We start from the raw sequence: 55,576 nt of genomic DNA on the forward strand, positions 1-55,576 counted from the left end.
GGAAGCGATCAGGACACGCTGAACGTCACGGTAACGGGCTTCCATGGTCGTTATGACGGTGCCGTTGTCATCAGCGGCGAGTGGCTGTTGAATCATCAGGGACAGCTGATTAAGCGTCCTTTCCATCTGGAGCTGAAGCAGCAGAAGGATGGCTATGATGAAATGGTGAAAGTGCTGGCCCAGGGCTGGGCGCAGGAATCAGCCAATATCGCCAGGGAAATTTCCCGGCTGCCATAAGTAAAATTCATCGTCAAAAACCGCAATCGGCCTGGTGCTGATTGCGGTTTTTTTTTCGTTTTGGCGTCAGGTTGTTACTTGTGCCGCGTCACAATTTTTGTACAAATGATCTTCTGGCTAGCTCACAAATATGACACCCGTATGAATTTTGAACATTGACGCTGGGACTAATTCGGGGTATTCGTTATCTGTGCCTGCGCATCTGGCGCAGACACTGTTTTCTTTCCACCAGACAAAAGAATGAGGGAAACGAGGCATGAAGAGACAGAAACGAGATCGCCTGGAACGGGCTCATCAACGTGGTTATCAGGCCGGCATCGCTGGACGTTCGAAAGAAATGTGTCCTTATCAGACGATAAACCAAAGGTCACAATGGCTGGGAGGCTGGCGAGAAGCCATCGGCGACAGGGCACTTATAGCCTGATAACGTCTCTTTAAAAAAAGAAACCTCCGCACTGCGGAGGTTTCGCCTTTCTGGATGGGGCTAAAAGCCGTTATCAGAAAGCAGAGGTATCCTGGAACAGACCCACTTTCAGGTCGTTAGCGGTATAGATCAGACGACCGTCTACCAGCACTTCGCCATCTGCCAGGCCCATAATCAGGCGACGGTTAACGATGCGCTTGAAGTGAATACGATAAGTCACTTTCTTCGCCGTAGGCAGAACCTGACCGGTGAATTTCACTTCGCCCACGCCCAGCGCGCGGCCTTTACCTTCACCACCCAGCCAGCCCAGATAGAAGCCAACCAGCTGCCACATGGCATCCAGGCCCAGGCAGCCAGGCATTACCGGATCGCCAATAAAGTGGCAACCGAAGAACCACAGGTCCGGGTTGATATCGAGTTCTGCTTCTACGTAACCCTTATCGAAGTTGCCGCCGGTTTCGGTCATTTTCACGACACGGTCCATCATCAGCATGTTCGGGGCCGGTAACTGTGGGCCTTTCGCGCCAAACAGTTCTCCGCGACCAGAGGCAAGAAGGTCTTCTTTTGTATAGGATTCGCGTTTATCTACCATGTTCTCAGTAAGCCTTATTTTAGTGAAGGACGCAGGATAGCTAACACGTGTACGCTGAACAAGTCCGATCAGTTCGAACTCAACCAACCCAGCCAGCGTAACGGCCATGGATAACGATGACGAGCATCCTGCTGTGTCGCCTGAGCAATGCGCTCCTGGATAGTCTGCATCAGGGTCGTCTGCCCCTCGCCATCCCATACCAGGTTTGTCAGTAAGGGTAGTGCATCCTCAATCCCTTCGATTGCCCAGATGGCGAATTGTTCCTGTTCAACCGCGTCCAGAATATCCTGGCTCAGGCTGAGATGGCGTACGTTGGGCGCGGGAATAATCACCCCCTGTTTGCCGTTTAAACCACGCTGCTGACAAATAGAGAAGAAGCCTTCAATTTTTTCGTTCAGACCGCCAACGGGCTGAGCACGACCAAACTGATCGACCGAACCGGTGATGGCAATATTCTGGTTGATCGGCACGTCCGCCAAGGCGCTGATTAAGACGCACAGCTCTGCCATAGAGGCGCTATCGCCATCCACTTCGCTGTAGGACTGTTCGAACGTCAGCGAGGCGGAGAAGGGGATTTGCTGCTCGAGCTGCAGCTCGGACATCAAAAACGCCTGCATGATCATCATGCCTTTGGCGTGAATGTTTCCGCCCAGCTCGGCTTTGCGTTCAATATCGGTAAACTCGCCATCGCCAATATGCACAACGCAGCTGATACGGGACGGTTCACCGAACGCGCGCGGATGGCCGGGAAATACAATCACCGACAGGGCGTTAATCTGACCGACGCGTTCGCCTTCGGTCTCGACCAGAATTTGTTCCAGCAGAATTTCATCCTGCATGCGGTCAGCAAGATAGCCTTCGCGCCACTCCCGCTGCGCCAGCATCTGGGTGAGCTGTTCGCCAGTAAAGGCGCCGTTACCGCCGATGGTACCCACCTCACGCAGCTGCTTGCCGATCCAGAGCGGGCAGAGCGGCAAGGTCTCCTGGTCACCGGTATAGCGAACGGCTTCACGGATCAAACCCGGCCACGCGTCGGCGGCAGGCGTTGGCAATGCAAAACGTTCCGCCACGGCCATCACCCACTGACACCACTGCGCCATGTCGTCAGCATCGGCAATCTGGATGTTGTCTTCATATTCGCTGTAAACTGCCTGCTCGGCCAGTTCCGGCTCCATTTCCTGGAAGTCCGCCAGCGATTCGCGGTCGCCCGTCAGCACGACGGTCAGCGACAGCGGCATTGACGGCACGGAGACAGGAAGAGGGCGAGACTCATCGTAACCGACCCAGTCAAAGCGCTGTTGGGTCACAATGGTTTTCAGGCGCATCCACAGCAGCGGCTGCGAGAGCAGGGTGCGCAGTGAGATGATGAGCACGCCGCCGTTTGCGCGATGCACCAGCCCCGGCTGCAGGGAAAGCTCGCCGTTAAACTGGCGCAGACAGCCAAAGAGCTGTTCAGCCTCGACCCAATTAGCGGTTATCACCTCGCCTTTAGCAGCAAAACGACCGTCGGCCTGGCCCGCCGGTTCGAAGGTAATATTATTCCCCGCGATACGATACTGGCCGCCAAAGACCGCGTTGGTGTCCGGCTGCAGCTGGCGCATGGCATCCCCAAGCAGCGTCAGATATTCCGCTTCTTCCGGGGCTTTCAGCAGCATGAAGGGCGATGTCGCCCACGGACTTAACGCCTGCTCCAGCGCATAATGTAAGCGTGGTTGCGTATCGCTAAGGATGAATTCGTGTTCTTTTGCGAGATCGGGCTGTGCAAACAGTTCCTGATAGCTCTCGGCATCCGGAACAAGGTCACGCCATGCTAGTTTCGTAATGGTCAAAGTTGATGTTTTTTAGTCAGATGTAAAAGCGTGGAGTATACCGTAAGCGGGGGGCTCTACCCAAGCAGGATCGGGTATTTCAGCAGGCGGATTGGCCGCATTCACTCACAGGATATGATTTCTTTTCAGCAGATTGCTAAAAAACTGATATTCTGAACAGAGTTACGTGGTAACACTGAGATCGCAATGAAATATCAACAACTGGAAAATCTCGAAAGCGGCTGGAAATGGAAGTACCTGGTCAAAAAGCACCGTGAAGGGGAGCTGATCACCTGCTACATCGAAGCCAGCGCTGCGCAAGAAGCCGTGGATATTTTGCTGACCCTCGAAAATGAACCGGTACAGGTTAATGGCTGGATTGAGAAGCACATTAATCCTGCGTTGCTAAACCGGATGAAGCAAACTATCCGCGCGCGACGTAAACGGCATTTTAATGCTGAGCATCAGCATACCCGGAAAAAGTCCATCGATCTTGAATTCGTGGTCTGGCAGCGTCTGGCTGGGCTGGCGCAACGGCGTGGTAAGACCCTGTCGGAAACCATCGTGCAGTTGATTGAGGATGCCGAACATAAAGAGAAGTACGCTAACCAGATGTCGTCGCTGAAAAACGACCTTCAGGCGTTGTTGGGCAAAAAGTAGATTTTTGTTTTCTTAAGACAATAAAAAACCCCGCATGGCGGGGTTTTTTTTATAAGACGATAACTTATGCCGCTGGCTGAGTTACAACGTCTTTAACGCCTTTAACTTCGATCTCTACGCGACGATCTGGTGCCAGGCAGTCGATCAGTGCAGCGCGAGCTTTAACGTTGTCACAGGTGTTGCCAGTAACTGGGTTAGATTCGCCCATACCACGTGGGGAGATCTTGTTAGCTGGGATACCTTTAGAGATCAGGTAATCAACAACAGACTGAGCACGTTTCTCAGACAGTTTCTGGTTGTAAGCGTCAGAACCGATGCGGTCGGTGAAGCCCAGAACCACTACAGAACCGTCTTTAGGATCCAGGTTGCTCAGCTGGGTGTACAGCTGATCCAGTGCCTGCTGACCTTCTGGTTTCAGGGTCGCTTTGTTGAAGTTGAACAGAACGTCAGACTTCAGAGTGAAGTGCTTGGTCTGTACTTCTGGAGCTGGAGCCGGCGCTGGAGCAACAACTGGTGCTGCATCTTCCTGCTGGCCGAAACGGTAGGAAACACCTACGCTCAGCATGCCGTTGTCTGGACGAACGCCAACGGTAGCACCGTCACCGATGTTGTTAACCCACTGGTATTCCAGACGGGTAGCGATGTCACGGGTCATAGCCCACTCAACGCCACCAGCGAATACTGGGGAAACGCCAGTGTCATGGTCGTCGCCAGCGATGTTGTTGCTGGAGTCTGCACGCCATACCATGCCGCCCAGACGGGTGTACACGTCCAGATCGTCAGTTACTGGGTAACCGAGTTTAGCGGTCAGCTGAACGCCCTGAGCTTTGAAAGCGCCATTGATGGTATCGCCTTTGTATGGCATACGACCTAACCAGTCGTAACCCATTTCAAAGCCAACATACGGGTTAACCTGATAGCCACCGAACGCACCTGCACCAAGCTGGCTCTCGTGAGTAGGGCCATCGTTGTTCAGGCTGCTGTTGTACCAGCCAGTGTCATGGAACTGAGACCAGCCCAGTTTACCACCTGCATACCAGGTATTATCTTTCGGAGCGGCCTGCGCTACGGTAGCGAAGCCAGCCAGTGCCACTGCAATCGCGATAGCTGTCTTTTTCATTTTTTGCGCCTCGTTATCATCCAAAATTCGCCATGAAGGTCTCAAGAGAGAATCACGGTTAAATCCTTCACCGGGGGGCGTGGTCAAATATAAATCTACCGATATCTTCGGCTTAGGCCGAGCACCCCTGGCGATGTAAAGTCTACAACGTAGCTGAAAACTTACAAGTGTGAAGTCTGTCAGGCATATGAAAAAAAAAGTTCCGTATACCTATTATTTAACATTTTTAGAACGAATTTTGTGCAATAAAATTAAGGAGAACCGCACCAGACAAGCCTTGCCGGAATTTTGAGGCCGGGAACTAAAACCGCATCTTGCGGTCAAAAAAAATTCCAGGAAAAATCTTAATTTCACTCAATGATACAAATTTGAGTGAATTTTTAGCCCAGAAAGTTGTCCTCTGCGATAAGAATCTGGACGAACCGGGCGCATGATAAACCCGATCGCATTCCCTTCTTCAGCCGCTTCGGTCAGACGAAAATGTTCCTCTTCCGTCAATTCTTCCGGTAACCACCCGATCACCACGCTGTAATTTCCGGTGCGCAACGCTCGAATCATCGACTCGACGGTATCACACGGTGAAAGTTGGTTGATCTGCATCACCTTAGCCAGGGGCAGGCCTGCGGACTGCACCCATTCACGGCTCAGTTTCTGCTGTGGCGTCAGCCAGAGTTGCCAGCGAGATTGCTGACCAAGCTGCTGTAATAGCGGCAGCAGCAGGAGTTGGGTCAACAGGGGCTGGTCTTCACGATAAACCACTTCACTAATAAGCCCCGTCGAAGCACCACCAACGGCGTTTTGCGCGACATTGCCCGCGGTAGAGGTGAGAGAAGTTGAGCGATTTGCATAGCCTGAAGTGTACATTTTCATTCCAGCCCTGTAGTTACTGTATGAATATACAGTAACCCCTGTATGCATAAAGATCAACCTCATTTTCGGAAAGCGACTCGCAAAATTCATTCAATATTGATGCCCTTCGAAAAATCATCTTGCTCAACGACGCTAAGTTGCCTATTTTCCTGCTAACGGATCCGCTAGTAAGAAACTTCGTTGTTACTTTATGATTTTGAAGGGAAATATCATGAAAAAGATATCTTATGAACGGATTTATAAATCCCAGGAATACCTCTCACCGCTGGGTGAAATTCATCATCGTGCGCTGTTCGGCGGCTATACCCTGGCGGTGGATGACGCGGTTTTTGCCATGGTGTCAGATGGCGAGCTTTACCTCCGAGCCTGTGAAGAAAGCGCCAAATACTGTGTAAAAAATGCTGCGTCTTTTTTGACCCTGATGAAGCGGGGTCGCCCGGTGCTTCTCAACTATTACCGGGTGGATGACGGGTTATGGCAGGACAGGGAGCGTCTGCTTCAGCTCTCTTCGTTCGCGCTCAATGCGGCGAGAAAAGAGCGTTATCAGCGCCATCAGCGCAATCGACTTAAAGATCTGCCAAACCTGACCTTTCAGCTGGAAGTGTTGCTCCTTGAAGCGGGCATTGCCAACGAAGAAACGCTGCGGGCGCTTGGTGCCAGGGAGAGCTGGCTGAAAATGCGGGCGAAAAATAAAGCGCTTAGTATCAAAGTGCTTTTCGCGCTGGAAGGGGCTATTGAAGGGCTACATGAGGCGGCACTCCCGGCCGGCATTCGCCGGGAGTTGACGGAGTGGTTTAATGCGCTGCCTGCGCCACAGGAAAATCACTCCTCAAGGTAGCGATTTGCTGTTGCAGCCGGCAAATTTCAGGCAGCAAGGCGATGAGCAGGCCAATCTGCTGTAACACCAGAGGCGCTTTGCTGTCGTTTCCGGGCTCCAGATGCGCTATACGTTGCGTCAGTTCATCCAGCGCTTGTCTCACGCGCGGTTCATCGGCTGGCCGGTGATGCAAAGCGTCATCGACATAACAGACCGCGTCATCCAGCAGGCTGAGGATACCCGGGTTGGTCAGTTTCTCGCGGTGGGCACCCAGCGTCGAAATATAGCTCGTGAAGGTATGGTTCAGGCAGAGCAGCCGGAAAGCCGTCTCACGGATCTCCGCCGTGGCGCGCGGCTCCGTTGACATGTTGGAGACGACCGAGGCCAGCTCGGCATCGCTGTTGTGCGCATCGCGGCGGGCTATACGGTAAGCCAGACGGTTATCGCGACCCTGATGGTATTGCTCAAGGATGGCATCCAGATATCGACAGTTGGCGTTCATGGCCCTGTCTAACACGCGCGGTAAGTTACGGAAACGCCAGTCCGGCCAGATAAAGCTGACCGCGGCCCAGGCGATGGCGCAGCCAATAAGGGTATCGATCACACGGGGCAGGGCGACCTCGAAACCTTCACCCAGCAGGTTAAAGCAGAGCAGAACCAGCAGCGTGATGAACATGGTGGCATGAGCGTACTGTACGTTGCGAAACGCGAAGAACAACACGCCGGTGATCACGATCAGGATCAGCTGTCCTTCAATAGACGGCACGAAATAGAGCACCGGAAGGCCGATTGCGACGCCGACCAGCGTGCCGATAATGCGCAGCGCCAGGCGGTGTCGGGTGGCGTTATAGTTCGGCTGGCAGACGAACAGGCTGGTCAGCAGGATCCAGTAGCCGTGGTGCAAACCGGTTATCTGGATAAAAGCATACCCCACGCATAAGACCACGGACATTCGCACCGCGTGGCGAAACAGCGCCGACTCCGGCGTAAAATTGCGGCTCAGCCGCAGCCACATATCGCTAACGCCGTGCACGCTGTCATCAGCGAGCTGGTTGTCTATCTCATTGCCCGGCATTGCCATCGCCTGCTCGGACTCAATCGTCGCCAGCTGTGCATCAATCGCCCGCAGGTTGTTCAGCAGAAAACCCAGCGCTTTGATCTGTTCCGGTGACGTTCCACTGGCCTGCACGCGGTCGAGCGCCGCATCAAGATGGCTAAATACCCGTTCGAAGCGTGAGTCATGCTGATAGGGCGTGCGCAGCAGAATGGATCGTGCGAGCTGCTGGCATGCCTGAGACTGCATGGACAGCAGGCGCTGGAAGCGGAACATCACGTCGCTGTAGCGGAACTTCTCGCGCAGAGCGGCGTACTGAACGTGCGAAGAGCTGGCGCGTTCATGAATATCCTGAGCAGCAAAATAGTAGTGTAAGGTCCTTCGCGTTCCGCGCTGGCCGCGATCCCCGCGCAGACGGGTAAGCAGCGAGGCTTTCGTCTGGTTTAGGGTGGCGACCAGTTGGCCGTTGGCCAGCGCCAGATCGTAAAGCGGCGCCTGGCTTTCTTCCTCGATATCCGGGTCGAACAGCCGGGATTTCAGTTCCAGATAGTGGGCTAACTGCTCAAAGCTGCGGGCGAGATTATCCTGCAGAGGGCGAACCGGGAAGATCAGATGCCCGGTTAACGTCAGCAGGTTATACCAGATGGCCCCCAGCAAGAGCAGAACCGGCTGCTGATACCATTGGTCGTAAAGTGACACTCCCAGCATGGTATAGATGGCGATGAGCAAGGCACCGAAGGCGATAGTGGCATAGCGCTGCCCCAGACCGCCCAGCAAAATAAACCCGCTGGTTGAAAGCGTAAGGCCCAGGGCAAACAGCCAGGGCCAGGGAAAGAGCAACTCAACGGACGCGGAGGCGATAAAAAAACAGACGAGCGTAATCACCAGGTTACGCAAACGGCCAGCCAGGCGATCGTCCAGATCCGCCAGCGCTCCGGCCACCACCCCCAACGTGAGCGGGATGGTGAGTTTCACATCATTCAGCCACCACGGCAGGGCAGCCGTGCCGCAAAGCGCGATAAAAATCCTGACGTTGTAGAGCCAGGCGCTGTTCCAGGTATAACGGCGAAGCAGTGGGCTTAGCATAAACGCGGCCAGTCCTTATTTACTGAAAACGACGACGTGCGTTCGCTTCACGCGCCGCCTGGGCCACTTCGACCGGAACCACCCTGCGACCGACGGGCCAAAGGGCGATGGCGGCGATCTTAAAGTTTGCGAGCCCGACCGGAATACCAATTATTGAGATGCACTGCGCAATACCGGCAAAAATATGCATGATGCACAGCCACCAGCCGAAGAAAATCAGCCACAGAATGTTCAGCAAAGTTCCCCCCGTATTCATCAGGGCGCTCTTGCTCTCCGGGTTCAGTTCGTCTACGTGGATAGCTTCGTTACCGTAGGGGATGAACGACAGTTTCGTGATTTCCCAGCAGGAACGAGTCAGGGGAAGCGTGAAAATCAGGACGATGCTCACCAGCGTGGCAAAAAGCCAGGAAAGGGTGGTGGCAAAACCGCCCAGCACAAAATTCAACACATTCAGAACGGTACGCATAAACCCTCACTTCCTTTCGATAAAATTAACGCCCAATGATTGTAACGTTTTTTTAGGCTGGAGCACCTTAAAACTGGCAGTTAAACTGTCAGGTAAATTATCTCTTCGTGGATTTGGCGGGACATGGAACTGAAAGCAACTTCATTAGGCAAACGCCTGGCGCAACACCCCTATGACAGAGTTGTTCTGCTCAATGCCGGGGTGAAAGTCACCGGAGAACGCCACGAATACCTTATTCCGTTTAATCAGCTTCTGGCTATTCACTGCAAGCGCGGGCTGGTGTGGGGCGAGCTGGAGTTTGTTCTGCCTGACGATAAAGTCGTGCGTCTTCACGGCACCGAGTGGGCGGAAACCCAGCGTTTCCATCATCACCTGAACGCGCTCTGGCAGCAGTGGAGTCACGACATGAGCGTCATTGCCGCTCAGGTACTGCAGCAGGTGCTGGACGATATTGCCCATAGCAACGCGCAACAAACGTGGCTGACACGTCAGCAGACCGCCGGGCTACAGCAAAAGATCCGGCAGGCGCTCTCGGCGCTGCCGCTCTCCGTGACGCGTCTTGATGAGTTCGACAACTGTCGCGACGCCTGGCGTCAGTGTCAGGCCTGGCTGAACGATATGGATAAAAGCCGGCTGGCGCATAATCAGGCCTGGACAGACGCCATGCTCACCCAATACGCCGACTTTTTCAGCACGGTGGAATCTTCACCGCTCAACCCTGCTCAGGCGCGCGCGGTGGTCAACGGCGAGCAGTCGCTGCTGGTGCTGGCGGGGGCCGGAAGCGGTAAAACGTCGGTGCTGGTGGCGCGTGCGGGCTGGCTTCTCACCACCGGGGAGGCCGTTGCCGAGCAGATCCTGCTTCTGGCCTTTGGCCGCAAGGCGGCACAGGAGATGGATGAACGTATCCAGGAACGCCTGCACACCCGGGATATCACGGCCAGAACCTTCCATGCCCTCGCGCTGCATATCATTCAGCAGGGCAGCAAAAAAGTGCCTGCCATCAGTAAACTGGAAAACGACGCGCAGGCGCGGCAGGCGTTGTTTATTAAAACGTGGCGTCAGCAGTGCAGTGAGAAAAAGGCGCAGGCGAAAGGGTGGCGCCAGTGGCTGGAGGAGGAACTCAACTGGGAGGTGCCGGAGGGCAGTTTCTGGCAGGATGAAAAACTGGCGCGTCGGCTCGGCTCGCGACTTGACCGCTGGGTCAGCCTGATGCGAATGCACGGCGGCTCACAGGCAGAGATGATTGAAAGCGCGCCGGAGGCGATCCGCGATCTGTTTTCGAAGCGGGTCAAGCTGATGGCTCCGCTGCTGAAAGGCTGGAAAACCGCGCTGAAAGAGGAAAATGCCGTCGATTTCTCCGGTTTGATCCATCAGGCTATCATCATTCTTGAGAAGGGGCGCTTTGTCAGCCCATGGAAACATATTCTGGTGGATGAGTTTCAGGACATCTCACCCCAGCGTGCTGCACTGCTCTCGGCGCTGCGGGCGCAAAATAAACATACCTCGCTGTTTGCGGTGGGGGACGACTGGCAGGCCATCTACCGCTTCAGCGGGGCGCAGCTTTCACTGACGACCGCGTTCCACCACTATTTTGGCGAGGGTGACCGCAGCGATCTGGACACGACATACCGCTTCAATTCACGAATTGGTGAGATCGCCAACCGCTTTATCCAGCAGAACCCGCATCAGCTGGCAAAGCCGCTCAATAGCCTGCGCCCGGGGGATAAAAAAGCGGTCACCCTGCTGGCGGATGATCAGCTGGAGCCGCTGCTGGACAAGCTCAGCGGCTATGCGAAGCCCAATGAGCGAATCCTTGTGCTTGCGCGCTACCATCACCTTAAACCCGCGGCGCTGGAAAAAGCCGCCACCCGTTGGCCGAAACTGCAGCTTGAATTTATGACCATTCACGCCAGCAAAGGGCAGCAGGCCGATTATGTGATTGTGGTGGGGCTGAAAGAGGGCAGCGACGGTTTCCCGGCCCCGGCTCGCGAGTCGGTCATGGAAGAGGCCCTGCTGCCGGTGCCGGAAGACTTTCCGGACGCCGAAGAGCGGCGTTTGCTGTACGTGGCCATCACCCGCGCACGTCATCGCGTGTGGCTGCTGTTCAATAAAGAAGAGCCATCCGTGTTTGTCGATATCCTGAAGAGTATTGATGTGCCGGTAGCGCGTAAACCATAACGATGTCAGGCAAGATTTTCCAGGCCGGGTAAGGCGTAGCCGCCGCCCGGCAAAAAAGCTACTTCAGTCTTTCGGACAGATAGCGCTGATAGTCCGGAATAAGGATCTCAACCGGCGAGTTAAACTGCGGCGATTCAATGATGAAATCCGCCGTCGACAGGTTCGTCGCCACCGGAATATTCCACACCGTCGCCAGGCGCAGCAGCGCTTTGACGTCCGGATCGTGCGGAACCGCGTTCAGCGGATCCCAGAAGAAGATCAGCACATCAATTTTCCCTTCGGAAATTTGCGCGCCGACCTGCTGATCGCCGCCCATCGGGCCGCTCAGCATCGCATTCACCTCCAGACCCGTTTCGCGCTGGATCAGGTTACCGGTGGTACCGGTCGCCGAGAGGGCGTGCTTTTGCAGCAACGGCTGATGGCGGCGAACCCAGTTAAGCAGCATTTGTTTACAGTGATCGTGCGCCACCAGCGCAATGTGTTTACGTTCAGGCAGCGTGCGTGTTGTCAGTTCCATAATCATTTCCATCAGGTTAACTGACTACACGATGACGGGAACCGTCTGACCCTGCAAGAGAAAGGCGTAAAAAATGTGGCTTATGATGAAGGTTGCTGTTTTGCCCACTGTAAAAAGCGGGCCCGCGTGTCGGGATCGGCCTGCTGGAACCAGAATTTAAGACGCTGTTCCGTCAGCGTCTGGGACTGCGGCGGAATAACGTCCAGTTCCGAGACGCCGGATAACAGCGTACTGTCGTCCGCCATCATGGTGGCAAACTGCGGAAGGGAGGCGCGTTTACTGGCTTTGTTATAGACCTGCGTCGCGGCCTCGTAGTCCGGGCTTTTCGGGGAGTGGGTCAACGCCAGAATATCCAGCTTCACCGGAATCGGCATCGCATTCCCGTCCAGCAGCTCAACGCGCGGCGAGGCGTCAAAGGCCGCTGATTCCTTCTCCGTTTCAAGGCGAGGCAGGGTAATGTTCACCTGACTGATTTGCCGGGTGTTAAAGCTGACAATCAGCGGCGGAGAGATGTACATCCGTTGCTCATGGTTGTTCAGGCCGATCGATTTTTCGACCCGGAACACCAGCTGATGCGGCCCGTTATCTAATTCAATGCTGTCAGCACCGCGCAATAACGAGCTGGAGACCTTTTTTCCGTCCAGTACCAGGAGATCAATATCGCCAGAAAGCCGGAGCGTGGTGGCAAATACGCAGACCGGCATCACTAACGCAATCAGAGCAGTGGCAATACCGGTTTTCATAGAAGGCTCCCGTCAGAAATCCTTTCGCCGCATTAATGTATCTAAATCTTTCGATAATCACGTTTACTAACATATAGACATATTTCGCCGTTTTGCCCTCATACAACTGTATGGGATGGATGGTTGAGATGTGCGCTTTGGCGTACACTTTTAAAAAAGCCAGGAGAAAAACCATGAAAGAGAACGATATTGCCGAGATTCTGACATCCACGCGTACCATTGCGCTGGTGGGCGCGAGCGATAAACCCGACCGTCCAAGCTATCGGGTGATGAAATACCTTCTCGATCAGGGCTATCACGTTATCCCGGTGTCGCCAAAAGTGGCGGGGAAAACATTGCTGGGTCAGCAGGGTTACGCCACGCTCGCTGACGTGCCGGAAAAAATCGATATGGTCGATGTCTTCCGTAATTCCGAGGCTGCATGGGAAGTGGCGCAGGACGCTATCGCCGTAGGGGCGAAAACGCTGTGGATGCAGTTAGGTGTAATTAACGAGCAGGCCGCCGTGCTGGCGCGTGATGCGGGATTGAAGGTCGTCATGGATCGCTGTCCGGCGATCGATATTCCCAGACTGGGTCTGGCGAAATAATAAAAAAAAGCCCGTCATCGGGCTTTTTTTACACGCTTAGTTCCGCAGACGCGGAGCCTGTAACTGTTTGCGGATAGTCTGAGCAAGTTCATCCATCGTGGGTTGTTCCGGATGCTCTTCCTGCAGCTCGCTACTCAGCTGCGCTTCGGCAAGGTAGGTATGAACGGGTTGTCCGTCGTCACCTTCCATCACCACATGGTACCAGGGCGCAGCGCGAAGCTCTGCGTTGACCGCCAGCTCGTCTGCTGACGGTTCATCAAGGGAATACTCCGGGTCGATATCCACGACCACACCCAAATACCCTAGCAAAGTGTGGCGGACCTGCTGGCCGATACCGAATTTGCTGGCAATCATAGTCACCTCCCGGGAAACACTACTTACACATTATGTGCGGGCAATATTTCTCTTTTCAAGTTACATGACGCGACAGGCAAACCCTTTCAGATACAGTCCTTCCGGGTAGGTAGCAATCACGGGGTGATCGGCTGCCTGACGGAACTGCTCTATAAATTGTACATCACGCCCGGCATCTATTGCGGCATCGGCGATGATTTTTTGGAATAAATCGGTGGTCATCAGGCCGGAGCAGGAGAAGGTGAGCAGAACCCCGCCCGGATTCAGCAGCTGGATAGCCAGCATGTTGATATCTTTATACCCGCGGCACGCGCCCATCAGCTGGCTTTTGTTTTCCACAAACTTTGGCGGATCCATCACGATGACGTCGAACTTCTCGCCCTGGTCGCGATATTTACGCAGTAGCTTGAACACATCATCGCGGACAAACTCCGCTTTGCTCAAGTCCAGCTTGTTCAGCTCGACGTTCTGTTTTGCCACGTCCAGCGCTTCCTGCGAGGTGTCCACGCTGACCACCTGAGCACAGCCGCCCATCAGCGCCGAAACGGCAAAACCGCCGGTGTAGGAGAAGCAGTTCAGCACGCGTTTGTCGGCAACATACTGACGCGTAGCCAGACGGCTGTCGCGCTGGTCAAGGTAGTAACCCGTTTTGTGCCCGCCCTGAATATCCACCAGCAGCTTCATGCCGTGCTCTTCAATCGGCAGCAGGGCAGGCGGCAGTTCACCCGTGACCGGCCCCTGAGTCAGCTCCATACCCTCTTTTTTGCGCACCGCCACATCGCTGCGGTCGTAGATAGCGCATTCAGGGAACAGGGTTTGCAGCGCGCTAATCAGCGCGGCACGCTGGTATTCCGCCCCTGCGCTCAGGAGCTGCAGCACGAGGAAGTTACCGAAGCGGTCAATGGTGACGCCCGGCAGGCCGTCGGATTCACCGGCAATCAGGCGGTAGCTGTCCAGACCGTCGCGCTTTGCCAGCCAGTCGCGCCACTGCTGCGCCTGCTGAAGACGGCGTACGAAGAAGTCGATATCGATGGTTTCGTCTTTATCAAAGGTCCAGACGCGAGCACGGATCTGGGACGCTGGCGAGTAGGCGCCTCGCGCTAACCATTTCCCCTGGTGGTCAACGATATCAATGGTTTCACCGAGGCTGGCTTTGCCTTCCATACGGGCAACCGCGCCGGAAAAGACCCAGGGATGACGGCGCAGTAATGATTTCTCGCGCCCTTTGGTTAACACTAAACGGGAAAACCTTGTAAAATCTGTTTTTTGGCTTTCTTCTGATGTATTCATTAGGTACTCCCATGGAAAAACGCAAACTGTATAGTTATATACGTTGGTCAAGTGATAAACAGGCAAAAGGTTCATCATTGCAACGACAGTTGGAAACGGCGCGTAGAGTAGCACATGAAAACGGTTTAGAGCTTATTGAAATCATCGATGCCGGATTGTCTGCGTTTAAATCTAAGCATCTTGAAAAGGGCAGTTTAGGCGCATTTATCGAGGCAGTTAAAGAGGGGGAAGTCGCTAACGATTCATGGCTTACAGTCGAAAGTTTAGATCGGATAAGTCGCAATACAATTCTGAAAGCACAACTGATCTGCCCCCAGGTTTAGATACAACCTTCAGTTAGTAATGTCGGTTGGTTTTTCTTCATATTTCCTGTTTCGCCAGTCCGTTGCGAATTCAGCTGGTGTCTGGTAATCCAGCGATGAATGGGGACGGCACTCGTTATAATCCTGCCGCCAGTCATTAATCGTTTTCAGGGAATGAAGAACATCGCTGAACCCGTGTTCATTCAGACACTCATCGCGAAAGCGTCCGTTAAAACTCTCAATAAATCCGTTCTGCGTTGGCTTACCTGGCTGGATAAGCCGTAGTTCCACACCATGCTCAAAGGCCTATTGATCGAGCGCGCGGCAGGTAAATTCCGGGCCCTGATCGGTTCTCTTATTGTAGCCGGATAGCCCCTAAACAGCGCGATGCTGTCAAGAATACGCGTGACCTGAACGCCTGAAATACCGAAAGCAGCGGTGATCGTCAGACACTCCTTCGTGAAATCATCTACACAGGTCAGGCACTTGATCCTCTGACCGTTGGCCAGTGCGTCCATAACGAAATCCATCGACCAAGTTAGGTTCGGCGCATCCGGGCGCAGAAGCGAAAACCGTTTGGTTGCCAGCCCTTTACGGCGTCGTCTGCCTTTTACGCTCAGTCCATTAAGGTGGTAAATACGGTATACCCGCTTGTAATTGACGTGAAGGCCCTCCCGACGCAACAGCTGCCAGATTCGGCGGTAGCCAAAACGCCTGCGCTCCAGTGCCAGCTCAGTGATGCGCCCTGATAAATGCGCATCAGCTGCCGGACGCTGAGCCTCATAGCGGCAGGTCGAAAGGGACAAACCTGTAAGCCTGCAGGCACGACGTTGCGACAGACCGGTCGCATCACACATAAACTCAACGACTTCCCGCTTCTGGCCTGTCGTCAGTACTTTCGCCCCAGAGCCACCTGAAGTGCCTCCTTATCCAGCATGGCTTCGGCAAGTAGCTTCCTGAGGCGGGCGTTCTCCTCTTCAAGAGATTTGAGCCGCTTCACCTCAGGAACTTCCATGCCACCAAACTTTTTGCGCCAGGTGTAGAAAGTGGCGTCGGAAAGGGCGTGCTTACGGCAGAGCTCACGGGCAGAAACTCCGGCTTCCGCTTCGCGAAGAATACTGATGATCTGTTCGTCGGAAACACGCTTCTTCATGGGGATGTCCTCATGTGGCTTATGAAGAAATAACTAACATCGGGGTATATTAATCAACGGGGAGTAGGTCAGCTGCATTTACATTTATTTACATAAATTCACTTTATCCATACATTTCTGTCGTGTGATAGTGAAATAGCACTTTATGTTAAAATGGAAAAGAGGGATTTTTATGTCAAATATCAGAGAATTAACTTTAAGTGAAATAGAACTGGTCAGTGGTGGTGGAAACTCTGGCGACCATGAACACAACTACAACAAACAATCTCAAACTGGAGCACGTAACACTCTGGGACGGAATGCACCGACACATATTTACAGTGACCCAAGCACAGCTAAATGTGGTGATGCTGTCTTCAGTGGGATGGTAGGTGGTGCAATCAAAGGTGGCCTTGTTGGAATGGCCAGAGGAACTATTGGTGGAGCAGTTGTTGGCCAGTGTCTCTCCGGTGGTGGAAATGGTAACGGAGGGGGAAACAAAGCTGGTTCCAGTAATTGTTCAGGAGGTAACTTTGGTGGTACCTGTAGCCGATAAGTAAGTATCAACGGAGGATGCTACAATGGTTATTAAAATAATGTCTTTTATCTTAAGTTTATTACTGGGTTTTGCGCTATTAAGTGGCTCCTCCATTATTGACCTATCTTGGTTTTCCTTTCCTGAGGAGTTTTCAAAGATAATAATTACATTGATCACCTTGTTTTCCACTGCTAAATTTACTGATATGATTTTAGCAAAAATAAAAACTTTCATAAAGTGACGCCCTTGTAATGAATGAGCGTACGAGCCAGTTTATATATAGTAAACAAAGCACTATCGTTTTTCTTGTAGTGGTTATTATATCAACCATTGTAACTCTATCCCCAGCCTTTACGCTGCGTTATGTCGGGCTGGACACAGCTTTTACTATTGTTTTCATTACAGAGATTCTAATTTCTACTTTCGTTTATTTGTTTTGCCTGAAAAATATCCCTGGGTGTCGAATAAAAGTAAGTGCAAGCCCAGCCTCAGTAAAATTTTCAGCTGCGTCATTTCTTATAATTATTTTTATACAACTTGCTGTTTATTGCTACAGAGACTATTTATACCATTACGAACCATCACAGATAAACTGGATCACAGTTTTAGTGATGACAATAGTAGTACCCTATTATGAGGAAATTATCTACAGAGGATGTGCCTTCGAAGTTGCATGCTCAATTTACCGGAAGAATCTGGTTATTCCGTGTGTAATAACATCTTTGTTTTTTTGTCTAATGCATGGACAGTATTATGATATACTGGATCAGATCATTCTGTTTGTTGTTTCGATGTTATTGTTCGCGGTTAAAATAAAAAGCAAATCTCTTTTCTATCCTATATTGATACACTCAGGCATGAATGGGTTTGTTATATTGTTAAATATTCAGAACGTTTTATAACTATGAGTATATTCAGGGAGGAAGCATTAAATCATCATAATGATACCGGGTACGGAGATATTGTTTTACCCGCTTCATTCGGCATGTCAGTATGCGCCGTTACTACAATATTCTTGGTTCTGAGCGTCGCATTATTCGTTTATTTAGGTAGCTATACTCGCAAGGCACATCTTACAGGCATCGTTATGCCTTCATCCGGACTGGTGAAAATAACACCTCAATATGCAGGGTACGTCACCCGACAGACTGTTTCAGAAGGTCAGCACGTCATTGCTGGTGAGTCCGTTTACCATATCAGCGGCGAGCATTATAACGAACAGGGCACAGGTACGCTGGCTGCCATGAGCATATCCTTGAGAACTCAATATGCCATGCTGTCTTCTCAACAGGCTCTGGAATTGCGTGACAACAGTCAGCAGCAGCAAGCCATACAACAGCGAATTGTCTCCCTGAAACCTCAGATTAACAGTGCAGAGCAGCGTTTGTCGCTTGCCGAGCATCAGGTTGCGCTGGCTGTGTCCGTCATGGAGCGCTATAAAAAACTTGCCGGCACGCATTACGTTTCTGATATCGAATACCAGCAGAAACAGATTGACGTCTCCACGGCACAGCAAAACGTTGAGGATCAACGTCAGGGGCTTCTGCAACTACACACAGCAATGGAGTCTGCTGAAGATGATCTTACCCATCTCATCGTACAGGGCGAAAGCCGGAAAGCTGAACTGGACAGGCAGTTGCAGGGTATAAGACAACAGCAGGATGAACTGGCCGGACAGGAGCATTTTACGCTGACCGCTCCAGTATCCGGAACCGTTGCCGCCGTTCTGGTCAGACAGGGACAGTCGGTCAGGGCATCTGAACCTGTCATGACGCTTGTCCCCGACAATGCTCGTCTGCAGATAGAACTCTATGCCACCAGTCAGAACGCTGGCTTCGTCCAGCCGGGGCAACGTGTCGCCCTCCGATTCGCCGCTTTCCCCTATCAGAAGTTTGGTGTTCAGTACGGGACTATTCGAGAGATAAGCCGTACAACGCTGACGCCGTCAGATTTAATCTCCGTATCCCCTGTCACCTGGAAGGAGAATGAAGGGCACTACCGTGTCATTGTCGAACCTGAGAATACTTTTATTCTGGCTTATGGAAAAAAAGAACCTCTTCGACCCGGTATGACCCTTGAGGGGGACGTCAGTTTGGATACGCGTCATTTGTGGGAGTGGCTTACAGAACCGCTCTGGAGCCTGAAAGGAAAACTGTAATGGGATCACTGAACTGGACAGGGAAAAGACGGCTTCCCCTCATCCGCCAGACAGAGTCAGCGGAGTGTGGACTGGCGTGTCTGGCAATGATGGCCAGCTGGCACGGTCTGCAGACGGATCTACCCACGCTCCGTGAACGCTTCAGTATCAGTACTCAGGGAATGCCCCTGCAGAGACTGATTGAATGTGCAGCCGGTATCCATTTGTCTTCCCGCGCCGTCAGGCTGGAGCCGGAAGACCTGAAGTCTCTTTCTTTACCCTGTATTCTCCACTGGAACATGAATCATTTCGTTGTACTTCATAAGGTTCGCGGTAGCAGGCTGGTTATACATGATCCCGATAAGGGGAAGGTGACAATTTCCCTGACGGACGCAGGGAAGCACTTCACCGGCGTCGCGCTGGAGCTGATGCCAGCCAGCGATTTCACCGCCAGGGATGAAAGAAAGAAAATTCGTCTGCGCCAGCTGACAGGAAAAACACCCGGCCTGCTGGCGGCAATGTCACGCATCATCGTTTTTGCCCTGGCACTGGAGATACTGACATTAGGAAGTCCTCTTCTCAACCAGTTGGTGATTGATGAGGTCCTGGTTGCCGCCGATCGAAGCCTGTTGACCGTTATTATCATCGCCCTGTTGTTGCTGTCACTTACCCAGATGCTGCTGTCGCTGGCCCGTCAGTGGGCCAGTCTCACCCTGTCTGTTAATTTTAATATGCAGTGGACTGCCCGGGTGTTCCATCATCTGGTCCGTCTCCCTCTCTCCTGGTACGATGCACGCAGTAAGGGGAGTATTAACGCGCGTTTTGATGCGGTAGATACCATCCAGCAGGCGCTGACCACGCAGGTACTTGAAGGCATTCTGGATGTGCTGCTTGTGGTGACTGCACTCTGTATGATGTTGTTCTACAGTCCTGAAATGACGCTGATAGCGGTACTGGCAGCCGTCATCTACGGCGTGCTGAGAGTGCTCTGGTATCCGTCTCTTCGACAGTCTGCAGAAGACGCTTGGGATGCTGGTGCCAGGGAATCAGGATATTTTCTTGAAACCCTTAACGGGATCCTAAGCCTGAGAATAAACGGTGTGACTGCATTTCGGGAAGCCGCCTGGCTGAATCTCAACGTCACCCGGAGAAATACGCAGTTGCGCCAGAGTCGTCTGCTGATGTGCTATGACATTGCGCACACCTTGACCGGCAGTGTGGTATCGGCGGTTATTTTGTGGAAGGGTGCTGGCGAGGTGATGAATGGCACTTTTACTGTCGGTATGTTGGTTGCCTATTTGTCTTATCAGATGCGTTTTTCTTCGAGTATTAGCAGCCTTACTGACAAGTTTTTTTCCTGGCGAATGCTTGATGTTTATAATGAGCGTCTGGCTGACATTGTGCTAACCCAAACAGAAGGGCATCAGCAACGGTCCGTTCATGAAGATGTCAGTACTTCTGTCATTACCTCCGTAGTCAGTGGGACTCCGAAAGCTCATCCCCCGTTATCTATCGAGCACATCGTATTCAGCCACAAGGGCGGGAACAAACCGATACTTCGCGGAATTTCACTGGTGCTTCAGCCAGGTGAAGTAGTGGCCATTACGGGTAAATCTGGGTGCGGAAAATCGACGCTGGTAAAACTTATCTTGGGAATTCATATTCCTGATGAAGGGACAATCAGAACATTTGGCATACCGCAAACGCACCCCGATTATTTTCAGGTACGACGGCGGATTGGTACCGTATTGCAGGATGATCACCTTTTCAGAGGATCCATTGCAGATAACATCATTTTCTTCAGCGAAGACCGCAATCAGGAAAGAATGATCCAGTGCGCCCGTCTGGCGCTAATTGACACTGATATCATGGCAATGCCGATGGGATATCAGACATTAATCGGTGAAACCGGTGGTGTACTCTCCGGAGGGCAAAAGCAACGTATTTTGCTGGCAAGAGCGTTGTACAAACAACCGGGGTTTTTGTTACTGGACGAAGCGACCAGCCACCTTGATGTTGAGAGTGAAATACAGATAAGCCAGACACTACGCCAGTTGGGGCTACCTGTCCTGCTGGTTGCCCATCGCCCGGAAACCATTGCCTCTGCCGACCGGGTTCTGTATCTCGCAGATGGATATTTGGAAGAACAAAAATGCCAGTACACAGGTAATAACGATTATATAGTTTATGAAGCCAATGATGATAATGTGGTTAAGGAGACCTGACTATGGAATATGCTATATTCAGCGGGATATTTACACTCGCATGACCAAAAGAAAGTATGCAATATCTGCACCTTGCTCAGGGCGGGCGGTCATATCCGAGAGCATTCTTCCGATCTAATTCAAATATAATTAGCTTACTAACTCCTTCTTAATGCGGTAGAACGTTGCACGGCTGATACCTGCAGCTTTCATGATGTGGGCTGGTTTAACATTCTGCGCCAGCATTTCACGCACTGTATCACGGGCTTCCATATCTTTTTCTTTTCCCGTATACAAGCCTGCCTGTTTTGCTCTTTCGATCCCCTGTGCCTGGCGTTTACGGGGGTTTCATAATCTTGTCGTGCCATTGTCGCAAGGATATCGATCATCATAGCATTGACGGCCCGAAGAATGCCGCTGGTAACGTCGTTACCGTACATTTCGACCATCTGCCAGCTTTTTGGCAAATCCATTATTTGCTGTTCTGTCGATTTCAGGGAAATGGCGCGTAGAGTAGCACATTCAGCCAGGCGCAATCATCTGCGGATGCCGTTGAGCGTTTCGGCACAAAATCAAATCGCTTAAGCACATTACGATATTGCAGCCAGCATTACAGTGGGGCTTCCGGTACAGCAGAGGGAGCACCTATGAAAAAGCGAAGTGTGATCGCATTAGCCGCTCTGGCGGCAATCAGTTTTCAGGTTTCAGCGGCAACGCCTTTCAGCATCACCAGTCAGGATATTTCCGGCGAGCGCCATTTAGCGCAGCCGCAGGTATTCGAGGGATTCGGCTGCCACGGCGGTAACCAGTCCCCGCAACTGGCGTGGAAAAGCCCGCCCGCCGGTACGCAAAGTTTTGCCGTTACGGTCTATGACCCGGATGCCCCCACCGGCAGCGGCTGGTGGCACTGGACCGTAGCCAATATTCCCGCGAAGACAGCGACGCTGCCCGCTGGGGCCGGAAACCCTAATGGCGAGAAATTACCTGCCGGTGCGGTGCAGGGGCGTAATGATTTCGGTTATTCTGGATTCGGCGGCGCATGTCCGCCCGCAGGAGATAAGCCTCACCGTTATCAGATTACCGTCTGGGCGCTGGACGTGGATAAACTGCCTGTCGACAAAAATGCCAGCGGCGCGCTGGTCGGCTTTATGCTTAATAGTCACGTTCTGGCAAAGGCGCAGTTAACCGCAACCTACAGCAGATAAGGATGAACCGGTGCAGGAGTTCCATTTTCGACATAAACACCTGACGGCGGGTGAAGTGACCGCCAGCAAAATGCATCGCCTGCACCAGGTTAAGCTCTTTTTTCCGGCCATTTGTCATATCACGCATGGCAGCAAGGTGATTGTGCAGGACGACAATCGACTGGTGGCAACCCGGGATGAGCTGATTATTATCCCGGCCAATACGGCGATGGAGATTATCAATCAGCCTGTAAACGGTCTGTTTCACTCGGATTTGCTGATGTTGTCCCCGGAGATCGTCGCCGAGTTTAAGGCGCATTACCTGAAATCCTGGCCGCGCACGACGCTGCATTCGCTCTGCGCCCCGCTAAGCGAAGGGCTGGCGTTTATGTGGGATAACCTGCTGCACGCCGTGCGTCAGGAGTTACCGGAGGCGCTGCAAAAGCATCAGGCCTTCGGTCTGTTGCTGGCCTTGCTGCATGACGGCATGGCAGGTCCGCTGCTTGTTGAGCGGAGCAGTAACCTGACCGAGCAGGTGCGGCAGTTCATTATGCTGTCGCCCGCCAGAGCCTGGACCGCGCAGGACGTCGCCAGCCGTCTCGCATTAAGCGTACCGACGCTGCGCAGGCGGTTACGCGAGGAGTCGCAGAGTTTTCGCCAGATTGTCGAGGAGGTGAGGATGGCCGTTGCTTTGTCGCAGCTACAGTCAACCCGATTACCGATTGGCGAAATCGCATTACAATGTGGGTATCTTTCCAGCTCTCGTTTCACCGCCCGTTTCCGGCAGCACTATGGTTGTTTGCCGAAAACGCTACGTTAAGGAGAAGAAAAATGTCAAAAGTCTGCACCATTGTCTGGGTTCACGGCGTCGTTCAGGGCGTCGGGTTCCGCTACAGCACTCAGCGCGAGGCCGTTCAGCTTGGGCTTACGGGATACGCGCGAAATATGGACGACGGCAGCGTTGAGGTGGTCGCCTGCGGCGAAGCGGAGCAGGTCGACAGGCTGGTGGCGTGGCTGAAGGCGGGCGGGCCGCGCAGCGCGCGGGTTGATAAGGTGCTAACGGAACCGCATCAACCCGGCCGGGAGTACGTTAACTTCGGTATACGCTACTAAATGCACTTCACCGGTTTTGGCAGGCCGGCAATTTTGGTGGCCTGTTTTGCCGGGCCTTTCGGGAACAGGCGATACAGATAGCGGCTGTTGCCTTTCTCTTCGCCGAACTTGTTGGCCATGGCTTTGACCAGCATGCGGATCGCCGGAGAGGTGTTGAATTCGAGATAGAATTCGCGCACGAAACGGACTACTTCCCAGTGTTCGGGAGAGAGGGTAATCCCTTCTTTCTCAGCAATCACTTCTGCCAGCGCTTCGCTCCACTGGCCACTCTCTTTCAGATAACCGTCATTATCGGTCTCAAACTCTTTGCCTTCAAAACTCAACATAGTCATTCACGCGTCAGTCAAAAACCGCAGCAGTGTACCAAAAAACAAAGCCCCGCATAAGCGGGGCCAGGTTCACAGCGCTGTGGATTAATCCCGGCTGGCGAAGCCCAGGATGCTCAGCAGGCTGACGAAGATATTGTACAGCGACACATACAGGCTCACGGTCGCGCGGATGTAGTTGGTCTCACCGCCGTGAATGATGTTGCTGGTTTCGTACAGGATCGCGCCGGATGACAGCAGGATAAACACCGCGCTGATTGCCAGATGCAGGGCAGGCAGCTGCAGGAAGATGTTTGCCACCATGCCAATCAGCACCACCACGATACCCGCCATCAGCATACCGCCGAGGAAGGACATGTCCTTACGCGTGGTCAGCACGTAGGCCGAGCAGCAGAAGAACACCAGCGCGGTGCCGCCCAGCGCCATGCCAATCACGTCACCCATGCCGGCAGACAGGTACGCGTTCAGGATCGGCCCCAGGATGTAGCCCAGGAAGCCGGTGAAGGCGAACGCGGAAAGAATACCGACCGGTTTGTCAGCGGTTTTGTAGGTCAGGAACATCAGACCATACATGCCCACCAGGGTCAAAATCAGCCCCGGAGACGGCAGCATCAGCACGGTGCTGGCGGTAGCGGTGATCGCCGAAAACGCCAGCGTCAGGCTGAGCATGAAGTAGGTGTTGCGCAGCACCTTGTGGGTACTGAGTAGCGATGTGCGGTCGCGTGAGGAAGTAATTATACGATCCATGAGTCACTCTCTTATGACAGATGTAATTAACGGAAAGAATAGGAAACGGCGCGTCAGTCTCAAAGTGGTTTTACCCATCTTTACTCAGCAGGTTAGCGCCGGAGCTGGTTATTTCTTCTGCAGAAATACGTTTCATCAGTATGAACAACGGTTTGTCGAGATTAATCAGATCAACCTCTTATAGGTTACTGAAAAATATTGCTTTATTACCATAAGGCCGCTAAGAGTTATTTCCGGATCGTCACAAAACAGACAATAAGGCGAAGGAAATGAAACCACAAACATGCACGCGCTTTACGCTTTCTTTACTCACCGCAGGGATCCTGTGCGCCAGCACGGCGACCTGGGCGGCGAATGTGCCGGCAGGAACCGCGCTGGCCGAAAAACAGGAACTGGTCAGAAACAACGGTAGCGAACCGGCCTCGCTCGACCCGCATAAAGTCGAAAGCGATGTCGAATTCAATATTATCAGCGATTTATTCGAAGGTCTGGTGAGTGTTTCCCCGTCAGGGGAAATTCAACCACGGCTGGCAGAAAAATGGGAGAACAAGGACAACACCGTCTGGACGTTCCACTTGCGCCCGGGCATCACCTGGAGCGACGGCACGGCGATTACCGCAGAGGATGTGGTCTGGAGCTGGAAGCGCCTGATCGACCCTAAAACGGCTTCTCCCTATGCCAGCTATCCGGGCAACATGCATATCGCCAACGCGGCCGATATCGCTCAGGGGAAAAAATCCCCCGACACGCTGGGCGTAAAAGCAATCAACGACACCACGCTGGAAGTGACGCTCACCCAGCCCAACGCGGCGTTTCTGGCGATGCTGGCGCACCCGTCGCTGGTGCCAGTGGATAAAGTGCTGATTGGCCGTTTCGGCGAAAAGTGGACCAAACCGGAGCATTTCGTCAGCAGCGGGGCGTATAAACTGTCTCAGTGGGTGGTCAACGAACGCATTGTGGCGGAGCGTAACCCGCGCTACTGGGATAACACGCATACCGTCATCAACAAGGTGACCTACCTGCCCATCACCTCGGAGGCCTCCGATGTGAACCGCTACAAAGCGGGCGAAATTGATATTGTGTACACGGTGCCGATTAACCAGTTTGCCCAGCTCAAGAAAAACCTGGGCAGCCAGCTGGATGTTTCCCCGCAGTTGGCGACCTATTACTACGAATTCAACACCACCCGGCCGCCGTTCAACGACGCGCGGGTGCGTAAGGCGCTAAATATGGCGCTGGATAAAGACATCATTGCCGGAAAAGTGTTAGGGCAGGGGCAGCGCCCGGCGTGGCTGATCAGCCAGCCGGACATTGGCGGGGTCAAGCTGCAGAACCCGGATTACGCCAGCTGGCCGCTGGACAAGCGCATTGCTGAGGCGAAAAAACTGCTCAACGAGGCCGGGTATAACGAAAGCCATCCTCTGCGCTTCAACCTGCTCTATAACACCTCTGAATCGCACCAGCGCATCGCGATTGCAGCCAGCTCTATGTGGAAGAAAAACCTCGGCGTAGACGCGAAGCTGCAAAACCAGGAGTGGAAAACCATGCTGGACACCATGCACACCCACAACTTTGACGCGGTACGTTACGCCTGGATTGCCGACTACGACGACGCGGCGACCTTCCTGAACAACTTCCGTACCGGCGACAGTGAAAACACCAGCCAGTACAGCAACCCGGACTACGATCAAGCCTTGATCAACGCCGCAAAGGCCAAAACGCCGGCAGATCGGGGTAAGTTCTACCAGCAGGCGGAAGACCTGTTGGGCCGTGATGTGCCGGCCATTCCGGTTTATCACTACGTCCGTACGCACCTGGTCAAACCGTGGGTCGGTGGCTTTACGCCGGATAAGCTGGGGTACTACTTCACAAAAGATATGTACATCAAAAAGCACTAAGCGAGAGGGCTGGATTTTATGCTGATAAAATCGCCGATATGTTGTCAGTTCAACCGATTAAACACGTTTTGGCTATTTTTACAGCGAACGAGTGCAGCCGCTCTTTACAGCATGCGGTGAGGTGTTTATAGTTCGCCTCACTCAGGAAGTGTGGCCGAGCGGTTGAAGGCACCGGTCTTGAAAACCGGCGACCCGAAAGGGTTCCAGAGTTCGAATCTCTGCGCTTCCGCCAGATATAAACCCCAGCTTACTCGTTAAGCTGGGGTTTTTCTTTTGCGCTTATCTGTAAACCTGACGTCTAGGAACGAATAAAGGCCAGGATGTCCGCGTTAATGGTATCCGCGTGCGTGGTATGCATCCCGTGCGGGAAGCCCGGATAGATTTTCAGCACGCTGTTCGCCAGCAGCTTATCCTGCAGAAGGGCGGCATTCTTATAAGGCACAACCTGATCGTCGTCGCCCTGCATCACCAGAACGGGAACCGTAATGGTTTTCAAATCCTCTGTCTGATCGGTTTCTGAAAACGCCTTGATCCCCTCATAGTGGGCTTTGGCGCTTCCGATCATCCCCTGACGCCACCAGTTCTGAATCGTACCCTGTGAAACCTCGGCTCCCTCCCGGTTAAAACCGTAAAAAGGACCGCTGGCGACGTCGAGGTAAAACTGGGCGCGATTAGCCGCCAGCGCTTTACGGAAGCCGTCGAAAACCTCAACGGGCGTCCCGCCGGGGTTAGTGTCCGTTTTGACCATCAGAGGAGGAACGGAACTGACGAGCACCGCTTTGGCGACGCGCCCCTGCGGCTGGCCGTACTTCGCAACATAACGGGCAACCTGACCACCGCCGGTCGAGTGGCCGACGTGCACGGCATTGTGCAGGTCCAGGCTTTCAACCACGGCTGACGCGTCGGCCGCATAATGATCCATATCGTGCCCTTCACTGACCTGATCAGAACGGCCGTGACCACGACGATCGATAGCGATAACGCGATAGCCTTCTGCAAGGAAGAAGAGCATCTGGTTATCCCAGTCATCGGCACTCAGCGGCCAGCCGTGATGGAAAACAATGGGCTGAGCCTCTTTCGGACCCCAGTCTTTGTAGTAAATGTTGACGCCGTCTTTCGTTGTTACGAATGCCATACCGCAGACTCCTCTGTGAAAGACACAACGATCGCTGGCTGAACGCATAGCGAACCATTATTGTCCTGATGATGTTGGCTTGTTTTTTTTCCCGTACCGACAGTACCCCTAAAGTGTAGGAGAAATAGTAAAAGCGGTGGGTTTCATTCCTGTGAAAGATATCCAGAAGGGGAGAGCGAATGATGGGCCCCGGAGAGATCCCCGGAGCCATCAGAGGAGCGGGCGTTAACGGTTCTCTTCAATATAGCGGGCGAGATCTGCCGGGGTTTTCAGCACCGTCGCCACGTCGGTCGGCGGGATCGTACAGCCGTAAACGTCCTGCACCTCCAGCACCATGTCGACCGCCAGAATGGAGTCGAGAATGTCAGATTCAATCAGTTCATCGTGAAAGCCCACCTTGCGGGATAACACTTTTTCAAACAGGGCGAGAATATCTTGTTCCATCATTTTTCCTGGGATAATTAATGTGTGCGGGCGTAAGCGTCCAGCAGCTTGCGGTCAATTTTGCCGTTAGGATTCAGCGGCAAAGCGTCTTTTACGATAATTTGTGAAGGCACCATATAGTGGGGAACCACCTTTGCCAGAGAGGTTTTGATCGCATCCGGTGCCATATCCGTCACGCAGAACGCGGCGATGCGCAGCACGCTGCCGCAGGGTTTCATCAGCGGCATCACCACCGCTTCGCTGATGCCGGACATAGCCAGCAGGCGGTTTTCGATCTCGTTGATCTCAATGCGGTAGCCATTCAGCTTGACCTGGCTGTCGTTGCGGCCCTGGCAGTAGATAAGCCCGTCTTCATAGCCCAGATCGCCGGTCCGGTAGCCGCGAAACGCGTCATTTTCCCGACGCAGCAGTTTTGCCGCGTTCTCCTGCGGCAGGCCGAGGTAGCCGCGCATGACGTTTTTGCCCCAGATAATCAGCTCGCCCTCGGCGGAAATTTCCATTCGGCTGTCAGGCATCATGACTCCCACCGGCAGCACGGCGCTGTCGCTATTCAGGATCTCATCCGTGATTTCAACCACGGTCGTTGCGATGGTCGCTTCCGTTGGGCCATAGGAGTTGATGATTCTGGCCAGCGGGAAGCGGCGGCGCAGCTGTTTAACCAGCACTTTATTGAGCACTTCGCCAATAAAGATAAAGACGCTGAGTGCAGGTAAATACTCGCTGTTAAAGTGCGGGGAAAGCAGCTGTTGGTAGGCAAAAGAGGGGGTGGAAACCCAGGCGGAAACCGCGTTGCTTTTCAGCCGCGCCAGCCAGCTCTCTTTCTGGATATCCTCTTTAGCGTTCAGCACGATGTGGCCCCCCATCGCCAGATTCGCCAGTAAAGGGATCAGGGAGAGGTCAAAGCTGAACACAGCGTGGTTCATCAGCACCGGTTTTTCCGGCAGCGAAAAGTCCTGACTGACCCACTTCATGAAGTGCCATACGCTTTCACGACCAATCTGCACGCCTTTCGGTTTGCCGGTGCTGCCTGAGGTAAACATGATATAGGCCAGATCCTGCTCCTCCAGCATCTTGCCCGCCTCGCCGGTGGCGAGGAACTGCCGCGTCGCCACGTCGTAATAGTAAGGGGCGCTGGCCAGATGGCAGATCTCCCGCAGGCGCTCCTGCGGGTAAATGCAGTCCACCGGAATGTACGGAATGTTGTGCAGCAGGCAGCTATAAATCGCCACGGCGAACTCGGCCTGCTGATGTCCGTACAATACGACCGGCGTACCGGCAACAGGCTGGCAACGCTCATAGCGCTGTGCCCAGTCCGTCACGGCAGCGGAAAGCTGCAGCCAGCTTAAGGCCTCGTCGCTGCCGCTGATGGCCAGCTGCTGCGGGGAGGCGGGATCGCATAATGCCGCACGCAAGAAATCCTGCAGTTCCTGCAGATCGGTGTGATTTTTCATAGAGGTGACATTCCACTAAAGATGTAAAGGGAGCCCGCGGCGCTTCCCAGCGTCAGAATTCGCCCTAAAAACGCAACGGCCGGATACTGCAAGCCACGCTGTAACGCCGGGCTGCGTTTGGCTGACCACAGCAGCATGTTGTGCGCGACGGAAATCGCGCCAAACAGCGCGCCGCTGATCACGTAATGGCGTTCCAGGCCGTTCCACGCCCCCATGCAGAACAGGGTGCAAAAAATACCGATATTTTGCGCCAGCGTTTTGTTCTGGCGGAAAAAGTTGAACTTCATCAGGTTCATATAAATGGGCATAAACACCACGTCGCGCAGCCATTCAGACAGGCTGATGTGGAAACGGCGCCAGAAGTCCTGCGGATTTTTCGCCAGAAGCGGCATATTGAAGTTTGCCGGAATGTTCAACCCAAACAGGCGGCCTGCGCCGATGGCCATATTGCTGTAGCCCGCAAAATCAAAGTAGAGGTAGGCGCTATAGGCAATCGACATCACCACGCCCACGGTCAGCGTAAACGGCTTATGGCTCCAGGGCTGCACGACAAGTGAATCAATCAGCATGGCAAACAGGAACTTCTGGATAATGCCGGTAATAATTTGCTCTAACGCGACTAAAAACTGCTCGCGATTAAGGGCAAAGACGGGCTTGCTGACGTCGCTCATCCATGTCCGCCAGCGGTACATTGGGCCAGCCAGAATAATAAAAGGCATAAACAGATAGCAGAAATAGTGCAGGAAATTCTGCCCTTCTTTTTTACTGCGATAGAGCAGCACGTCCACCGCGCGGAACGTCATAAAAGAGAGGCCGATCATGCCGAGATGATGATTAACGTGCAATTTCACCAAAAATAAAGGAAGCAGCGTTAACACAATAGCCTGCCAGGTTTTTAACCATCCTTTTTCTTTTAACGTGGCGACAAGGTAAAAACTGAAAAAAACGACCGCGGGAACACGGTAATCACCCTGAAAAATATAGCCCCAGCCTAATGCAGCCAGGACGGATAAGGCCGATAAATAAGTCAGACGATGACGTAATACGCGATTGACCAGCGCAAACACCAGGGCGGATGAAAACAAATAGACAAAAAACATTCCTGAGCTATACATCATTCGGCCTCAGAACTTTTGATATTCAAAATGCAGCTGCATACTCATGCTGTCATCGACAGCGGTCCACGCGACGATGGTGATCGCCAGCAGGAGATAAAGGAAAAAAAGACGGATCGCGATTTTCATTATTTAAAGCTCTGTGCAATAAAGCGAATCATAGGAACCCAGGCCAGTTCGGAAGGGTGCAAACGATCCCAGTTCCAGCCATTCTGATAAGGCATGGCGTACATATCTAAATAAGGGATCTGGTTCTCTTTCAGAATGGTTTGAATTTGCTTATCAACCGGGCGGAAGGTGTCGGTATTGTAAAGCGCCCAGGGGTTTACCGGGTCGACGATGGCAATCACCTGCACGTGACGGTCTTTCAGCAACTGGACGGTTTTTCTGAATGCGGCGATTTGCGCAGGTACGACCGGCGTGTCATCCCACTGCTGCCGTGTACCGTCCTCCTCGTAAATCGTTTTGTCCATCCACAGGGTGGCCGCGCTCTGCTGGCGTTTTTTATTTAACTCGCGGGCATTCGCCAGCTCTTTATCCCAGTCAGGGGCAATGTGGGTGGTTGGCTGCGGCGGCCAGGGTTGCGCCGTTTTTGGCGTAATGTTGAGCAGCGACAGCCAGTCGTTTTTTATCAGGGTGCAAAAATTTGCAAATTGAAAACTGAGTTCATCCCAAATCAGGTCGGGGTGCCAGCCGTAGATACGCATTTGGCCAAAGGTTAAATGGCTTATCCCTTTAGGATCAATATGCTTTACGTCATTCACCAGTATCGGACGCGCTTGCGGATCTTTCATCAGAGGATTAAAAACAGAACCCGGGAAATTATCCGCATAGATAGCGGGCGGCAGACCTTTTGAGTAAAAGGCATCGGGTGCGAGAAGCAATACCACTTTGCTGTTTGCATTAAGGCTATTTTTAAAACGCGAGAGAAGTAAAAATTGCGTTTCGTCATCGACAAACGCATCGCCATAGGCCACGACGGGCTGGTGTAATTGCTTATTAAAATAATTATATACGGCGTAATGTTCATCTTCTGAGGTGGCAACCTCAGACGCACCGATGAAAAAAATAGCGTTCCCTTCGAGGGCATGAGAAATGGTGGCTATTTTTTCCGCCTGTTCTTTAGCAGTCCCCGCCATGGATTTGATCAACGGCTGGAATGTAAGCGGCGGATCAAAGCTTGTCACCAGCGGGTGAAAGCTCAGGGCTAAAATGGCCAAAACCGCCATCAGGATATGTAAGCAAAACGTATTTTTGATTTTCATCATCAACCAGTAAGGTTATATGGCGGTAATGCGTTAAAACCCGCGTTACCCGGGTTTATTACAATTAAACAACAATTGACCGTCTATTTTTGGGGCATTCTATACCACGGTGATTTAAAAGAATGAGCGTTGCTGTGTAACGGTATGTACAAGGTAGGAGGAAGCGATGGAAGGGCGGCGTCCGGGTGACTTTTTGCGCAGTCAAACGCCTGTGGGGCAAAATAGAAAAATTCCTGCTTTACAAGGCGCTAATAGATGTTTATAGTGCGCCTCACTTTGGAAGCGTGGCCGAGCGGTTGAAGGCACCGGTCTTGAAAACCGGCGACCCGAAAGGGTTCTAGAGTTCGAATCTCTACGCTTCCGCCAAATTCGAAACCCAGGTCGTTATGCGACCTGGGTTTTTTTGTGCACAGAAGACCCCCGGCCAGGCTGGATGTTCAGCAAACCCGTCCACTTTGATCCAGCGTTCAAAATCCCCTTTGATTTGTTAAAACCGCCCTAACAGGGAATTCTGGTGCAGCGGATACTGCGTCGATACTGCAGTGGCGTCTGACGCATCATCTTTTTAAAGCAGGTGATGAAATAGGTCACCTCGCTAAACCCGACTGCCAGGGCGATGGCGTCAATAGGCTCATCGCTGTACCGTAACAGCTCGCAGCTGCTTTTTATTCGCCGGGTCAGCAAATATTCGTGGATAGTACCGCCGGTCTGCTGGCGGAAAATGCGTGAGGTATAGCTGCGCGAAAGCCCCAGGTCGTGCGCTAGCTGGTCGAGCGAAAACTTGCTGGCATAGTGGGCTTCGACCCAGCTCATAATCCGCGAGGCGACGGTCTGCTGGCGCGGAGGGTAGGGCTGCGGCTGCTCGGGCAGAAACGTCATAAGCTGCATCACCAGAAATGCAACCTCGCAGGCCTCGGTCTGCTCGTTGCCCTCCAGGCGCTGAAACTGTTCAAGGATCCTCTCGATAAACGCCGCGTGATTGCTGAGATCGTAAATCTGTGCTGGCAGATTGCTGGCGGCCAGCGCGGCGAACCGGGCCTGATGGCGCGGGAAGGCGCTGAGCGCACTTTCGACGACCGATTGCTCAATGTGCATGGTAGTGCGGTGATAGGGGTTCTTATCGCTATGATCCACCTGCACTTTGTGCAAGCGGAAGGGTGGGAAGATAAATAATCGCCCCGGACGGGCGGTGTAGTGCTGATTATCCACCACCACGATGCCGTAGCCGCTGGAGATATAGAGCAATTCAACGCATTGATGCCAGTGGTAGTAAATCGCGCTGGTGGTGTACATGCGGTTGAAAGAAATGGCCTGCCGATCGAGCGTAATGCGTTCCAGCAGCTGCGCTTCACCCATTTTACCTCCAGAACAACAGATTTAAATTTTTAGGCCATCATTTGTAATTTATCCCCCTCGCGTTCGACAAAATCCAGTAAAAATGAAATGGCGGTTTAATTTTGTGAGTCGGCTCACTCAGCGCCGGGAATAAAAGCAGATACTCTTCATTCAGACGTCGCCCTCGTGGCTTTAAAAAGCCTAATAACAATAAGTTATCTCTACCCTCGTGTAATGCGGGAGGACCCTGTGCAACCTGAAAATATTCATCTGGATAATCCACTGACAAGCCGGGAAGAGGTGCAACGGCTGGTCAACGATATGCTGAACGCGGTGGCGCCCTGGTTTAAAAAAGACGCCAGCCGCATTGATTTAGCGAACTTTACCGCTCACTACGGCCAGCGTGTCGCGAGCATGGAAACGTTTTCCCGCCTGCTGTGGGGCGTGACGCCGCTGTTGGCTGGCGGCAGCGAGCCGCAGCACTTCTCATTCTATTTACAGGCAATAAAAAACGGCACCAATCCGCACCATGCCGATTACTGGGGCGACGTCGGGCCTTACGATCAGCGAATCGTCGAGATGGCGGCCTACGGGCTGCTGCTGGCGCTGGCGGGTGAAACCGTACTGGCACACTTCACCGAGACGGAGAAAGAGAATTTATGGTGCTGGCTAAAGCAGTGTGAGACTCAGGATATCCCCGATAACAACTGGCACTACTTTCCAATTCTGGTGCAGGTCGGCTTCCATTATTGCGGCATGCCAACCAACCCGCAGGCGCTGGAAGCTCATTTTGCTGCCATGGAGCACTACTACCTCGGCGATGGCTGGTATTCCGATGGTCCGGGACGGCCGCGCGACTATTACATCTCGATGGGCTTCCATTTCTATGGCCTGATTTACGCGAAGCTCATGGCCGGGGTCGATCCACAGCGTTGTGCAACGCTGCGTGAGCGGGCCGCGCGTTTCTCCTCTGACTTCATCCATTTTTTTGCCGAAGACGGCGCGGCGATCCCGTTTGGCCGAAGCCTGACCTACCGCTTTGCTGAGGCGGCGTTCTGGAGTGCGGCGGCCTTCGCCGGGCTGGAGGTCTTTTCGCCCGGCGTGATTAAGGGCATCGTTCTGCGCCATCTGCGCTGGTGGCTGAAGCAGCCGATGTTCGACCGCGACGGCGTACTCAGCGTCGGCTACAGCTACCCGAATCTGGCGATGGCGGAAGACTACAACGCGCCGGGTTCACCGTACTGGGGCCTGAAGACCCTGCTGGTGCTGGCATTAGATGAGGGCAATGCCTTCTGGCAGGCGGCTGAGCTGCCGCTGCCGCCGTTGCCCGCGCAGCACACGATAGCCCACGCGGATCAGGTGGTGGTGCATCAGGCCGATCACCTGTGGATGCTGACTTCCGGCCAGCTGGAGCTGAACAACTTCGTCAATACCGAAGCGAAATACTGCAAATTTGCCTATTCCACCCGCTTTGGCTTCACCATTGAACGCGGGCGCTACGGCCTGAACCATGCCGCACCCGATTCGATGCTGCTGCTGGCCGAAAAGGATAACTACTGGCGTGGCCGCCGCGAATGCCAGCACGTGGTAACCACAAACGGCACCATTTACAGCCGCTGGCTGCCGTGGCGCGATGTGGTGATTGAGACCTGGCTGCTGGCGTTGGGTGACTGGCAGCTGCGCGTCCATCGTATCGATACCCGGCGCGCGCTGGACTGTGCGGAAGGTGGCTTTAGCCTGGCAAACCGCCCGCAACCGCAGGTCCACGAGAGTGACAGCGCCTGCTGGTTACGCAATGTCCGGGATGTATCAGCCATTTTCTGTCTCCATCCGCACGCCCGCCGCGGCGAGACGGTGTTGACGCCGCCAAACAGCAATCTGTTGTTCGCCGAGCGCGCGGCGGTGCCGCTGCTGCGCGGTGAACTCGACCCCGGCAAGCATGTGTTAATCAGCGCGGTGTGGGCGGGAAATGCCGCCGACTTCGAGCCGCAACGCTGCCCACAGGCCATCATTAGCGATGACGCGGTACGCTTCGTGACGGCACGACAAGAAACGACGCTCGTTCTGGCTCCGGAGGCATCACTATGAGCACATCATCGTCCGTACGCGCCGCGCAGTACAAAATGAGTACCTTTATTTTCCTTTACTTCTTCACGTGGTCATCCAGCTTTGGCCTGTATGCCCTGTGGCTGAGCCAGAAAGTAGGCCTTGATAGCGTCACCATCGGCAGTGTGTTCGCTATTAATGGCGTCTTCGCGGTGGTCCTGAAGCCGGTGTACGGCTACATCATGGACAAAATCGGCATGAGCAAGTGGCTGCTCTATTTTGTCTGCGCCATTTCTGCGCTGATGGCGCCGTTTTTTGCGCTGGTATACCAGCCGCTGCTGCAAAGCCATGCGATGGCGGGAATTATCATCGGCGCGCTGTATCTGAGCCTGGGCTGGTACGCCGGCGTGGCGGCGTCTGAATCTTACGCCGACCGCTTTAGCCGCCTGTACGGGCTGGAGTTTGGCCGCATCAGAATGTGGGGTTCACTCGGCTGGGCGATGGCGGCTTCAGTTTCCGGGCTGTTGTTTAACGTCACCCCGCTGGTCAACTTTCTGCTCAGCAGCGGTACCTCGGTAGTGATGCTGCTGGTGCTGATTAGCCTCAAAATCGGCGACGAGCAGCTGCGCAACAACAGCGTCATCTCCACCAATAAAATCGTTTTTGCCGACGTGCTGATGCTGCTGAAAAACCGCAAATTCTGGATGTTCAGCCTCTACGTCGCCGGGGTGGCGTGGATGATGTTTATCGCCGAGCAGCAGTTCCCGCGCTACTTCGTGTCGTTCTTCGCCACCAAAGAGCAGGGGAATGCCTGGTACGGCTACCTGAGCACCGTCCAGTCGGGGATGGAGTTCGTGATGATGATGTTTATCCCGTGGCTGGTGAACCACTACGGCGCTAAGCGCGGCCTGCTGTTCTGCGGCTGTGTGGTCGGAGCACGGCTGATCGCCTCCGGACTGACCAGCGACCCGATTGTTATCTCCATCATCAAACCGTTTTATGGCGTCGAGATCGCGCTGCTGCTGATTTCGGTCTTCAAATACATCGCCGAACATTTCCATCGTCGGGTTAACGCCACGATGTACCTGCTGGGCTACCAGGCGATGATTTACGTTGGCTCGATTGTGGTCGCCCCGCCTGCCGGCTACCTGTACGACAGGATAGGCTTTGAGCATACCTATCTGCTGATGGGCTGCTGCGCCCTGATATTTACGCTGATTTCCGCCTTTACGCTGTCGCGCTGCCAGTCGACGCGCGATGACTCACGACCCTTTGCTCCGGCTTTAGATACCGCCCCGGTTGAACCGGCCAAACATTAATTCAGGAGTTGTTATGACCAAATCTGTTATCACCGAAGCGCTGCGGCCGATCGAACTGCATCAGGTCGATCGCCTGGCGCTGAGCCAGAAGCTGGAAGCGGCGTTATCCCGCGTCACGCGCAAGCTCGACAAGAATATTGTCGCCTTCGGCGATAAGTTCCCCGGCGAAGCCTGTAAGAAGGGTGTCTGGCCGCGCACCGATAACGTGGAGTGGACCACCAGCTTTTGGCCAGGGCAACTGTGGCTGGCGTGGGAGATGACCGGCAAAGCGCATTATCGCGAAGCCGCAGAGCGCTATTTACCGTCGTTCGCCCGGCGTATTGAGCAGCGCATCGACACTGCAACGCACGATCTCGGGTTCCTCTATTCGCTCTCCTGCATCAGCGCCTGGCGGCTCACCGGCAACGAAGCCGCTCGCCAGTCGGCGCTGCTGGCGGCAGAGCGCCTGATGGAGCGTTTTAATCCGACGGCCAACATTATTCAGGCGTGGGGTGATTTAAACGACCCGGAGCAGCAGGGGCGAATGATCATCGACTGCAATATGAACCTGCCGCTGCTGTACTGGGCCAGCGAACAGACCGGGGATCCGCGCTATGCGCAAGCGGCGACGGCGCACGCCGGACAGGCAGCGAAGTATATCGTGCGTGAAGATGCCTCGACTTATCACACTTACTATATGGATGTGCAGACGGGTGAGCCGCGCTTTGGCAATACCCATCAGGGTTACAGCGATACCTCGTGCTGGTCGCGAGGCCAGGCATGGGGCATTTACGGCTTCCTGCTCAGCTATCAGCACACCGGCGATAAGCATATGGTTGAGCTGTCACGCAGCCTGGCGCATTACTTCCTCAACCGTCTGCCGGAAGATGATATTTGCCACTGGGATCTGGCCCTGCTCGGTACCGACGCCGTGCGCGACAGTTCAGCGGCGGCGATTGCCGCCTGTGGCCTGCTTGAGCTGGTCAAGGCGCTGCCGACGCTCGACGCACACCGCGCGTATTATGAAGAGATGGCGCTGCGTATTGCGCAGTCGCTGACCGATAACTACCTTGCCCATGACGACGATCCGACCGAAGGGCTGCTGCAGCACTCGGTTTATCACATGGGCAGCGGTAAGGGCGTCGATCAGTGCTGTAGCTGGGGTGACTATTTCTATCTTGAGCTGCTGGCGCGGCTGCGACAGATTTGGCATCCGTACTGGTAACCCTTAAGCAATGGAGAGCAAGATGAAAAGCGTAGCTGTGCTATTAGCCCCCGGTTTTGAAGAGGGGGAAGCGATCGTCACTGTCGATATTTTGCGCCGCCTGAATATTACGGTGCAGACGATTGCCTGTGGCGAGAGTCGCGAAGTGGTGAGCTATCACGCCATCTCTGTGATGGCGGACAGCACTCTGCAGGTCAGCCTCGACCAGACCTTTGACGCCGTGGTGTTACCGGGAGGCCCGCAAGGCAGCGTTAACCTGGCGAAAAGCGCGGAGGTTATTGCCTTCGTCCGCCGCCACGATGAAGCGGGCAAATATATCTGCCCGATCTGCTCCGCCGCCGCTCGCGTGCTGGGCGGCAACGGACTGCTGAAGGGGCGTCGCTATGTCTGCTCCGGCGAGTTGTGGAAAACGGTCAGCGATGGCATGTACGTCAACGCCGACGTGGTGGAGGATGGCAATCTGCTGAGCGGCCGCGGGCTGGGTAAAGTATTTGATTTCGCTTTTACCCTGGCGGCGCGATTGCAGGGCGATGAAGCGTTGGCGCGCGAGCAGGCCAACCGTATTGATTACGCGTGGCAGCCGGGACGCGTCTGATAACAAAGCCTTACCGGCACATCTGAAAAACCTCCGGCTGTGCCGGAGGATATTTATTTCGTTTTACAGCCCAATCACCAGCTCCCTGGAATGGCTCCGAGAACAGCACAGCGCCACCTGCTGGTCCGTTGCGCTTTTTTCCGCCTCCGACTGCACGCTATCCCGGTGATCCACCACGCCGTCAATCACCGGCGTCAGGCAGGCACCGCAGATCCCCATTTCGCAGGACAGCGGCACGTCCACGCCGTTTTCCTGCAGTACCCGGGCGATGGTTTTATCCGCAGGCACCGGCCAGCGCTCCCCGGTGGAGGCGAGTTTGACCGTAAAGATCTCGCCGGATTCACCGCCCGTGACAGGCGCAGCGGGCTGAAACGCCTCGCTGTGGATATGGTCGTCCTCCCATCCCTTCGCCGTCGCCACCTCACGCACTTTTTCCATAAAGCCCGCAGGTCCGCACACCCAGGCGCGCAAACCTGCCTCGGGCGCGGGAAGGTGCTCTGCCAGGGTGGATCGCGGGCTGGTGGTATGAATAAAGCACTTACCGCACTGCAGGAGTTCGCGAGCAAACGCCGCGCTTTGACGGTTTTTGACGTAATAGTGCAGCGTAAACGGCGTACCGGACGCCTTCAGCTGCAGGGCCATCGCATACAGCGGCGTAATGCCAATCCCCGCCGCCAGCAGCAACACCCGCTCAGCCTGATGCAGTGGAAACAGGTTGCGCGGGGCAGAGATCGAAAGCGTCTGTCCGGGACGCAGCGTCTCGTGAACGTAGCGCGACCCGCCGCGCGAGGCGGCTTCACGCCCCACGCAGATAAGATAGCTCTCGTCCTGACATGCCCCGGTCAGGGAGTACTGGCGCACCACGCCGCTGGGCAGGTGGACATCAATATGCGCGCCGGGCTGCCAGGACGGCAGCGTTTCGCCGTTTTCGGCCACCAGCCTGACGGCAAGGCTTTTATCCCCCTCACGCCACAGCCCGTCGACAATCACGTTCAGCATATCGGCCTCCGTCATACCAGGAAAAATTCGCCAAAGCCCATTTTTTTCAGTCCCCGGCGGTAGGCAATTGAGCTTTTATCGGCGGGAATATGGGCTTCCAGCGTCAGATCCAGCGGCAGACTTTCCGGGCGCTGGGTTTCCACCATCAGTCGATCTTCCTCGAAGATGCGCAGGTTAAAGGCATGCACGTCCTCCACCGGAATATGCAGGTCAAAGTTGCGCGCAATAGGGGCGAACATGCGGGTCACGCGCGATGACACGGGCGAGGCGGCGTTCATAATCACCAGCCGCGATTCACCCGGAAAATGAATCGTCAGCGTGGCGGTAAACGGCAGATGCAACTCAAAATGGCGCAGCCACTGGAAGCCGTCCGGAGCCTGCACGTCAGAGCTGGCCGGGTAATTGCTCACGGAGCTCCAGTAATCGGCCACGAAGCCGAACGGCGTCTCCTGCGGCTGATAGGTGGGAACCAACTGATTATTGGGATCCGCAAAGGTATCGGTGTGGATCCACGCAAAGTGCGCCACGTCCAGAAACCCCTCCACCTGACGCCCGGCGAAGCCGTTCACCTCAAACGCCGGGCAGTTAATCTGCTGAAATCCATCGTCATCCCAGTGCGGCATAGCGGGCAGCGGCGCAGGATTGTCCGGGTCAAACGCCAGGCAGGTCCAGATCAGGCCGAAGCGCTCCTCCACGGCATAGTTAATCAGGTTCAGCTTCGCCGGAACGGGCTGGTCGGGGCTGGACGGAATACGGTTGCAGCGCCCGTCCTCCCCAAAGCGTAAGCCATGATAGGGGCAGATAATCCCGTGCTCGTCGTGAAAGCCGAGCGTCAGCGGCACGCCGCGGTGCGGGCACACGTCACGGGCGACCACGACCTGGTCGTGGATCCGGTAAATCACCAGCTGTTCATCCAGCAGGGTCGCTTTGACCGGTGCCGGGCCGACGTCGCAGGCGCGCGCAACCGGATGCCAGCATTTCGCCAGGCGCAGCCAGTCCTCTGGCTCAAACGTGCAGTGGGCGGGTGGTGTCGGTTCTCTTTTCATCGTTGTCCCTCTTGTTCAGCCTAACGGGCCGCCCTGAATGGTCTCGCACAGACCGTTGATAATGCGCTCCCCGGTCTCCTCTTTGAGTTCCTGATACCAGGCCTGCGTCAACGCCATATCTTTCCCGTGGGTGACGTCGCAGCGTTTACGCGCCTTCAGCACCAGGTCACGCACCCGGTCGCAGCGCAGCGCTTCGTACTGCCGCAGCGCCAGCGTAATGTTGTGGTTTTCACGCAGGCATTCCCCCAGCACCACGGCATCTTCCATCGCCGCACAGCCGCCCTGGCCGATATCCGGCGTGGTGCTGTGCCCGGCATCGCCGAGCAGCGCGACGTTGCCGCGCACCAGGCTGTCGAACGGCTCAATGTCGTGGATTTCAATGCGGTTGGTCGTTTCAGGATCCAGCGCCGCGATAAGCCTTTGCACCTGCGGCGCCCAGCCGCGGAAGTAGCCAGTGAGGTCGGCGCGCAGGGTGGTACGATCCTCCGCCAGACCCGCGGGCAGCGGCACGTCAAAAAAGAAGTAGAAGCGGCCGCCGGAAACGGGCATCAGCGACACGCGCTTACCCTCGCCAACGAAGGTGGTCCACTGGTGCGCCGGGGCAATCTCTTCATCAATCTTTACCAGCCCGTTCCAGTTTACGTAGCCGGCGTAGCGGCGCTCCGGCGTATAGCCCAGCACATACGGGCGAACCGCCGAGTGGCTGCCGTCGGCGGCAATCAGGAAATCCCCGGCTGCCGTGGTGCCATCGGTGAAGGTGACGTTCACGCCCGCGTCGTCTTCATGCACATGTTCCACGCGCTTGCCGAACTGCACCTTGTCGCGTCCCCAGAAGTCCAGCATTTCGCGCTGGAGTTCAGCGCGCGAGACGGGGCAGGGGCGTCCGCCGGTACGCTCAACCAGCGGGGCGAGACTGAAGCGGGTCAGGGTGTCGCCGCGCCGGTAATCCTTGTAGGCCATAAAACGCATCGGCCCGCCGTACGTCTCGATGATGTCGCCCATGCCGAGGTGCTGCATGCATTTCACGCCGTTCGGCCAGATTGAGATGGCCGCCCCGACGGGCCTGATCTCTTTTACGGCTTCAAACACGGTACAGTCGATGCCCGCTCTCTTCAGCGCGACGGCGGCGCTCAGGCCGCCAATACCCGCGCCAATCACGATTGCTTTCATGCTTCTCTCCTTTTGCAGGGTGTAAAGGCATTCAGCAATTTGCGTACCAGGCTGCAGAGTGGCGAAAACGGCGTTGTGAGGGAGACGTTTGCACTGCTAAGGTGCGCAAACGCGGTGAGCGTGCCTTTTTATGAATCAAAAATTTCCAGTTGCGCTACAGGGAATCGACTGTTTCACGCCTGCGCTCAAGGTGGCGTGGTTTGTGCAATAGCCTGGAGAAGGACAATAAAGGAGACACTATGATCGCACTGCACGACTTCAATCATCTTCCCCACGAAAAGGCGTTAGCGCTGATTCACCCCTGTGTGGCGCTCCCCGACTGGGCCGATGCGCTGGTTCACGGGCGGCCTTACGCCAGCCGGGACGAATTGTTCAGTACGGCAAAATCGCTGATGCAAAACTGGGACGAAGCGGCGCTGGCGCAAGCTCTGAGCGCCCATCCGCGCATCGGGGAAAAGCCCGCGGGCTCACAGGCGGAGGCGGCGCTGTCGCGCCAGGAGCAGGGCGCGGTCAATGACCGCGATGCTGACCTTGCCCGGGCGCTGCGCGAGGGGAATGCCCGCTACGAGGCCCGCTTCGGACGCGTCTTTCTGATCCGCGCGAAGGGCCGCAGCGGCGAAGAGATTTTACAGGCGCTGCGCGCGCGGCTGGAGAACAGCGACGCTCAGGAAGTTCGTGCCGCGCTGGAACAGTTGCGGGAAATTACGCTGCTACGGCTGGAAGGAGCTATTAGCGAATGAGCACGCTCAGCACCCATATTCTCGATATCTCAACCGGCAAACCCGCAGCGGGTGTGACGGTCCATCTGCAACAGGAGGGGGGCACGCTGGCAACGGGCGTGACCAACGCGCAGGGTCGCATCACTGCGTTCGTTCCCTCTCTGCCCGCGGGCCGCTATCGGCTGGTGGCGGAGATCGGCGCGTGGTTTAGCGAAACCGGTCGCGATACGCTCTATCCCTGCGCGCAAATTGATTTTGTGACGGGAGAGGCGGCAGACGAACACTACCATCTGCCTTTTGTGATTGCCCCTGGCGGGTGGTCAACCTACCGGGGTAGCTGACCACACCCGCTCGCCGTTGACCCAGGTCTCGCTGATGTTGCGCTCGTCGCCCAGGGTCATCAGCACGAAAAGCTGCTCGTAAATATCCTTGCAGCGGGAATTGCGCAGGCGCTGCAGCGGCGTTACGTCAGGGTCGATAACCACAAAATCCGCCTCTTTGCCGGGCGCGAAGTTGCCAATCTTATCGTCCAGCCTGAGCGCATGCGCGCCGCCCAGCGTGGCGTGGTAAAAGGCCTCGCTGGCGCGCAGGCGGTAGCTCTGCAGCTGGCCCACCTTGTAGGCTTCCCCCAGGGTGCGCAGCATGCTGAAGGTGGTGCCCGCGCCGACGTCGGTACCGATGCCCATCCGCACCCTGTGCTGCCAGCAGGCGGGCAGGCGAAACAGCCCGCTGCCGAGAAACAGGTTTGAGGTGGGGCAAAACGCCACCGCCGAACCGGTGTCATGCAGGCACTGCCACTCGCTGCGGTGAAGGTGAATCGCGTGGGCAAACACGCTGCGCTCGCCGGTCAGGCCGTAGTGGTGATACACGTCCAGATAGCGCTCATGCTCCGGCCAGAGATCGCTTACCCAGGCCACTTCGTTGGGGTTTTCGCTCAGATGGGTCTGCAGCCAGGTATCCGGGAACTCCTCTCTGAGCAGGCTGACCGCGGCAAGCAGCTCGGGGGATGAGGTCGGGGCAAAGCGCGGCGTGATGGCATACCCCAGCCGCCCCCGGTGATGCCAGCGCTGGATCAGCGCCCGCGTCTGCCGGTAGCTCTGCTTCGCGTCTTCGCTCAGGTAGTCCGGCGTGTGTCTGTCCATCATCACCTTTCCGGCGATAAGGCGCATGTTCAGGCGCAGGGCCTCGGTAAACAGCGCCTCGACCGATTCCGGATGCAGCGTGCAAAACACCAGCGCGGTAGTGGTGCCGTTGCTCACCAGCTGCTGAATGAAAAATTCGGCGATCTCTTTCGCGTAGGCTTCATCGGCAAACTGGCTCTCCACCGGGAAGGTGTAGGTAGTCAGCCACTCCAGCAGCTGTTCGCCAAAGGCACCGATCATCTCCGTTTGCGGATAATGGACGTGGGTGTCTACAAAACCGGGCAGCAGCAGCCTGCCGCGCAGGTCGGTGTAGCCCTTGCGGGGGTCAAGGTACTGCTCGCCCTCCTGCCACGGCACGTGCGCCAGAATTTTTCCGTGCTGGATAAACAGCAGGCCGTCCTCAAGGTAGCGCGCGTGTTGGGCGATGGCGTCTGCGCTGTCGCAGACCCGGGCAATATCGAAAAATGCACCGCGTATCGCAGTCTGGTATTCCATCATGGTTCCTGCCTTAGTGTTTGCGTAGCGGGGTAAGAAGGCTCAGCAAGAACGGTGCCAGAATGAACGGGCCGCAGATAAACTGCGGCCGGAGGAAGGGGTTACTCTTTTTGCGTCGCCACGCGGGAGCTGAACGAGGTCGCGCCTGCCGTCTCGCGCTCTTCCCGCGCCAGCCAGCGGTAGGTCACGCCGCCCAGGAAGACGCCGATAAACCAGCTGAAGTTTGCCACCTCATGCAGGGCCGGGATAAAGCCAATCACCAGCCCCACGGCAACGGACGGGATTAGCGCGCCAATGGCTTTCGGGTTGAAACCGTTGCGGTACCAGTATTTGCCCTTTGGCGTGTCGTCGAACAGATCGTCCACCGACACCTTGCCGCGCTTAATCAGGTAGAAATCGGCAATCAGAATGCCGAACAGCGGGCCGATAAACGCCCCGAGCACGTCCAGGGTGTAGTGAATAAGCTCCGGCGAGTTGAACAGGTTCCACGGGGTGAGCAGGATCGAGCCGACGGCGGCAATCATCCCCCCGGTGCGGAAGCTGATTTTCTGCGGCGAGCAGTTAGAGAAATCAAACGCCGGGGAGACGAAGTTCGCGACGATGTTAATCCCGATGGTGGCGGTGATCATCGTCAGCAGGCCAATCGCCACGGCCAGATCGTTACCCACGCGGCTGACGGTTTCAATTGGGTCGGTGATCATGCGGCCAAACAGCGACTGGGTGCCGGAGACAATGACCACGGTGACGATGGAGAACAGCAGGAAGTTAAACGGCAGGCCCCAGCGGTTGCCGCGGCGGATCTCGCCCATGCTTTTGCCGTAGCGGGAGAAGTCGCCAAAGTTGAGCAGCGGGCCGGAGAAGTAAGAAACCACCAGCGCGGTCGCGGTGATCATCTGCCAGGTCTGCTCGCCCGCGCTAAGGGATTTGCTGGCGAGGGTGAAGGAAATGCCGTCAAAGCCGGTCTTGTATACAATCCAGCCTGCGAGGGCCAGCATCACCACATAAACCGCCGGACCGGCGACATCAATAAAGCGCTTGATGGCGCTCATGCCGTGCCAGAAGACCATCGCCTGGAGTACCCACATGATGGCAAAGCAGATCCAGCCCAGCGGCGACAGGCCCAGGAAGGCACCGATGGTAAGGCTCGCCAGAGAAGGCCAAAACTTCAGCACCACCAGCATCAGCGCGTTGGCGGCCAGCCAGGTCTGGATGCCGTACCACGCAAAGGCAATTAGCCCGCGGATGACCGCCGGAATATTGGCCCCGAAGACGCCAAAGGCCTGACGGCTGATCACCGCGTAGGGCACGCCCGCCATCTGGCTCGGTTTGGCTACCAGGTTAGCGCACAGCTGCACGATGCAGATCCCCACCAGCAGGCAGAGCAGCACCTGCCAGCTTGCCAGCCCGAGCGTGAAGAAGCTCGCGGCGACAACATAACCCCCCATGCTGTGGACGTCCGACATCCAGAACGAAAAGATGTTGTACCAGCTCCAGTTCTGGTCACGCGTCGGTGCCAGATCCTCATTGCAAAGACGTGGGCTGTAAACCGCACCGGAATCAGCGGCCGTACCTTGCTGCGCGTTTTGACTGTTTGGCATGAAACCTGCTCCTGTGTGTGAAAACCCGTTAAGTGGGAGTGGAATCGGTGTTGCAGGATCCAGGCCAAAATATTAAATCTTGTATGCAATATTTTAATTTTATGTATACGATTCGATAAAGAAGAGTAAAAGACGGAGTGGTGAATGAATAACGTAAATGCCCTGCAGACCGCGCCAGACCTGCATGACAAAGACGAATCGATCTTTCAGGCGCTGATGACCGCGATTGTCGAACATCAGCTGCTGCCGGGGAGCAAACTGCCGGAAGAGGCGCTGGCCGAGGTGTTTGGCGTAAGCCGCACGGGCATCCGTAAGGTGCTGCAGCGACTCGCCGCTGTGCAAATGGTCACCTTAACGCCCAAGCGTGGTGCACACGTCGCCAGCCCGACGGTGGAAGAGGCGCAGCACATCTTTCGCACCCGCGCCCTGCTGGAGGTCGCCAACCTGCCGGACGTGCTGGCCCACTGTCAGCCGCCGCATCTCGCCGCGCTGGAGGCCATTATTCGCCAGGAGCAGCAGGCGCACGAGGCGTACGACGGGCCGGCGGCGATCCGTCACTCCGCCAATTTCCACATACAGCTGCAGGCCATCTCCGGCAACCAGGTGCTGACGGAGATGGTGACAAGCCTGAGCCAGCGATCCTCGCTGGTGATTGCCGCCTGGGGCGCGCCGTGGCGCCAGGGCTGCCGCTGCAACGACCACGAAAAGCTGGTGGAACTGTTGCGCCAGAAGGCGCTTGAGCCGCTCAGCGATGCCTTAATGCACCATTTTGAACATATCGTCGCCAGCCTCTGCTTCGAGCGGGCGGGCGAGTGCCTGCCGGATTTTGCCCGGCTGTTTGCCGGCCACAAGGAGTCGTAATGTCGTCTGTCTGTATACAAGTGATCAACCCCAACACCAGCCTCGCGATGACGGAAACCATCGGCGCGGCGGCCCGCGCGGTGGCGGCGCCAGGTACGGAGATCCTCGCGGTCTGTCCGGGCGCGGGCGTGCCGTCTATCGAGGGCCACTTTGATGAAGCCATCGCCGCCGTGGGGGTTCTTGAGCAGGTCAGGCTCGGCAGAGAGCAGGGCGTGGACGGTCACGTCATCGCCTGCTTTGGCGATCCGGGCCTGCTGGCGGCGCGTGAGCTGGCGCACGGGCCGGTGGTGGGCATTGCGGAAGCCGCCATGCATATGGCGACGCTGGTGGCGACGCGCTTTTCGGTGGTGACCACGCTGCCGCGCACGCTGATTATTGCCCGTCATCTGCTGCACCAGTATGGCTTTCACGATCGCTGCGCGGCGCTGCACGCTATCGATCTCCCGGTGCTGGCGCTGGAAGACGGCAGCGGTCTGGCGCAGGAGAAGGTGCGCGCGCGCTGTATTCAGGCGCTGAAAGAGGATGGCTGCGGCGCCATCGTGCTCGGCTGCGGCGGCATGGCGACGCTGGCGCAGGAGCTGACCCGCGAGCTGCGCGTGCCGGTGATCGACGGCGTCAGCGCGGCGGTGAAGATGGTGGAGTCGCTGGTGGCGCTGGGGCTCTCGACCAGCAAGCACGGGGATCTGGCATTTCCGGAGAAAAAAGCGTTAAGCGGACATTTTCAGGCATTGAATCCATTTTAATTTTTGGGGGGGCAATGGGACTTTTTGAACAGGATTACCCGCGGGATCTGCGCGGCTACGCGGGCAACCCGCCGCACGCGCGGTGGCCAAATCAGGCGCGCATCGCCGTGCAGTTTGTGCTCAATTATGAGGAAGGGGCGGAAAACCATGTTCTGCACGGCGATGCCGGATCCGAGCAGTTCCTGTCGGACATCATCGGCGCGGCCAGCTACCCGGACAAACACATGTCGATGGACTCCCTCTACGAATACGGCAGCCGCGCCGGATTCTGGCGGATCCACAGTGAATTTCAAAAGCGTGGCCTGCCGCTGACGGTCTTCGGCGTGGCGATGGCGCTGGCGCGTCACCCGGAGATCGTCGAGGCAATCAGGGCAGCGGATTACGACGTGGTGAGCCACGGCTGGCGCTGGATCCACTATCAGCACATGGATATCCAACAGGAGCGCGAACATCTGCACAAGGCGGTGCACGTGCTGACCGACCTGTTCGGCAAGCCGCCGACGGGCTGGTACACCGGACGCGACAGCCCCAACACGCGCCAGCTGGTGGTGGAGCACGGCGGCTTCGACTACGACAGCGACTACTATGGCGACGACCTGCCCTTCTGGACGGAAGTGGCCTGCGGTGACGGCACCCAAAAACCTCACCTGATCGTGCCGTATACGCTGGATGCTAACGACATGCGCTTCGCGACCGCGCAGGGGTTTAACACCGCCGAGCAGTTTTACACTTATCTGAAGGACAGTTTTGACGTGCTGTACGAAGAGGGGGAAAGCGCGCCGAAGATGATGTCCATCGGCATGCACTGCCGTCTGCTGGGGCGGCCGGGGCGTTTTCGCGCGCTGCAGCGCTTCCTGGATTACGTGCAGCAGCATGAGCAGGTGTGGGTCTGTACCCGCCAGCAGATTGCCGACCACTGGCGGGAGGTGCATCCGTTTCAGAAGTAAGTGTGCCGTGTTTAGCCGGGAGGCGGCTGCGCCTTGCCCGGCCTACGGAACCATGTATTCCCGGTGGGGTTACACCATCAAACTCACCTGCGCCGCCACGATCCGCCACCCGTAGGCAAACCGCACCCACGTCTGCTGCTGGCGGCCAATCCGCTCCGTGCCCTCCCGGGTAAACTCGGTGCTGCACACCGCGTAATCCTCCCCGAAGGTGGTGATGACGGTGTGGCGCAACGTCCGCTGCAACCCGGCGGCGGGGCGCGCCGCCCGGAAGGCGCGAATTTCATCAATCCCGTACAGGTTTTCACCCGCCCCCAGACGCACCGTGTTTTTGTCGTGCCAGAACAGCTCGTCCAGCACCGCAATGTTGTTGCTCACCAGCGCGTCTTCATAGCGGTAAAACGCGGCGGTCACCTCGGCGACTACCCACGGCAGGTTAATGTCATCGTGATTCATCATGCGGCCACCTCCGCCGGACGCGCGTCGGCGATGCCGCTCTCTTCCAGCACGTGCGCGACGCGCAGGCAGGCCTGCTCGTTAAACGGCGCGGCAATCAGTTGCAGGCCAATAGGCGCACCCTGCGCGGTACGCAGCGGAACGGTGGTCACGGGCAGACCCAAAAATGATATCGGCTGGGTCAGCATGCCCATGCTGGCGCGAATGGGAAGCGGCTGACCGTTAATCTCCATGGTTTGTTCGCCAATCCGCGTGGCGCTGCGCGGCGTCGCGGGGGCAATCAGCACGTCGGCCTGGGCAAACAGCGCGTGAAACGCCTGCCGGGCCTGCGCGCGGAACCGCTGGGCCTGAATATACCAGGCGGAGGGGATCATCGCCCCGGCCAGCAGTCGTTCGCGGGAGTGCGGCTCAAAACGCTCGGGCTCGCGGCGAAGCGCGGGCAGATACTGATTTCCGCCCTCGGAGGCGCTGATGATAAACGCCGCCGAGCGCGCCAGTTCGGCGTCCGGGAACTGCAGCTCATCCTGCACGTCCAGCGCCTTCGCCACCCGCGCCACGGCGTCTCTGGCATCCGTGTCGCACCAGGTGGTGAAGTAGCCGCCGAGCACCGCGCAGCGCAGGCCGTCAAGCCCGCGATCGAGCAGGGGGCGCGTCTGCTCGCGCGAGCTCTCTGCCTGAAAACCGTCGCTGCTGTCCCGACCCTGCAGCGCGTCGTACACGGACGCCAGGTCGCACACGCGGCGGGCAAAGGGGCCGATATGATCCAGGCTCGCGACAAATGGATGGCTGCCGGAGCGCGACAGGCGGCCAAAGGTGGGCTTCAGGCCGTAGATGCCGCACAGGGAGGCCGGAACGCGAATCGACCCGTTGGTATCGGTGCCGAGCGAAAAGTTCACCAGCCCGGCGGCCACGGCGGCAGCTGAACCGCCGGAGGACCCGCCCGCAATGCGCGTCAGGTCGTGTGGGTTACGCGTCGCGCCGTAGCGGCTGTTCTCGGTGGTAAAGCCGTAGGCGTAGGCGTCCATATTCACCATCCCGGACAGCAGCCCGCCCGCGCTGCGCAGCTGGCGCACGGCGAAGCTGTCGGCGGCCGCGGCGGGGCGCTGGCTGAACAGCTCTGCCCCCGCGAGGGTGGTGTGTCCGGCAACGTCGAACAGGTTTTTCACCGCGTAGGGCACGCCCGCCAGCGGCGGCAGGGGGCGCTTTTCGCGCCGCAGGGTGTCGATGTTCTCAGCCTCGGCGAGCATGCGTGCTTCCGTCACGGCGGTCCAGGCGTTGATCTGCGGGTTAACGCGCGCAATGGCCTCCAGCGTCTGGCGGGCAATCTCATGGGCGCTCAGCTCGCCCGCGCTCAGCGCCTGCTGAATGTCGCTGATACTCATCTCATGTAGTGTCATGCTTTATACACTCCTGCGATCTCCAGACGGTCGTCGAGCGGCAGCGCCATCAGCGGGGCGGCCATGCTGGCAATGCGGCTGAACTGCACATGCAGCTCGGCGCGGCGGGCATCGTCCAGCTCTACGCCGAGCACAGACTCCATTTGCGCAAGATAGGCCTGCCAGTCGGGTTGTGGTGTCGTCATTTTTTTCTCCTCAGAATCCGGCGGCTGCGCCGTTGCTGCGCGGGTCAAATGCCCCTTCGAATAGCCCGTTGGGATGGCGGACAATCGCGCCCGCGTGGCCCATCGCTTCACTGAAATCAGGGAACATTTCCACCTCGTGTCCCCGCCCGCGAAGCCGAGAGACCGCCTCAGCGTTGAAGCGTCCTTCAAGTTTTAACGTGTCAGAAGTTTGTCCCCAGGTGCGCCCCAGCAGCCAGCGTGGGCGGGAAATACTTTCCTGTAAAGGCAGGCCCTGAACCACGTAGCGGGTAAAAAGCGCGGCCTGGGTTTGTGGCTGTCCGTCACCGCCCATCGATCCGTAGACCATCACGCGCCCGTCCTTAAGACGCGCCGCCGCCGGGTTCAGGGTATGGAAAGGCTGCTTGCCCGGCGCGAGTGCCAGAAGATGATTGGGATCGAGGCTGAACGATGCCCCCCGGTTCTGCCAGACGATGCCGGTGTCGGGCAGCACCACGCCGCTGCCGAACTCGTGATAGATACTCTGGATAAACGACACGGCGAGCCCGCTGTTATCCATTACCCCCATCCACACCGTATCGCCGGGGCCTTTTCCGGTGCCCCACGGCGCGGCGCGGCCGTCGTCAACCCTGTCGGCAAGCGCCTGCAGAGAGGCGGGATCCAGCAGACCCTGAATATCGGTTTTCAGCTCGCGCGGGTCGGTGATGTGGGCATCGCGCAGGCCAAAGGCCAGCTTGGTGGCTTCAACGATGCGGTGAATGGTGTCGGCGTCGTCTGCCTCCGCCATGTTCAGGCGGTCGGTGATGCCGAGTATTGCCAGCGAGACCAGCCCCTGCGTCGGCGGGGCGTGGTTAAAGATCTCGCCCTGCTGATGTAGTAGCTTCAGCGGCGCGGTGCGCCGGGCTGCGTGCGCGTTAAGATCGGCCAGCGTCACGGGCAGGCCCAGCGTCTCCATGCCGTGCGCCAGCACGTCCGCCAGCGGGCCGCGGTAAAAGCTATCCAGGCCGTCTTCCGCCAGGCGCGTCAGGGTTGAGGCCATGGCGGGCTGATAAAAGCGGCTCCCGACCTGCGGCGGCCTACCGTCCACCAGCCAGGTTTCCGCGAAGCCGGGGACATCTTTCAGCTCGTCGAATTTGCTGGCCGTGGCATGGGCCTGTGAGGCCGTGACCGGCGTGCCGTTCTGCGCATACTCAATGGCGTCGGCCAGCAGGCGAGCCAGGGGCAGCGACTTGCCGGTCATCTCGCGGGAAACCTTCAGCGCCTCGTCCCAGCCGCTCACCGTGCCGGCGACGGTCAGCGCCGCCTGCGGCCCGCGATGGGGAATGTGCGTGAGCCCCTCGTAGGCGGCGAGCGTTGCCCGCGAACCCGCCGCGCCGCTGGCATCAATGGCGACAGGGTCGCCTTCCGGCGGCACGATAAGCCAGAAGCCATCGCCGCCCAGCCCGTTCATATGCGGGTAAACCACGGCGATGGTGGCCGCCGCGGCGACCATCGCTTCTATCGCGCTGCCGCCTTCGCGCAGCACCGCCAGCGCGCTCTGGCTGGCAAGATGGTGGGGCGCTACGGCCATGCCGTGCGTGGAGACATTACTTTGCATGAGGAGTCCTCGTAACCCTGAAAGTCACAAGGTGCTGCAAAAGCTGTTCCAGTTCTGAAAGAAAAGTTTCAGTAAACTGGCACGTATAATGAAAGGTAGAATGAAAGGCAAAATGTGATGAAACAAAAGTTACAGAGGCGCTATGGAACAACTGGATGAACGTCTGAAAGCACAGTATCCGTCGCTGTCGCCGCAGGAGCAGCGGGTGGCGGATTTTATATTCGACCATTTTGACGACCTGATCAGCTACAACAGCGCCGAGCTGGCGCAGCTGAGCGGGGTGTCGAAAGCCACGGTCAGCCGCCTCTTTAAGCGTCTGGGGTATGAGAAATATAAGGATATGCGTGACGAGCTGCGCACCCTGCGCCAGAGCGGGATGCCGCTCACCGATAACCGCGACGCGGTGCAGGGCAACACGCTGCTGGCGCGCCACTACAAGCAGGAGATGGCGAACCTGACCCAGTGGGTCAATGCCCTCGACGCGCAGCAGTTTGCCGAGGCCATGGCCTGCATGGTCAAGGCGCGGCGCATCGTCATTATCGGCATGCGTAACGCCTATCCTGCGGCACTCCACCTGCGCCAGCAGCTGCTGCAGGCGCGCGGTCAGGTGCTGGTCCTGCCGCAGCCGGGGCAGAGCCTGAGCGAGGAGATGGTGGACTTAACGCCGGACGATCTGGTGGTGATGATGGCCTTTCGCCGCCGCCCGCGCATTATCCGTCCGCTGATGCAGCAGCTTCAGAGCAGCGGTATTCCGGTGCTGCTGATGTGCGAGCCGCAGGCGCACAGCCTGTTTCCGTTGGCGAGCTGGCAGCTCTGCGCCCCGCTGGACAGCGTCTCGGCCTATGACAGCTACTCCTCGGTCAACAGCCTGATTAATCTGCTGGCGAATGCCTTCCTGCATGAAATTCTCGATAAAGGGCGCCCGCGCATTCACGAGATTGCCTCCCTCTATCAGCAGCTGGACGAACTCGAACAACGATAATGGGGCATCAGGCTGGTGCTTTTGCATTGAAATGGTGCAGATGACGGGTCGGAGAAACGCACGTTTTTTCGACCCGTCCGCGTTTTATCCGGCTTCGAAAGAATATTCCCCGCTTCGCCTTATCTGGCACATTAGTTGCAAAAACACATTCAAAGAATCTTTTGTTTCATGTTAACGTTACGGGGAAGCACCATGAAAAAACTGTTAATTGCACTGGCCGGGGCCGCATGTCTCTTCACTCAGCTGCCGGCAAAGGCTGACCAGCTTCAGGATATCGAGAAGCGCGGCACTATCCGCATTGCTGTTCCGCAGGACTTCCCGCCGTTTGGCTCGGTGGGGACCGATCTGCAGCCGCAGGGCTATGACATCGACATGGCGCGCTATCTGGCCAAACAGATGAAGCTCAAGCTGCAGCTGGTGCCGGTGACCAGCGCCAACCGCGTGCCGTACCTGCAAACCGATAAGGTGGATCTGGTTATTTCAAGCCTCGGTAAAAACCCGGAGCGCGAGAAGGTGATCGACTTCAGCCGCGCCTACGCGCCGTTCTTCCTCGGCGTGTTTGGCCCGAAAGGGGCTGAACTGAAGGACGCCGCCGCGCTGAGCGGAAAAACCATCGGCGTGACGCGCGGGGCGGTGGAGGACATGGTGCTGACCGGCCTGGCGCCGAAAGATGCCAACGTGAAACGCTACGAAGACAACAACACCACGCTCTCCGCCTACCTCTCCGGCCAGGTGCAGTACGTGGCAACCGGCAACCTCGTGGTGGCGGCCATTTCGCGCCAGAACGCGGATAAAGCCCCGGTGCCGAGCTTTATGCTGAAAGACTCGCCGTGCTTTATCGGCCTGAAGAAAAACGAACCGGCCCTGAAGGCAAAAGTGGATGCGCTGATTGAGCAGGGCATCAAGGACGGCACGCTGAACGGCCTGTCTGAGCAATGGCTGAAGGCCCCGCTGCCGGCAAAACTTGGCGCCTGAGCCGATGACGGAGCAACTTGATTTTTCAGCCCTCTGGCCACACTGGCCGGAGCTGCTGGCGGGATTGTGGGTCACCATTCAGCTGACGGTAATGGCAACCGTCGGCGGGCTGGCAATCGGGATTTTCGGCGCGGCGATCCGCAGCGGACGCACCACCTGGTACAGCCGGATCTGGGGGGCGTACGTGGAAATCATCCGCAACACGCCGTTTGTGGTGCAGCTGTTTTTCATCGTCTTCGGTCTGCCGAATCTTGGCCTGAAGATGACGGCGGGGGAAGCGGCGCTATTGGCAATGGTGGTGAACCTGGGCGCGTACAGCACCGAAATTATCCGCGCGGGCATTCAGGTCACGCCGAAAGGGCAGTGGGAGGCCGGGCGCGTGCTGGGGCTGACCCGTCTGCAGACCTTTATTCGCGTGGTGCTGCCGCCCGCGCTGCAGCGCATTTATCCGGCGCTGGTGAGCCAGTGCATCATCGTGATGCTCGGCTCGTCGGTGGTGTCGCAGGTCTCGTATGAAGAGCTGACCTTCGCCGCCAACCTGATCCAGTCCAGAACGTTTCTGAGCTTTGAGGTTTATCTGGTGACAACCGGGATTTACTTAGCGCTGTCGATTACCCTGCGCCAGCTGATGATGGCGGCGGGACGCAAATGGCTGGGGGTGCAGGCATGATGACCACCTTTACCGACTGGGACATTATTCGCAACCTGCTGCTGGCCGGACGCTGGACGGTGCTGCTGTCGCTGGTGGCGTTTGTCGGCGGGGCGGTGGTAACGCTGCCGCTCCTGCTGCTGCGCCTGACGGGCGGACGCACGGTGAAGCGCATCATCCGCAGCTATATTGAGCTGTTTCAGGGCACGCCGCTGCTGATGCAGTTGTTCCTGGCCTTCTTCGGCGTGGCGCTGTTCGGCATCGACGTCTCGCCGTGGACCGCCGCCTCGCTGGCGCTGACGTTTTACACCAGCGCGTTTCTGCTCGATATCTGGTACGGCAGCATTCGCGCGCTGCCGAAGGGGCAGTGGGAAGCCTCGCGCTGTCTGGGGCTGACCTTTGGCCAGACCCTGTTTCGCGTGGTCGCCCCGCAGGCGCTGCGCATCGGCATTGCGCCGACGGTCGGCTTTGCCGTGCAGGTGATCAAGGGGACCGCGCTGGCGTCGATTATCGGCTTTATCGAGCTGACCAAGGCCGGGACCATGCTGACCAACGTGACGTATCAGCCGTTTAAGGTCTTTGCGCTGGTGGCGCTCGGCTACTTTATTCTGTGTTATCCGCTGTCGCGCTACAGCCGCTATCTGGAGACGAAATTCAATGCCTCTCATCACCATTAATCAGGTGCAGAAATACTACGGCGATAACCACGTGCTCAAGGGCGTCGATCTGGATATCGACATGGGCCAGGTGATCTCCATTATCGGGCGCAGCGGGTCGGGCAAAAGCACGCTGCTGCGCTGCATCAACGGGCTGGAAGGCTATCAGGACGGCAGCATCAAGCTGGGCGGTATGACCATTACCGACCGGGATTCCCAGGCGCGTGAAATCAGCCGCTCGGTCGGGATGGTGTTCCAGAGCTTCAACCTGTTCCCGCACATGACGGCGCTGGAAAACGTGATGCTCGCCCCGCGTCGGGTGCTGAAGAAAAGCGCCGCTGAATGCCGCGAGCTGGCGCAGCGCATGCTGGAGAAAGTGGGCTTAGGCGATCGTCTGGATTACTACCCGTCGAGCCTCTCCGGCGGCCAGCAGCAGCGCGTGGCGATTGCCCGCGCGCTGGCGATGTCGCCTAAAGTTTTACTCTGTGACGAGATCACCTCCGCGCTCGACCCGGAGCTGGTGGGCGAAGTGCTCAAGGTGCTGGAGCAGCTGGCGGCCGAGGGGATGACCCTGATCCTCGTGACCCATGAAATGAATTTTGCCCGCGAAGTGGGCGACCGCGTGGTGTTTATGCACCAGGGGAAAGTCTGGGAGCAGGGCGACAGCAAAAC

55 protein-coding genes, 2 tRNA genes and 3 pseudogenes (2 of these 60 cut by a window edge) are annotated in these 55,576 nt (G+C 56.4%); 31 read left to right on the forward strand and 29 right to left on the reverse strand.

The features are described from left to right. Nucleotides 1-237, forward strand: the 3' end of a protein-coding gene (gene pqiC, locus URZ40_RS07600; protein ID WP_316380059.1) for a membrane integrity-associated transporter subunit PqiC. Its footprint begins 330 nt before the window's first position; 237 of the gene's 567 nt are visible here — the last part of the coding sequence; the start codon falls outside the window, past its left edge; the stop codon is at nt 235-237. Nucleotides 238-493: 256 nt separating this feature from the next. Beyond that, a complete protein-coding gene (gene rmf / locus URZ40_RS07605; RefSeq protein ID WP_013097261.1) occupies nt 494-661 on the forward strand; it encodes a ribosome modulation factor in 168 nt (55 codons plus the stop codon). Between the two features lie 73 nt (nt 662-734). On the opposite strand, the gene fabA is transcribed toward rmf, so the two are convergent. Both fabA and URZ40_RS07615 read right to left on the reverse strand, forming a co-directional pair. Further along, nucleotides 735-1,253 (reverse strand): bifunctional 3-hydroxydecanoyl-ACP dehydratase/trans-2-decenoyl-ACP isomerase, encoded by a 519-nt coding sequence (fabA, locus tag URZ40_RS07610; RefSeq protein WP_000227926.1) that lies wholly within the window; start codon nt 1,251-1,253, stop codon nt 735-737. A gap of 68 nt (nt 1,254-1,321) precedes the next feature. Continuing rightward, nucleotides 1,322-3,082: a Lon protease family protein gene (locus tag URZ40_RS07615; protein WP_320720211.1), complete on the reverse strand. Its 1,761-nt coding sequence runs from the start codon at nt 3,080-3,082 to the stop codon at nt 1,322-1,324. A 186-nt stretch (nt 3,083-3,268) separates the two neighbouring features. On the opposite strand from URZ40_RS07615, the gene matP reads away from it, so the two are divergent. After that, complete coding sequence (matP, locus tag URZ40_RS07620; RefSeq protein ID WP_023332611.1) at nt 3,269-3,721, forward strand: macrodomain Ter protein MatP; 453 nt, start codon at nt 3,269-3,271, stop codon at nt 3,719-3,721. 64 nt (nt 3,722-3,785) lie between these two features. Here matP and ompA read toward each other — a convergent pair whose 3' ends face one another. Next, on the reverse strand, nt 3,786-4,841 hold the full coding sequence (gene ompA / locus URZ40_RS07625) for a porin OmpA (RefSeq protein ID WP_108780329.1): 1,056 nt from the start codon (nt 4,839-4,841) through the stop codon (nt 3,786-3,788). Between the two features lie 354 nt (nt 4,842-5,195). Next, nucleotides 5,196-5,705, reverse strand: a complete 510-nt coding sequence (gene sulA / locus URZ40_RS07630) for an SOS-induced cell division inhibitor SulA (protein WP_116340904.1) — start codon at nt 5,703-5,705, stop codon at nt 5,196-5,198. Between the two features lie 217 nt (nt 5,706-5,922). Between sulA and URZ40_RS07635 the strand changes: the two genes are divergently transcribed. Continuing rightward, nucleotides 5,923-6,549 carry a TfoX/Sxy family DNA transformation protein gene (locus URZ40_RS07635; protein WP_316380061.1) on the forward strand — a complete coding sequence of 209 codons (627 nt, stop codon included), beginning with the start codon at nt 5,923-5,925 and terminating at the stop codon, nt 6,547-6,549. On the opposite strand, the gene yccS is transcribed toward URZ40_RS07635, so the two are convergent. Further along, nucleotides 6,506-8,668, reverse strand: coding sequence for a YccS family putative transporter (yccS, locus tag URZ40_RS07640; RefSeq protein WP_233002307.1), 2,163 nt, complete (start codon nt 8,666-8,668; stop codon nt 6,506-6,508). The two genes, URZ40_RS07635 and yccS, sit on opposite strands and share 44 nt — an antisense overlap. Before the next feature lie 19 nt (nt 8,669-8,687). After that, a complete protein-coding gene (locus URZ40_RS07645) occupies nt 8,688-9,134 on the reverse strand; it encodes a YccF domain-containing protein (protein WP_302220859.1) in 447 nt (148 codons plus the stop codon). A gap of 123 nt (nt 9,135-9,257) precedes the next feature. Here URZ40_RS07645 and helD point away from each other — a divergent pair, with 123 nt between their 5' ends. Continuing rightward, entirely contained in the window at nt 9,258-11,312 is a 2,055-nt protein-coding gene (gene helD / locus URZ40_RS07650; RefSeq protein WP_320720212.1) for a DNA helicase IV, read from the forward strand. A 58-nt stretch (nt 11,313-11,370) separates the two neighbouring features. Here helD and mgsA read toward each other — a convergent pair whose 3' ends face one another. Continuing rightward, nucleotides 11,371-11,829, reverse strand: coding sequence for a methylglyoxal synthase (mgsA, locus tag URZ40_RS07655; protein ID WP_116340896.1), 459 nt, complete (start codon nt 11,827-11,829; stop codon nt 11,371-11,373). A gap of 80 nt (nt 11,830-11,909) precedes the next feature. Then, a complete protein-coding gene (locus URZ40_RS07660; protein ID WP_320720214.1) occupies nt 11,910-12,572 on the reverse strand; it encodes a curli synthesis inhibitor in 663 nt (220 codons plus the stop codon). 173 nt (nt 12,573-12,745) lie between these two features. On the opposite strand from URZ40_RS07660, the gene URZ40_RS07665 reads away from it, so the two are divergent. Continuing rightward, entirely contained in the window at nt 12,746-13,159 is a 414-nt protein-coding gene (locus URZ40_RS07665) for a CoA-binding protein (RefSeq protein WP_028012609.1), read from the forward strand. A 36-nt stretch (nt 13,160-13,195) separates the two neighbouring features. Here the strand turns inward: URZ40_RS07665 and hspQ are convergent, their stop codons facing one another. Next, nucleotides 13,196-13,513 (reverse strand): heat shock protein HspQ, encoded by a 318-nt coding sequence (hspQ, locus tag URZ40_RS07670; RefSeq protein WP_008499919.1) that lies wholly within the window; start codon nt 13,511-13,513, stop codon nt 13,196-13,198. Between the two features lie 60 nt (nt 13,514-13,573). Then, complete coding sequence (gene rlmI / locus URZ40_RS07675) at nt 13,574-14,803, reverse strand: 23S rRNA (cytosine(1962)-C(5))-methyltransferase RlmI (protein WP_116340890.1); 1,230 nt, start codon at nt 14,801-14,803, stop codon at nt 13,574-13,576. A gap of 11 nt (nt 14,804-14,814) precedes the next feature. On the opposite strand from rlmI, the gene URZ40_RS07680 reads away from it, so the two are divergent. After that, on the forward strand, nt 14,815-15,126 hold the full coding sequence (locus URZ40_RS07680) for a recombinase family protein (RefSeq protein WP_316380063.1): 312 nt from the start codon (nt 14,815-14,817) through the stop codon (nt 15,124-15,126). A gap of 9 nt (nt 15,127-15,135) precedes the next feature. On the opposite strand, the pseudogene URZ40_RS07685 reads toward URZ40_RS07680, so the two are convergent. Beyond that, nucleotides 15,136-16,258, reverse strand: a pseudogene (locus tag URZ40_RS07685) (IS3 family transposase). Nucleotides 16,259-16,403: 145 nt separating this feature from the next. On the opposite strand from URZ40_RS07685, the gene URZ40_RS07690 reads away from it, so the two are divergent. The 4 genes from URZ40_RS07690 (at nt 16,404) to URZ40_RS07705 (ending at nt 21,137) form a co-directional block, all read left to right on the forward strand. After that, nucleotides 16,404-16,793 carry a hypothetical protein gene (locus URZ40_RS07690; protein WP_240326285.1) on the forward strand — a complete coding sequence of 130 codons (390 nt, stop codon included), beginning with the start codon at nt 16,404-16,406 and terminating at the stop codon, nt 16,791-16,793. A gap of 233 nt (nt 16,794-17,026) precedes the next feature. Next, nucleotides 17,027-17,677, forward strand: a complete 651-nt coding sequence (locus URZ40_RS07695) for a type II CAAX endopeptidase family protein (RefSeq protein ID WP_320720216.1) — start codon at nt 17,027-17,029, stop codon at nt 17,675-17,677. A gap of 2 nt (nt 17,678-17,679) precedes the next feature. Further along, nucleotides 17,680-18,933 (forward strand): HlyD family efflux transporter periplasmic adaptor subunit, encoded by a 1,254-nt coding sequence (locus URZ40_RS07700; RefSeq protein ID WP_320720218.1) that lies wholly within the window; start codon nt 17,680-17,682, stop codon nt 18,931-18,933. Next, the gene (locus URZ40_RS07705) at nt 18,933-21,137 is read left to right on the forward strand and encodes a peptidase domain-containing ABC transporter (protein ID WP_320720219.1); all 2,205 of its coding nucleotides are present in this window, start codon (nt 18,933-18,935) and stop codon (nt 21,135-21,137) included. The genes URZ40_RS07700 and URZ40_RS07705 overlap by 1 nt, the downstream gene beginning before the upstream one ends. A 129-nt stretch (nt 21,138-21,266) precedes the next feature. Here URZ40_RS07705 and URZ40_RS07710 read toward each other — a convergent pair. Then, a pseudogene (locus URZ40_RS07710) lies at nt 21,267-21,589 on the reverse strand (serine recombinase); the annotation flags it as partial. Between the two features lie 174 nt (nt 21,590-21,763). On the opposite strand from URZ40_RS07710, the gene URZ40_RS07715 reads away from it, so the two are divergent. From URZ40_RS07715 to yccX, 3 genes are read left to right on the forward strand one after another with little or no spacing between them, the layout of a single operon-like run. Next, nucleotides 21,764-22,321 (forward strand): kinase inhibitor, encoded by a 558-nt coding sequence (locus tag URZ40_RS07715; RefSeq protein WP_320720222.1) that lies wholly within the window; start codon nt 21,764-21,766, stop codon nt 22,319-22,321. A 10-nt stretch (nt 22,322-22,331) separates the two neighbouring features. Then, on the forward strand, nt 22,332-23,120 hold the full coding sequence (locus tag URZ40_RS07720; protein WP_116340877.1) for an AraC family transcriptional regulator: 789 nt from the start codon (nt 22,332-22,334) through the stop codon (nt 23,118-23,120). 11 nt (nt 23,121-23,131) lie between these two features. Further along, a complete protein-coding gene (yccX, locus tag URZ40_RS07725; protein ID WP_320720224.1) occupies nt 23,132-23,413 on the forward strand; it encodes an acylphosphatase in 282 nt (93 codons plus the stop codon). Here yccX and tusE read toward each other — a convergent pair. Beyond that, complete coding sequence (tusE, locus tag URZ40_RS07730) at nt 23,410-23,739, reverse strand: sulfurtransferase TusE (RefSeq protein ID WP_163329600.1); 330 nt, start codon at nt 23,737-23,739, stop codon at nt 23,410-23,412. The two genes, yccX and tusE, sit on opposite strands and share 4 nt — an antisense overlap. A gap of 87 nt (nt 23,740-23,826) precedes the next feature. Beyond that, nucleotides 23,827-24,486, reverse strand: a complete 660-nt coding sequence (yccA, locus tag URZ40_RS07735) for an FtsH protease modulator YccA (protein ID WP_013097244.1) — start codon at nt 24,484-24,486, stop codon at nt 23,827-23,829. A gap of 269 nt (nt 24,487-24,755) precedes the next feature. Here yccA and URZ40_RS07740 point away from each other — a divergent pair, with 269 nt between their 5' ends. Beyond that, nucleotides 24,756-26,384: an ABC transporter substrate-binding protein gene (locus URZ40_RS07740; protein ID WP_320720226.1), complete on the forward strand. Its 1,629-nt coding sequence runs from the start codon at nt 24,756-24,758 to the stop codon at nt 26,382-26,384. Nucleotides 26,385-26,528: 144 nt separating this feature from the next. After that, a tRNA-Ser gene (locus tag URZ40_RS07745) sits at nt 26,529-26,616 on the forward strand. Between the two features lie 66 nt (nt 26,617-26,682). On the opposite strand, the gene URZ40_RS07750 is transcribed toward URZ40_RS07745, so the two are convergent. From URZ40_RS07750 to URZ40_RS07770, 5 genes are all read right to left on the reverse strand, one after another. Next, nucleotides 26,683-27,519 (reverse strand): alpha/beta fold hydrolase, encoded by an 837-nt coding sequence (locus URZ40_RS07750; RefSeq protein WP_116340858.1) that lies wholly within the window; start codon nt 27,517-27,519, stop codon nt 26,683-26,685. Nucleotides 27,520-27,744: 225 nt separating this feature from the next. Further along, nucleotides 27,745-27,963: an acyl carrier protein gene (locus URZ40_RS07755; RefSeq protein WP_116340856.1), complete on the reverse strand. Its 219-nt coding sequence runs from the start codon at nt 27,961-27,963 to the stop codon at nt 27,745-27,747. 17 nt (nt 27,964-27,980) lie between these two features. Next, on the reverse strand, nt 27,981-29,414 hold the full coding sequence (locus URZ40_RS07760) for an AMP-binding protein (protein WP_320720227.1): 1,434 nt from the start codon (nt 29,412-29,414) through the stop codon (nt 27,981-27,983). Next, the gene (locus URZ40_RS07765; protein ID WP_163329601.1) at nt 29,411-30,529 is read right to left on the reverse strand and encodes an MBOAT family O-acyltransferase; all 1,119 of its coding nucleotides are present in this window, start codon (nt 30,527-30,529) and stop codon (nt 29,411-29,413) included. The genes URZ40_RS07760 and URZ40_RS07765 overlap by 4 nt, the downstream gene beginning before the upstream one ends. A gap of 128 nt (nt 30,530-30,657) precedes the next feature. Then, nucleotides 30,658-31,794, reverse strand: coding sequence for a D-alanyl-lipoteichoic acid biosynthesis protein DltD (locus tag URZ40_RS07770; RefSeq protein ID WP_116340850.1), 1,137 nt, complete (start codon nt 31,792-31,794; stop codon nt 30,658-30,660). A 278-nt stretch (nt 31,795-32,072) separates the two neighbouring features. On the opposite strand from URZ40_RS07770, the gene URZ40_RS07775 reads away from it, so the two are divergent. Further along, nucleotides 32,073-32,160, forward strand: a tRNA-Ser gene (locus tag URZ40_RS07775). 132 nt (nt 32,161-32,292) lie between these two features. Here URZ40_RS07775 and URZ40_RS07780 read toward each other — a convergent pair. Continuing rightward, the gene (locus tag URZ40_RS07780) at nt 32,293-33,150 is read right to left on the reverse strand and encodes an AraC family transcriptional regulator (protein WP_116340848.1); all 858 of its coding nucleotides are present in this window, start codon (nt 33,148-33,150) and stop codon (nt 32,293-32,295) included. Nucleotides 33,151-33,378: 228 nt separating this feature from the next. Between URZ40_RS07780 and URZ40_RS07785 the strand changes: the two genes are divergently transcribed. The 4 genes from URZ40_RS07785 to URZ40_RS07800 are packed head-to-tail and all read left to right on the forward strand — an operon-like array spanning nt 33,379 to nt 38,293. After that, on the forward strand, nt 33,379-35,217 hold the full coding sequence (locus tag URZ40_RS07785; RefSeq protein ID WP_320720228.1) for a DUF2264 domain-containing protein: 1,839 nt from the start codon (nt 33,379-33,381) through the stop codon (nt 35,215-35,217). Next, the gene (locus tag URZ40_RS07790) at nt 35,214-36,494 is read left to right on the forward strand and encodes an oligosaccharide MFS transporter (protein WP_320720229.1); all 1,281 of its coding nucleotides are present in this window, start codon (nt 35,214-35,216) and stop codon (nt 36,492-36,494) included. Before URZ40_RS07785 ends, URZ40_RS07790 begins: the two co-directional genes overlap by 4 nt. A 13-nt stretch (nt 36,495-36,507) precedes the next feature. Beyond that, complete coding sequence (locus URZ40_RS07795) at nt 36,508-37,698, forward strand: glycoside hydrolase family 88 protein (RefSeq protein ID WP_320720230.1); 1,191 nt, start codon at nt 36,508-36,510, stop codon at nt 37,696-37,698. Between the two features lie 22 nt (nt 37,699-37,720). After that, nucleotides 37,721-38,293, forward strand: a complete 573-nt coding sequence (locus URZ40_RS07800) for a DJ-1/PfpI family protein (protein WP_320720231.1) — start codon at nt 37,721-37,723, stop codon at nt 38,291-38,293. 63 nt (nt 38,294-38,356) lie between these two features. Here URZ40_RS07800 and URZ40_RS07805 read toward each other — a convergent pair whose 3' ends face one another. The 3 genes from URZ40_RS07805 to hpxO are packed head-to-tail and all read right to left on the reverse strand — an operon-like array spanning nt 38,357 to nt 41,508. After that, the gene (locus tag URZ40_RS07805; RefSeq protein ID WP_166710675.1) at nt 38,357-39,292 is read right to left on the reverse strand and encodes a PDR/VanB family oxidoreductase; all 936 of its coding nucleotides are present in this window, start codon (nt 39,290-39,292) and stop codon (nt 38,357-38,359) included. Between the two features lie 11 nt (nt 39,293-39,303). Then, nucleotides 39,304-40,338 carry a molybdenum cofactor-independent xanthine hydroxylase subunit HpxD gene (gene hpxD / locus URZ40_RS07810; RefSeq protein WP_316380081.1) on the reverse strand — a complete coding sequence of 345 codons (1,035 nt, stop codon included), beginning with the start codon at nt 40,336-40,338 and terminating at the stop codon, nt 39,304-39,306. A 15-nt stretch (nt 40,339-40,353) separates the two neighbouring features. Further along, nucleotides 40,354-41,508: an FAD-dependent urate hydroxylase HpxO gene (hpxO, locus tag URZ40_RS07815; RefSeq protein WP_320720232.1), complete on the reverse strand. Its 1,155-nt coding sequence runs from the start codon at nt 41,506-41,508 to the stop codon at nt 40,354-40,356. Nucleotides 41,509-41,747: 239 nt separating this feature from the next. Here hpxO and uraD point away from each other — a divergent pair, with 239 nt between their 5' ends. Together uraD and uraH are read left to right on the forward strand one after the other, a co-directional pair. Continuing rightward, complete coding sequence (gene uraD / locus URZ40_RS07820) at nt 41,748-42,248, forward strand: 2-oxo-4-hydroxy-4-carboxy-5-ureidoimidazoline decarboxylase (protein WP_116340832.1); 501 nt, start codon at nt 41,748-41,750, stop codon at nt 42,246-42,248. Beyond that, entirely contained in the window at nt 42,245-42,568 is a 324-nt protein-coding gene (gene uraH / locus URZ40_RS07825; RefSeq protein WP_116340830.1) for a hydroxyisourate hydrolase, read from the forward strand. The genes uraD and uraH overlap by 4 nt, the downstream gene beginning before the upstream one ends. Here the strand turns inward: uraH and guaD are convergent. Both guaD and URZ40_RS07835 read right to left on the reverse strand, forming a co-directional pair. Next, nucleotides 42,548-43,867: a guanine deaminase gene (guaD, locus tag URZ40_RS07830; RefSeq protein WP_163328665.1), complete on the reverse strand. Its 1,320-nt coding sequence runs from the start codon at nt 43,865-43,867 to the stop codon at nt 42,548-42,550. The two genes, uraH and guaD, sit on opposite strands and share 21 nt — an antisense overlap. Before the next feature lie 98 nt (nt 43,868-43,965). Next, nucleotides 43,966-45,462, reverse strand: coding sequence for an NCS1 family nucleobase:cation symporter-1 (locus URZ40_RS07835; protein ID WP_320720234.1), 1,497 nt, complete (start codon nt 45,460-45,462; stop codon nt 43,966-43,968). 144 nt (nt 45,463-45,606) lie between these two features. On the opposite strand from URZ40_RS07835, the gene URZ40_RS07840 reads away from it, so the two are divergent. The 3 genes and pseudogenes from URZ40_RS07840 to puuE all read left to right on the forward strand — a co-directional run bounded on the left by URZ40_RS07840 (nt 45,607) and on the right by puuE (nt 48,013). Then, nucleotides 45,607-46,323, forward strand: a complete 717-nt coding sequence (locus tag URZ40_RS07840) for a GntR family transcriptional regulator (RefSeq protein WP_116340824.1) — start codon at nt 45,607-45,609, stop codon at nt 46,321-46,323. Beyond that, a pseudogene (hpxA, locus tag URZ40_RS07845) lies at nt 46,323-47,196 on the forward strand (allantoin racemase). Before URZ40_RS07840 ends, hpxA begins: the two are co-directional and overlap by 1 nt. After that, the gene (gene puuE, locus URZ40_RS07850; RefSeq protein WP_226857586.1) at nt 47,114-48,013 is read left to right on the forward strand and encodes an allantoinase PuuE; all 900 of its coding nucleotides are present in this window, start codon (nt 47,114-47,116) and stop codon (nt 48,011-48,013) included. The pseudogene hpxA and the gene puuE overlap by 83 nt, the downstream one beginning before the upstream one ends. Nucleotides 48,014-48,082: 69 nt before the next feature. Here the strand turns inward: puuE and hpxZ are convergent, their stop codons facing one another. The 4 genes from hpxZ to hpxW are packed head-to-tail and all read right to left on the reverse strand — an operon-like array spanning nt 48,083 to nt 51,642. Then, the gene (hpxZ, locus tag URZ40_RS07855) at nt 48,083-48,469 is read right to left on the reverse strand and encodes an oxalurate catabolism protein HpxZ (protein ID WP_116340818.1); all 387 of its coding nucleotides are present in this window, start codon (nt 48,467-48,469) and stop codon (nt 48,083-48,085) included. Beyond that, nucleotides 48,466-49,863, reverse strand: coding sequence for an AtzE family amidohydrolase (locus URZ40_RS07860; protein WP_320720238.1), 1,398 nt, complete (start codon nt 49,861-49,863; stop codon nt 48,466-48,468). The genes hpxZ and URZ40_RS07860 overlap by 4 nt, the downstream gene beginning before the upstream one ends. Beyond that, nucleotides 49,860-50,048, reverse strand: a complete 189-nt coding sequence (gene hpxX / locus URZ40_RS07865) for an oxalurate catabolism protein HpxX (RefSeq protein WP_192983035.1) — start codon at nt 50,046-50,048, stop codon at nt 49,860-49,862. Before hpxX ends, URZ40_RS07860 begins: the two co-directional genes overlap by 4 nt. Before the next feature lie 10 nt (nt 50,049-50,058). Next, nucleotides 50,059-51,642 (reverse strand): oxamate amidohydrolase, encoded by a 1,584-nt coding sequence (gene hpxW / locus URZ40_RS07870; RefSeq protein ID WP_320720242.1) that lies wholly within the window; start codon nt 51,640-51,642, stop codon nt 50,059-50,061. A gap of 142 nt (nt 51,643-51,784) precedes the next feature. On the opposite strand from hpxW, the gene hpxU reads away from it, so the two are divergent. The 5 genes from hpxU to URZ40_RS07895 form a co-directional block, all read left to right on the forward strand. Then, the gene (gene hpxU / locus URZ40_RS07875) at nt 51,785-52,624 is read left to right on the forward strand and encodes a MurR/RpiR family transcriptional regulator HpxU (RefSeq protein ID WP_320720243.1); all 840 of its coding nucleotides are present in this window, start codon (nt 51,785-51,787) and stop codon (nt 52,622-52,624) included. A gap of 192 nt (nt 52,625-52,816) precedes the next feature. Further along, entirely contained in the window at nt 52,817-53,599 is a 783-nt protein-coding gene (locus URZ40_RS07880; protein WP_320720245.1) for a transporter substrate-binding domain-containing protein, read from the forward strand. Between the two features lie 4 nt (nt 53,600-53,603). Then, nucleotides 53,604-54,269, forward strand: a complete 666-nt coding sequence (locus URZ40_RS07885; protein WP_116340808.1) for an amino acid ABC transporter permease — start codon at nt 53,604-53,606, stop codon at nt 54,267-54,269. Then, nucleotides 54,269-54,925, forward strand: coding sequence for an amino acid ABC transporter permease (locus URZ40_RS07890; RefSeq protein WP_320720257.1), 657 nt, complete (start codon nt 54,269-54,271; stop codon nt 54,923-54,925). Before URZ40_RS07885 ends, URZ40_RS07890 begins: the two co-directional genes overlap by 1 nt. Then, nucleotides 54,906-55,576: the 5' portion of an amino acid ABC transporter ATP-binding protein gene (locus URZ40_RS07895; protein WP_008499843.1), read on the forward strand. Its footprint extends 67 nt past the window's final position; only the first 671 of its 738 coding nucleotides appear in the window; it begins with the start codon at nt 54,906-54,908; its stop codon lies beyond the right edge, outside the window. Before URZ40_RS07890 ends, URZ40_RS07895 begins: the two co-directional genes overlap by 20 nt.

The sequence above is a fragment of the Enterobacter sp. 296B2 genome, from assembly GCF_034106185.1.
GTDB classification, from domain to species: domain Bacteria; phylum Pseudomonadota; class Gammaproteobacteria; order Enterobacterales; family Enterobacteriaceae; genus Enterobacter; species Enterobacter cloacae_N.

Excerpts from the sequence above, each read along its gene's own strand:
- rmf (WP_013097261.1), top strand. The coding sequence starts at position 494 with ATGAAGAGACAGAAACGAGATCGCCTGGAACGGGCTCATCAACGTGGT.
- fabA (WP_000227926.1), bottom strand. The coding sequence starts at position 1,253 with ATGGTAGATAAACGCGAATCCTATACAAAAGAAGACCTTCTTGCCTCT.
- matP (WP_023332611.1), top strand. The coding sequence starts at position 3,269 with ATGAAATATCAACAACTGGAAAATCTCGAAAGCGGCTGGAAATGGAAG.
- ompA (WP_108780329.1), bottom strand. The coding sequence starts at position 4,841 with ATGAAAAAGACAGCTATCGCGATTGCAGTGGCACTGGCTGGCTTCGCT.
- sulA (WP_116340904.1), bottom strand. The coding sequence starts at position 5,705 with ATGTACACTTCAGGCTATGCAAATCGCTCAACTTCTCTCACCTCTACC.
- URZ40_RS07635 (WP_316380061.1), top strand. The coding sequence starts at position 5,923 with ATGAAAAAGATATCTTATGAACGGATTTATAAATCCCAGGAATACCTC.
- yccS (WP_233002307.1), bottom strand. The coding sequence starts at position 8,668 with ATGCTAAGCCCACTGCTTCGCCGTTATACCTGGAACAGCGCCTGGCTC.
- URZ40_RS07645 (WP_302220859.1), bottom strand. The coding sequence starts at position 9,134 with ATGCGTACCGTTCTGAATGTGTTGAATTTTGTGCTGGGCGGTTTTGCC.
- helD (WP_320720212.1), top strand. The coding sequence starts at position 9,258 with ATGGAACTGAAAGCAACTTCATTAGGCAAACGCCTGGCGCAACACCCC.
- mgsA (WP_116340896.1), bottom strand. The coding sequence starts at position 11,829 with ATGGAACTGACAACACGCACGCTGCCTGAACGTAAACACATTGCGCTG.
- URZ40_RS07660 (WP_320720214.1), bottom strand. The coding sequence starts at position 12,572 with ATGAAAACCGGTATTGCCACTGCTCTGATTGCGTTAGTGATGCCGGTC.
- URZ40_RS07665 (WP_028012609.1), top strand. The coding sequence starts at position 12,746 with ATGAAAGAGAACGATATTGCCGAGATTCTGACATCCACGCGTACCATT.
- hspQ (WP_008499919.1), bottom strand. The coding sequence starts at position 13,513 with ATGATTGCCAGCAAATTCGGTATCGGCCAGCAGGTCCGCCACACTTTG.
- rlmI (WP_116340890.1), bottom strand. The coding sequence starts at position 14,803 with ATGAATACATCAGAAGAAAGCCAAAAAACAGATTTTACAAGGTTTTCC.
- URZ40_RS07680 (WP_316380063.1), top strand. The coding sequence starts at position 14,815 with ATGGAAAAACGCAAACTGTATAGTTATATACGTTGGTCAAGTGATAAA.
- URZ40_RS07690 (WP_240326285.1), top strand. The coding sequence starts at position 16,404 with ATGTTAAAATGGAAAAGAGGGATTTTTATGTCAAATATCAGAGAATTA.
- URZ40_RS07695 (WP_320720216.1), top strand. The coding sequence starts at position 17,027 with ATGAATGAGCGTACGAGCCAGTTTATATATAGTAAACAAAGCACTATC.
- URZ40_RS07700 (WP_320720218.1), top strand. The coding sequence starts at position 17,680 with ATGAGTATATTCAGGGAGGAAGCATTAAATCATCATAATGATACCGGG.
- URZ40_RS07705 (WP_320720219.1), top strand. The coding sequence starts at position 18,933 with ATGGGATCACTGAACTGGACAGGGAAAAGACGGCTTCCCCTCATCCGC.
- URZ40_RS07715 (WP_320720222.1), top strand. The coding sequence starts at position 21,764 with ATGAAAAAGCGAAGTGTGATCGCATTAGCCGCTCTGGCGGCAATCAGT.
- yccX (WP_320720224.1), top strand. The coding sequence starts at position 23,132 with ATGTCAAAAGTCTGCACCATTGTCTGGGTTCACGGCGTCGTTCAGGGC.
- tusE (WP_163329600.1), bottom strand. The coding sequence starts at position 23,739 with ATGTTGAGTTTTGAAGGCAAAGAGTTTGAGACCGATAATGACGGTTAT.
- yccA (WP_013097244.1), bottom strand. The coding sequence starts at position 24,486 with ATGGATCGTATAATTACTTCCTCACGCGACCGCACATCGCTACTCAGT.
- URZ40_RS07740 (WP_320720226.1), top strand. The coding sequence starts at position 24,756 with ATGAAACCACAAACATGCACGCGCTTTACGCTTTCTTTACTCACCGCA.
- URZ40_RS07750 (WP_116340858.1), bottom strand. The coding sequence starts at position 27,519 with ATGGCATTCGTAACAACGAAAGACGGCGTCAACATTTACTACAAAGAC.
- URZ40_RS07755 (WP_116340856.1), bottom strand. The coding sequence starts at position 27,963 with ATGGAACAAGATATTCTCGCCCTGTTTGAAAAAGTGTTATCCCGCAAG.
- URZ40_RS07760 (WP_320720227.1), bottom strand. The coding sequence starts at position 29,414 with ATGAAAAATCACACCGATCTGCAGGAACTGCAGGATTTCTTGCGTGCG.
- URZ40_RS07765 (WP_163329601.1), bottom strand. The coding sequence starts at position 30,529 with ATGTATAGCTCAGGAATGTTTTTTGTCTATTTGTTTTCATCCGCCCTG.
- URZ40_RS07770 (WP_116340850.1), bottom strand. The coding sequence starts at position 31,794 with ATGAAAATCAAAAATACGTTTTGCTTACATATCCTGATGGCGGTTTTG.
- URZ40_RS07780 (WP_116340848.1), bottom strand. The coding sequence starts at position 33,150 with ATGGGTGAAGCGCAGCTGCTGGAACGCATTACGCTCGATCGGCAGGCC.
- URZ40_RS07790 (WP_320720229.1), top strand. The coding sequence starts at position 35,214 with ATGAGCACATCATCGTCCGTACGCGCCGCGCAGTACAAAATGAGTACC.
- URZ40_RS07795 (WP_320720230.1), top strand. The coding sequence starts at position 36,508 with ATGACCAAATCTGTTATCACCGAAGCGCTGCGGCCGATCGAACTGCAT.
- URZ40_RS07800 (WP_320720231.1), top strand. The coding sequence starts at position 37,721 with ATGAAAAGCGTAGCTGTGCTATTAGCCCCCGGTTTTGAAGAGGGGGAA.
- URZ40_RS07805 (WP_166710675.1), bottom strand. The coding sequence starts at position 39,292 with ATGCTGAACGTGATTGTCGACGGGCTGTGGCGTGAGGGGGATAAAAGC.
- hpxD (WP_316380081.1), bottom strand. The coding sequence starts at position 40,338 with ATGAAAAGAGAACCGACACCACCCGCCCACTGCACGTTTGAGCCAGAG.
- hpxO (WP_320720232.1), bottom strand. The coding sequence starts at position 41,508 with ATGAAAGCAATCGTGATTGGCGCGGGTATTGGCGGCCTGAGCGCCGCC.
- uraD (WP_116340832.1), top strand. The coding sequence starts at position 41,748 with ATGATCGCACTGCACGACTTCAATCATCTTCCCCACGAAAAGGCGTTA.
- uraH (WP_116340830.1), top strand. The coding sequence starts at position 42,245 with ATGAGCACGCTCAGCACCCATATTCTCGATATCTCAACCGGCAAACCC.
- guaD (WP_163328665.1), bottom strand. The coding sequence starts at position 43,867 with ATGATGGAATACCAGACTGCGATACGCGGTGCATTTTTCGATATTGCC.
- URZ40_RS07835 (WP_320720234.1), bottom strand. The coding sequence starts at position 45,462 with ATGCCAAACAGTCAAAACGCGCAGCAAGGTACGGCCGCTGATTCCGGT.
- URZ40_RS07840 (WP_116340824.1), top strand. The coding sequence starts at position 45,607 with ATGAATAACGTAAATGCCCTGCAGACCGCGCCAGACCTGCATGACAAA.
- hpxZ (WP_116340818.1), bottom strand. The coding sequence starts at position 48,469 with ATGATGAATCACGATGACATTAACCTGCCGTGGGTAGTCGCCGAGGTG.
- URZ40_RS07860 (WP_320720238.1), bottom strand. The coding sequence starts at position 49,863 with ATGACACTACATGAGATGAGTATCAGCGACATTCAGCAGGCGCTGAGC.
- hpxX (WP_192983035.1), bottom strand. The coding sequence starts at position 50,048 with ATGACGACACCACAACCCGACTGGCAGGCCTATCTTGCGCAAATGGAG.
- hpxW (WP_320720242.1), bottom strand. The coding sequence starts at position 51,642 with ATGCAAAGTAATGTCTCCACGCACGGCATGGCCGTAGCGCCCCACCAT.
- hpxU (WP_320720243.1), top strand. The coding sequence starts at position 51,785 with ATGGAACAACTGGATGAACGTCTGAAAGCACAGTATCCGTCGCTGTCG.
- URZ40_RS07880 (WP_320720245.1), top strand. The coding sequence starts at position 52,817 with ATGAAAAAACTGTTAATTGCACTGGCCGGGGCCGCATGTCTCTTCACT.
- URZ40_RS07885 (WP_116340808.1), top strand. The coding sequence starts at position 53,604 with ATGACGGAGCAACTTGATTTTTCAGCCCTCTGGCCACACTGGCCGGAG.
- URZ40_RS07890 (WP_320720257.1), top strand. The coding sequence starts at position 54,269 with ATGACCACCTTTACCGACTGGGACATTATTCGCAACCTGCTGCTGGCC.